The organism is Bacillus cereus group sp. BfR-BA-01524 (assembly GCF_022662595.1).
Classification (GTDB): Bacteria; Bacillota; Bacilli; order Bacillales; family Bacillaceae_G; genus Bacillus_A; species Bacillus_A thuringiensis_S.
This window is the reverse complement of sequence record NZ_JAKUDW010000014.1, coordinates 1-57671: the sequence shown is the minus strand read 5'-3', so window position 1 is coordinate 57671 and position 57671 is coordinate 1. Positions and strand designations below refer to the sequence as shown.

Sequence of the window (57671 nt, the reverse complement as noted above, 5' to 3'; positions counted from 1 at the left end):
AAACATAACGATAATACCCAATGCTGCAATAAGAGCGAACGGAATCAGCGGATTACGTTTCATATCTCTTCTCCCCCCTCTATACCCCTAAATAGTTAGATGATTCAGTCATTTCCATTGTACTTGAAAACGCTCTATCAGAAAAGAGTAAACTACTACTTGTTAGAAATATTCCATAAATTCAGTTTATTGTTTTTTATTGTCATATAGCTTATTATTTCGATAATTATTAACGTTTCTCATCATATTTTTCGCTTTTCTACATATATTTTTGTATAGAATAAACAAAATTAATCGAAAAATCGAAAAATGAGCATTTGCAAATCAAAAGACAATTCTGTAAAATAAATTACAAGAAATTGTAATCGTTGCCGATAGCTAAATTTTAACAAAAATTAACAAAATAAAAAAGTTTACTTCACAAAGGTGAAGTAAACTTAAAAAATAACCTATTCTAAGAAATCCTTAAGACGCTTACTACGACTTGGATGTCTTAATTTGCGAAGTGCTTTTGCTTCAATTTGACGGATACGCTCTCTCGTTACGCCGAATACTTTCCCAACTTCTTCAAGCGTACGAGTTCGTCCATCATCTAAACCGAAACGAAGACGCAGAACATTTTCTTCACGATCTGTTAGTGTATCTAACACATCTTCTAATTGTTCTTTTAGCAATTCATAGGCTGCATGGTCCGCAGGCGATGTTGCTTCTTGGTCTTCAATAAAGTCACCTAAATGGGAGTCATCTTCTTCACCAATTGGTGTTTCAAGAGAAACTGGCTCCTGTGCAATTTTTAAGATTTCACGTACTTTTTCTGGAGCAAGATCCATTTCTTCACCAATCTCTTCAGGAGACGGTTCGCGACCTAAATCTTGTAATAATTGACGTTGTACACGAATTAACTTATTAATCGTTTCAACCATATGAACTGGAATACGAATTGTTCGCGCTTGGTCTGCAATCGCACGTGTAATAGCTTGGCGAATCCACCAAGTTGCATACGTACTAAATTTGAAACCTTTACGATAATCGAACTTTTCAACAGCTTTAATTAGACCCATATTACCTTCTTGAATTAAGTCTAAGAAAAGCATACCACGGCCTACGTAGCGCTTTGCAATACTTACTACAAGACGTAAGTTTGCTTCTGCAAGACGACGTTTCGCTTCTTCATCGCCTTCTTCAATACGCGTTGCAAGTCGAATTTCTTCTTCTGCAGATAGTAAGTCTACACGACCAATTTCTTTTAAATACATACGAACAGGATCGTTGATTTTAACCCCAGGTGGTACACTTAAATCATTGAGGTCAAACTCTTCTTCTGTTTTTGTAATTTGGCGATTATTAGGGCCTTCTTCGTTGTCATTATCACCAACTAAGTCAATGCCTTGTTCACCTAAATATTCATAGTATTCATCCATTTGATCGGATTCAATTTCAAATCCATTCATGCGTTCTGCAATCTCTTCATATGTAAGAACGCCACGTTTTTTTCCGAGCTCAGTGAGTTGTTCTTTCACTTGCTCAAGGGTCATTTCAGTTTCAATTTGTTTAGAACGAGCTGGTTTGTCAGCCATCTGTTCCCCTCCTTACGCGAGATACAAACATTCATTATACTAAAACTTTATCAAAAAAGCTATTTTCTCGCTTTTTGATTTTGTAAATATGCTACATAATATTTAGCAGCCTCTACAGGATCTGTTTTTTCCATTTGTTTCACTTTAAAGATGATCTCCATCTTTTCAAGTTTTTCCTGATGCCGTCTAAGCGTCTCCAGATGGCCTTGCAACACTTCTTCTGTGTATTCTGGATTAATAAATTCATCCGTCGAAATATCAGTGATAATATTTTTCAACTTTTCATCAGAGAGCCAACTTAGAAATGTTCCGACTGAAGGTTCATTTCCCTTTTCATAATATGCGTATAGTTCATATAAAATCCCTTTATGTTCTTCTGTATGAAAATCTTCTATATGGGATTCCATACGAACAGCTACTTCTGCACTTTGCAACATATGGTAAATAATTTCTCTTTCCGCTCTTTCAAAACCTGTTAACTTCGGTTTTGTTTGAACGACTTGAGACGGTTTAGCAACCTGCTTTATTTGTTTTTGCTGTACCTTTTGTTCTTTGCGATATTGGTGCAATTGATTCAAAAGCGTTTCCATTGAATACGAAAACTCTTGCGACAATGACTTCAAATATGACTCTGCCTGCATCGCATCTTGTAACAACGATAACTCTTTTAAAACACTTTTCACATATTCTTCTTTGCCAGACTCATCTTGCAAATTTTTCCCTAAACGCAAATAATTTATTTTAAAACCAACAAAACTCATACTTGATTTCACAAGATTTTCAAAAGCGGTAGTCCCATATTGTTGCACATATTCATCAGGATCAAGCTTATCTGGCAAGGATGTGACTTTCACTTGGCAACCAACTTTTAGCAATAATTGCCCTGCTTTCATCGTCGCTTCTCGCCCTGCTTTATCACCATCATAGCAAAGAACAACAGTTTCAACGTTACGTCGCAGAAGTTTTGCTTGTTCTTCAGTTAAAGCTGTTCCCATTGTCGCAACAGCTTCTTCCACACCACTTTTTACCGCAGCTAGTACATCGGCATATCCTTCAAAAAGAATCACTTGCCCACGTTTTCTAATAAACGGTCTTGCTTGGTGGAAGTTATACAACAATTTACTTTTGTGAAAAATCGGCGTTTCGGGGCTATTTAAATATTTCGGAGTGTCATCTCCTAACGCCCTTCCACTAAACGCTATCACCTTACCTTGTAACGTATAGATCGGGAACATAACTCTTCCACGGAAGCGATCGTAATGACTACCATCCTTCTCACTTCTTATTAGAAGGCCAGCTTGTTCCATACTAGACAGCGATAAACCTCTTTTTTGTAAAATTTTCGTCGCTGCATCCCAAGCAGGTGATGCATAACCAATTTCAAACTTCTCAATCATCTCTTTCGTAATACCACGGTTTAATAAATATGAAAGTGCTTCATTTCCTTCTTCCGTATTTACTAATAAATGATGATAATACTTTTTCAATAATTCATGAGCTTGTTGCATGATGACAGTGTCATCAGATATCTCTTCTTGTTGTCCTTGCCCTGATGTATACTCTGCAACCGCAATTCCATTTCTTTCGCCTAGCTTTTGAACAGCCTCGGTAAAAGCCAGTCCTTCCATTTTCATTAGAAAGGAAAATACATTTCCACCTTCTCCACATCCGAAGCAATGAAAAATTTGCTTATCAGATGAAACAGAGAATGAAGGAGAATTCTCACCATGAAATGGACAAAGGCCGAAATAGTTACGCCCCTGTTTTCTAAGTTGAACGTATTCACCAATGACTTCTACAATATCGGATGATGTCCGAATCTGTTCAACAACTTCTTCGGGAATTCTGTTCCCCATAACTCCATCTCCGTGTCGTATTTTGTATTCGATATAAATTAAAAAATTCCTTTATAATTCGACAATATTTTTCTAAACTTGTTAGAAAGTGTTGCCGATTACATTGTATAAACGATTTTGAACCTTTCCTATAGGTCCTTTATCTGCATAAATCGCATATACATACTTGCTATATAAAATTGTATACATTTGCTCATCTGTTACAAATGTATCTCTTAGAAACAATACATATACACCTTTTTACAAGAAGAGTAGCAAGCCACATATACTGTTTGATCTTGAGATCTGTAACTTTTTCATGTTGATCCATATAACAATCAACTCCATTTTGTTCAGTATCTACAATGATCCAATTGCCTTGCTATTTCCTTAAAGGATGAGCATATGATGCGACAAACAAAATTCCGACATGAAATTCCGCTCCAACTTGCACAATTTCAACCTTCACGGGATATACATCTACACCAACTAATATGTTGTTGATGTTTTGCATATTTCTGTATTCTACATCCCTTCTGTGAATCCTTCCATAATGTGCGTTTTCTTGTATAGATTTTGTCGATTTAACGTAATTACATGTCTTTTTCGTAAATCCTATCCCTAGTTTATTCTGAAAAATTAAAGTCTAAACGTAAAATATAGGTTTTTATCACAATTTTTTATTATAATATATTTTCTTCAACTACGCTACATATCCCTTTATTTTTTCATCTTACATTTCAGGATGACAAACTCACATCTTGAATATACTAAAAGACAAAGGAGTATAAGTATAACCATTACACTACAATCTATTACAAAATCCATAGGTATCATATTTCACACGAGCGAAAAAAGCACATTCACCTTTGGTAAATGTGCTAAAACATTTTTTGGTTTTGCACTGCATTCACAATAATATTTGCTGTTTCTTCAATCGCTTTATTCGATACATCGATTACTTGGCAATTTATTTTACTAATTACTTCCTCAAAGTGATCAATTTCTTCTTGAATACGATTAATATTTGCATATGTTGCTCCATCACTTAATCCAAGTGATTTTAATCGTTCTTTTCGAATATGATTTAACTTATCTGGCGTAATTTTCAAACCGAAACATTTTTCTTTTGCCACTTGATATAGTTCTTCAGGTGGGTCAACTTCTGGTACGAGTGGTACATTCGCAACTTTCAAGCGTTTGTTATGAGCTAAATATTGGGAAAGTGGTGTTTTTGATGTACGCGAAACACCAATCAACACGATATCTGCTTTTAAAATACCTCGTGCATCTCTGCCGTCATCATACTTCACAGCAAACTCAATCGCTTCAATCTTTTTAAAGTATTCTTCATCTAACCTACGGACAACACCTGGCTCATATCTCGGCACTTGCCCCGTAATTTCTTCAATTTGATCAATAAGAGGGCCGATAATATCGTATGCCTCTACCCCTTCTTTTGCAGCCTCTGTTACTAAATACTGGCGCATATCAGGCTTAACTAACGTAAAACATATAAGTGCTTGATTACTCTTAGCAATCGAAATCACTTCTTTTAATGTCCCTGTATCTTCTACATACGGTACACGTCTAATATCAGGAGCAAACGGGAATTGCCCCATTGCTGCTCGAACAACCAAATCAGCCGTTTCCCCTACAGAGTCAGATACGACATATACGATTTTATTATCCATTACATTACCTCACTTTAAACAAATCACACTTATTCGTTATTTACTAAATTTACAAACGCGCGTGTAATATTTGTTTTTGTAATTCGCCCAATCACTTCTAAACCTTGTTTCGTATCTTTTACAACTGGCATTGCATCAATCTGTCTTTCTATTAATTCCATCGCAATATCATATAAAGAATCCTCTCTACGACACATCGCAATGTTTGGCATCCTTGTCATGATAATATTAACCGGAAGAGAGGTTAAATCCTGCTTTCCTAAGCTCGCTCTTAATAAATCTTTACGAGACACAACACCAACTAATAGAGTCATCTGATCTACAACGAACAATGTACCAACGTCCTCTAAAAACATCGTACAAATTGCATCGTATACGGAAACATTTTTATCAATTACAACCGGTCTAGATTGATAATCTTGTACTTTAATTTTCTTAACAGCTTCAGATAATAGCTGCCCCCCAGTTTTACCTGTATAAAAATAACCTACGCGTGGACGTGCTTCTAAATAACCAGCCATCGTTAAAATTGCTAAGTCTGGTCTTAGTGTCGCACGTGTTAGACCCAATTGCGCTGCAATTGATTCCCCTGTAATAGGACCGTGATCTTTTACAATCTGAATGATATGTTCTTGCCGTTTATTCAGCTCTATGATAATCACCACCTTTAATGCACAACGAAAAAAGTTATACTATCTCTTAAATATTATATACTAAATATGCTATTCGAAAAAGAAAGTATGTAAAAAGGACCGTATACGGCCCAAAATTATATTTGAAACTTATCAAGTTGTTCTAAAAAACGTCTTGATTTCAAATAAATTCCGCAATATTCATCATAATATGTATTCAATACTAAACGCATTTGTTTTTTTGTGCTATCCTTTACCGATACATTTCCGAGCCTATGTAAATCGAAATGGAAGAAAAGACGTAATAATTTATGAACAGCTTCTCCTACCGGTATACGATATGGGTCTTGCTCTGCATGACGTGAGCACAGAAAACCGCCTTCCCTGACGGAGAAGGCGACAAAGTCTGTTTCTTGATGACAAATCGCACATGTATCAAAGTACGGGCGCATCCCTAATACCGGAAGCATTTTCGTTTGATAAATTAATGATAATACTTCTGAATCAACACCCTCACACATATAATGCAACGTTTGATATAACATTTCAAATAAATACGGATTATGTTTTTTATCTTCTGTTGCTTTATCAGTTAACTCAACAATAAATGATGCATAAGCAGTTAAAAATATATCCTCGCGAATTTCTTTCATAGTTGAAATAATCTCGCCTTGTTGCAATGTTCCAAGCCCAGATCCCATTTGAATAAGAAAATGGCCATGTGTCATTAGTTGCGACACAGATGCTAACCGGCTTTTCGGCTTTTTTGCCCCTCTTGCCATTGCACTTATCTTACCAAGTTCTCTTGAGAATATTGTAACAATCTTGTTCGTTTCTCCGTAATCTGTCGTACGGATAACGATGCCCTCAACTTTTTGAAACATGTTCGTCACCATCCAAGGTTTGAACAAAACGGGTCAAGAAATTGGAGAGTCTAGATGCGCTAGCTCCTCTTCATGTTGATCCATCTCATCGTTTACGTCTTTTTCCATTTCTTTCAAAAGCAAGTACGTTTCAATGCTTCCTGTTTTGGAGAAAAACTTCCAGGTAAAATCTAGCATAAGAATCCACCTTTCTCAATAAGCGTAGCCTATAAACCAATTTCCTTTGTTGTTATTAAATTGACCCATTTTGTCCATTTTCATGTGAGAAAAATTTTTCCTAATTTATCAAAGTTCATAAAAACCAATAATCAGTGGATGAACCAACCATCCACTGATTACAACTTTACTCTATTTTAGTACTCATCCTCGCGGAAACCTAGGTCACGAAGCTGAGACATTTTATTACGCCAATCTTTTTGCACTTTTACCCATACTTCTAAAAATACTTTAGAACCAAGTAGCGCTTCAATATCAAAACGAGCTCGCTTACCAACTTCTTTTAACATTTTTCCTTGTTTTCCGATGATGATTCCTTTTTGTGATGCACGTTCAACAACAATCGTTGCATTTATATAAACTGCCCCGCCCTCACGCTTTTGAATCGCATCGATAACAACAGCCACAGAATGCGGCACTTCTTCACGTGTTAAATGTAGTACTTTCTCACGAATAAGCTCTGCAATAATAAATCTCTCCGGATGATCCGTTACTTGATTCTCTGGATAGTATTGTGGTCCTTCTGGTAAATACTTTTTAATTGTTCCAATTAAAGCGTCCACATTATTACCGTCTAACGCAGAAATTGGTACGATCTCTGCAAACTCATGTAGTTTACGATATTGATCAATTAACTCTAGTAATTGCTCTGGATGAAGTTGGTCAATTTTATTAATGACTAAAAATACTGGTTGTTTCGTTTCTTTTAATTTCTCAATGATGAATTCCTCACCACGACCAAATCCTTCAACTGCATTAACCATAAACAGAACAATATCCACTTCTTTTAATGTCGTTTGCGCCATCTTTACCATGAAGTCGCCTAATTTATGTTTAGGTTTATGTATTCCTGGTGTATCAATGAAAATAACTTGTGCATCATTTTCTGTATATACACCTTGAATTTTATTACGAGTCGTTTGTGGCTTATCACTCATAATAGCAATTTTCTGGCCGATAATACGGTTTAAAAATGTAGATTTTCCAACATTCGGTCTGCCAATAATAGAGACAAAACCTGATTTATAACCTTTTCTATTCATGTAAATCCTCCGCTAAAAATGCTCCTGGTAACAATTCTCCGACTGTCGTCTCTTGAACGTCACCATGTAAGTTTGATAAGTATACTTTCGTATCCTGTTTACATAATTCTACCATAACTTGTCGACATGCTCCACAAGGAGGTACTGGGCGCTTTGTATCTGCTACAACCGCAATGGCTACAAATTCTTTATCTCCTTCAGAAACCGCCTTAAATAAAGCTGTTCTTTCAGCACAATTACATAAGCCATATGATGCATTCTCAACATTACATCCACGATATACTTTTCCACCGCGCGTTAATAATGCTGCACCCACTTGAAATTTAGAATATGGTACGTACGCTTGTTTACGCGCTTCGATTGCTTCTAGAATTAATTGTTTACTATTCATATTCCCGCATCCTTCCTGTTCACAGCTATGAAGAGATACACTCTCTCATTAAAGGCCCTTACAGCACTTCCAAAGCTTAATAAAAGCTTCGGAATGCAACTATACCATATACGGTAAAAAGATAATAGCACCAATTATAACAGCTATAATTGCAAACAATAAAACTGCTCCTGCCGCAACATCCTTTGCAATTTTTGCAAACGGATGAATATCGGCAGTCGCTAAATCTACCGTTTTTTCCACAGCCGTATTTACCATCTCTAAACTCATTACACTCCCTATTACAATAAGTAATATCATCCACTCTATTTTCGTAATATGGAAATAAAAGCCGCAGCATATAACAATGACTGCGGCTAAATAATGGATTTTCATATTTCGTTCATGACGAAAACAAAAGAATATACCAGCTATAGCATATCCAAAACTATCTATAAGTTTTCCTTTTTTCATCGTCCTAATCCAAAAGCTTCTAAAATTTCTTTTTGTCTTCCGAACATTTCTTTTTCATCATCTTCAGTCATGTGATCATAACCAAGTAAATGTAAAAAGCCATGCAACGCCAAAAATCCAAGTTCACGATCGAAAGAATGTCCGTACTCTTCAGCTTGCTCTTTCGCCCTCGGAATAGAGATAATAAGATCACCTAACATGCGCGGCATCTCTGCACCAACAATCTCCATTTCTCCTTCTCCCATCTCTTCCATGGCAAAGGATATTACATCTGTAGGTTGATCTTTATCTCGGTAATCACGATTAATTTCTCTAATGCGCTCATTATCTACAAATGTCACCGATACCTCCGCACCATCCTCGATATTTTCCATTTGAGCTGCTTTTTCTAACACTTCACGAATTAAACTCATATACTCTTCTTTTACTTCTTCTGTTTCATCAATAAAATCAATTAACAAACTCATTCTTTCTCCTTTTCTTCCGGAGGTTCCGGATATGTAATACGCGAATGGAAAATACCATTTAACGTTTCACACAACGTTTTTCCAACGATTTGTAGTTCCTTAAACGTCAAATCACATTCACTAAATTGACCGTCTTGCAGTCGATCTTTAATAATACTTTGCACCAAATTATTAATTTGTTCTGGCGTTGGGTGATTCATAGAACGTACCGCAGCTTCTACACTATCAGCAATACCAACAATTGCCGATTCTTTCGAAGTTGCTTTTGAACCTGGATAACGGAACATCTCTTCTGTATATTTTTCTTTATCTTCTTTAATAGCTTTATAATAAAAATATTTCAGTAACGTTGTACCGTGATGTTGCCCAGCGATATCAATAATTTCTTGTGGAATATGATATTCTTCGAGCATTCTTACTCCATCCGTTACGTGAGCAATTATAATATCTTTACTCGTTACAGGATCTAATTTATCATGCGGGTTTTCAATTCCCATTTGGTTTTCAATAAAGAATTGCGGTTGTACTGTTTTTCCTACATCATGATAATATGCCCCTACACGCGCTAATACACCATTTGCCCCCACTGCTTCACAAGCAGCCTCAGAAAGATTCGCTACCATTACACTATGATGATATGTCCCTGGCGCTTCTAACAAAATTCTGCGTAAAAGCGGATGATTTGGACTTGATAGTTCCATAAGCTTCATACTTGATACGATTCCAAGTCCACTTTCTAAATATGGTAAAATCCCCATAGCCAAAACGGATGATATAATCCCTGAAAGTGAAGCCATTAATAATTGCGTACCAATTTCAAGAGGCGAAAAATTCCCATTACGTAATAATAAGAGCGCCGCTAATACGACTACATTTAATACAGAAACGAGTATACCAGCTTGTAAAATCATTGTACGACGATTTTTTTCTCGCAAGAAAATACTAACCGATAATGAACTTAACAATACGTAAATCCCTACACTATAATTTAATGTACTCGTTACTCCTTCATTAAACATAATACTTCCGCATACAGAAAAAATCATACTCGTTAAAAAGACAAATCGATCACCAATCATTAGTTTTACAAGTATTGTTCCCATCGCAACTGGGACAACATATGCAATCCCTGCATATTCAAGTTTTTGAAATAAACTAATGATTTTCATTAAGACGATTGTAATAGACAAAATTGTAATATACGCTAAAACATACGGTCTATCTTCTCTTTTTCTCTTTAAAAATAATTCAAATTGTTTATGCATAAAGTATAGTAACACACCAATGAGTACCGCTAATCCAACATAAGGTTGAAAGCCGTTCCCTTTTTCTAACAAACCAACTAATTTCAACTGATTATACACATCACTTGAAATTGTTTCACCTTCTCTAACAAGAACTTGCCCTTGAAGAATATAAACAGGTGGAACTAAATCTTCCTCTGCTTTTCTCTTCTCTTTCGTTAAGGTCGGGTCATAAAAATAGTTCGCTGAAATCGCATATCTTCCTAGCGCCTTAATTGACTCTTTTAAACCATTATCAACATTAACACTATTCATCTCACTTACATATCGTTCTTTCGCATCTTTCAATTCGTCCATTTTAATATGCTCAGTCATGATACTATTAATCGCTGTGACCGCAGCATCTTTCGCTAATACTAATTGGCTCGAATCTGCATTAATCAAATTTAGTAAGTTTGAATCAGATAATTCTTTCGTTAAGTCAGTGGGTAGTTTCTTTTTTAACTTGTCCACTTTCTCAGCATCAGTCATCTTTTTTTGATCATCCGGTCCAACAGCTTTAATCTCTTGCACCACTTCATCTACTTTAGCAAAGACGTCATTCACAATATCAACTTTATTTTGTTTATACTCACTTTTATATGTATATTGATCTTCAACTTTTGTAGCGGCTTCTTTTTTCTTTTTATCCGTTGTAACTTTATCTTCAATTTTTATAGGAGAATGGATTGTCTTTTTCGCAATAGAATACATGTTAACATCTAATTGCTCTGGTTTTACATTATTCATAAGCGCAAAAAACAGCACTGCTCCTAATACAACGTAAGAAATCCAACTTAGTTTTTTCGAATGTTGTAAATTACGAAACCACTTAGAAATTTCTTGAGATCTTGACATGATTTCAATACCTTCTCCTCTCCAGAAATAAAGTGAAACTATTTATAGCTTTCATTTCTTCTACCCAACGATACTTTGAGGCAACATTTTATACCAGTACCTATAGTTTATTTTCCTTATCTTTCATGATAGTAAAAAATACGACGTTCGCCAACCTTATCATACAAAAAGAAATGATCCTGACAAATAGGATCATTCCATTTTATCATATGCCTCAATAATACGTTGCACCAATGGATGTCTCACAACGTCCGTTTGTTCTAATGTAATAAATGACAGACCTGATACACCAGATAAAATATTAGCAGCTATAGATAGCCCTGATTTTACCCCTTTCGGCAAGTCTACTTGTGAAGGATCTCCTGTAATAACCATTTTAGAACTAAAACCTAACCTTGTTAAAAACATTTTTATTTGAGCACCCGTTGTATTTTGAGCCTCATCTAAAATAACAAATGAATCATCAAGCGTACGTCCCCTCATATAAGCAAGCGGCGCGATTTCAATTACTCCTCGCTCCATCATACGCTGCGTATATTCTTGTCCAAGAATATCATGTAAGGCATCATATAATGGACGTAAGTATGGATCCACCTTCTCTTTCAAATCCCCTGGTAAAAAACCTAAATTTTCTCCAGCTTCTACAGCAGGTCTTGTTAAAATAATTTTCTTTACATATCCTTGTTTTAAAGCCCTCACAGCCATTACTACAGCTAAGTATGTTTTTCCAGTTCCTGCAGGCCCTATCCCAAAGACAATATCATTCTTCTTCATCGCATGAATATATCGTCTTTGCCCCATTGTTTTTACACGAATGGATTTACCTTTTGCAGTCTTGAAAATTTCTTCTTCATATAACTCTTCAAATTGAGCAATTTTCCCTTGTTGTGCGAGCTGAATTGCATACGCAACATCTCTCTCTGAAATTGATATACTTTTACGAATTACAACAAGTAATTGCTGTAAGATTTTTTCTACGAGTGTCACCGTTTCAACTGCCCCAGATACATGAACAGTTTCTCCTCTAGTTACGATCGATACATTCAGTTCTCGTTCAATTACTTTTAAATGCGCATCATTGACTCCAAAAAGAGCGATTGCTTCGTTAGTATTTTCCAATTGTTGGTTCATTTCTACTAATTGTTCTGCCATTACTCAGTCTCCTTGAATATCGGATTCGGATATTGGTTGTGGCTCTGCAATATTTTCAACCACAGTATAATGCAATGTGACTTTTAGTTGATCCGCCTCAACCTTTTTACTCAAAATCTTATCACTTACAATCATAGCATGTTCATCCAATTTTTTCTTTAGTTCTTTTTCAGCCATCTCTTTCGCTACTTTCAGCGCTTGCTTTTCTGTATATTCTCGATTCGCTTCTTCCTCTTCTCTTACAACATCTTTTTCATATGCAATCGGCAGTGTAAAACCAAATAATTTCACATCATGCTTTACACTTTCAGTACGAGAGCGTTTATACTTATCATGTTGAAATCCCCATATTTTTATTTTCATATCCCCAAATTTAAGAAAATGTTCATTATATACATTACCAGTATACACTTGGAATTGCGTCTTTAGTGGGACATCTACCTTAGACGTATACCACGTTTCGCCATACACAATACCTTTCGCTGAAACAATCGTCGGACTTTCCTCATTACCATATATTCCCGATACGAGAATCTGCCCTTTTTCTACATGATCATTTTTCAGTACAACCGGCTTTCCAACTTCTACAAACGTTTTTGTAATAATCGCTTCTTTTTTTGCTACTAAATTTTGCGGCCTTTGTTCCTTTTCTTTTTTCGGTTCGTTTTTTTCAACGATTTTAAAATGATACGTTGTTCCTCTTACTTCTAGTCCCGCCCAAGTAATGGCATTAATATTATCTGTCAAATGGCGTTGTACATCTTCTACATTCGGCATTTGAAACTGTAGTTTCCCTTTTTGAATACCCATTTTATCCAATTCTTTCATCAATATATATTCTGTTTCAGGTTTTGCTCCTGAAATTTCAATTTTCCAAACCATATTTGACATTGTAATCACGCCAAAAAAGAAAATTAAAAACCCAATTAAAAATCCACTGTTTTTAATTAAACGCTTATTCCAAAAAGGAAAACCATAACGTCCAATAAAATATAATTTACATTCATTTTTTCTATAAATTGGTTTTATTTTTTTCACATCGCGTAACAACATACAAAAAACTAACGTTTCATCAGCTATCTTCCTAACATCCCAAACTAATAAATTCCTCCGTACACATTCATTAACAAACCGTTCCGCTCCTCTACCTTCAATTCGCACTTTTACATATCCAAGCCACTTTATAAACCATTTATTTTTCATTTACCACCTTCACTACCTTTCTAAAAGTAGATATACCACTTTTCATTTGAAGCATTAAAATAGCTCGTACTAAAATGAAACAGAGTAAAAATGTAATCGATCTCTATCAACGGAACTTTTACAAGATAAAGAAGAAAAACTTCACAAATGGAAGTTTCACTTCAATCACCTTTTTTCTCATTTTCTAAAAATGTTACTTGCTCAATTATCCCTTCGAGCAAAAGCTCCTCTGGAAGAATCGTTTTAATAACAAAGGATTGTCCTTTAATTAGTAATTGACCGTGTTTTAAAAGCAATCGCACTTCTTTATCTGAAAACACTAATAGCCCCCGATGATTTTCTATATAAATATGTATTTGCCCAACAAGAGTAATCCGAGGCAGATCCATTAATACATCCACTGGTAGGTCTACTTGTTTTGTTAACCAATTTTTCATTTGTTCTAATTTCTTCATCTCGAAAGACCCCCTCCTCATCCCATATATATATGTATTTCTTCACAAGTGCCTATCGTGTTATAACGACTTCACTAACATAACTATATTCTGTAAGTGTTCATCTCATGTTAATTAAAACAGTCGCTATATGAAATCATATTTATCGGGACAATGATGGATCAGAGGATGTTACCCATAATAATAGAAGTATTAATACAAGAATATGCGCCCCTAGGGGATATCAGTACAAGTTACATTAAGAAATTGAGCCTAGCGAGCAGTTAGAAACTTGAAAAACCCTGTTACAATTTGTTCTGGGTGTGACATACTGACCATAGAATAAGTAGTTGTCATTCATTAGACAAATAAGATAAAATTCGAAAAAGGAAATTGCTCCACTCTGAATTTTGCGGTGTAAGTAAGAATATCTTATAGGTGGTTGTTATATGAATTTCAAAAAAATATTAGGAGTCATTAAAAAACAAAAAATGAATTAATAAGCGAGGAAATACGAAAGGAAATTGGATTTAGTCAAGAAATTTTAAATGTTATAAAACAAGTTACTAACAGCAGCATCCAGCCCTTTTATGCAACTGATTCAAAATCTAAAATAGCCGGAGTCTCTTTCGTTACCTTTGAGAATTATGCTGAACAGCAAGTTATAAAACTTCAATCTGAGGTTCAGAAGCTTGGATACTTAGCTTTTATTTGCGAAAGAAGTTTTAGTCAAGGAAGTAAGAGTAAGTGTAGAATTGCAATTACACAAGGAAATGGCCAATTTGATATCCTTACAATCCAACAAACAAATGGCGTTAATTACGAAGTTAGCAATATAGATGTTATTTTTAAACTAAGAAAATGGAATGATCGCTATCCTTTTATCATAATCGGTGCAGATCATGACTGGGTTGATGCCATTTTTAGCGTGTTACCTACAGACGAAGAAATGCAATCTTTCGCGCAAGAAATGTATGAATTTTGTCCAGATATAGTGGAACAAGGAATAGAAAGCATTGAGGAGTTAGTCGAAGAAATTAAGAAAACGAAAAAGCTTTTTTTATGGTGGGATTAATCACAACTAAGGCCGTTACCTTTTTTACATACCAGAGGCGTTTCTATCACTTACAGAAACGCTTTTTAAGCAATATAGTGTTTTTCCTTAATAAGAACAATAAAAAAACGTCTCATACGAAATGAGACGTTTTTTTATGCTAATAGCTGGATAACCAACTTATTCACAAGTGATCCGTCTGTTTTACCTTTTACTTTCGGCATAACAGCAGTCATCACCTTACCCATATCTGCTTTAGAAGTCGCACCAACTTCAGAAATAACTTGCTTGATTACATCAACTAGTTCTTCTTCAGTTAATTGCTCTGGCAAATATGCGCTTAAAATCTGAATTTCACTTTGCAGTTTATTAACAAGGTCTTCACGACCAGCTTTTTTAAATTCAAGGAGGGAGTCCTTATACTGTTTTACTTCACGAGCTAAAACTGTTACTTCCTCTTCTTCAGTAAGAGTATGTTGCAGTTTAATACCTTCATTTTGTAAAGCAGCCTTAACCATACGAATAACGGTTAATTTTTCTTTTTGTTTATTCTTCATCGCTTGTTTCATATCATCGTTTAAACGACCGAGAAGACTCATAACTTACACCCTCTCTTAGAATTTACGCTTTCTTGCCGCTTCAGATTTCTTCTTACGTTTTACACTTGGTTTTTCATAAAACTCGCGCTTTCTTGCTTCAGCAAGTGTACCAGTTTTAGAAACCGATCTTTTAAAACGGCGAAGTGCATCCTCCAAAGACTCGTTTTTACGAACGACTGTTTTTGACATTCTCTTTCCCTCCCTCCGAAACATCACACTTACATACTAACTTCAGCATGCAAAAAGAAACACTTCTTCAGCATGTCTTTTACGATTATAATACATTTTATCACTTCAGGTCAACTATTTGGCAGAATAAAAGAAGAATAGAAGCATTTCCTTTTCAAAAGTTATGCAAATAGCTAGTATCCTTCTTTCATGAAGATAACTATATTTTTATCATTTCATCTTTTTTCATACAGGGATGCACGAAACGCCTCCCCACCTTCTAGTACTTAACCTCTTCAAAAATAAAGAAAGCATGCAAACCGTTTCCGGTTGCACGCTCTTTTTATGCGCTTGCTGATTCTTTTTTCACATCATCTTCAAGAACACGAACAAATTGCGCTTCGTTATATGGATAACCAGCTTTCGTAATTTTCACTTTCACTAGCTTACCAATTAATTCTTCTGATCCTTCAAATACAATTTTCAAGTAGTTATCTGTATAACCTACATATAACCCTTCACGGTCGCCCTCTTTAAATTGCTCTTCCGGAATAATTTCAAGCACTTCACCTTCAAACGCTGATGCATATTCTTTCGCTAATTGATTAGATAACTCAATTAAACGATGAACACGATCGTTCTTCACATCTTCAGGAACTTGATCTTCCATGCGCGCTGCAGGTGTTCCTGTACGTTTTGAATAAGGGAACACGTGTAACTCAGAGAAGCGGTTCTCTTTAATAAAATTGTATGTTTCCATGAATTCTTCTTCTGCTTCACCTGGGAAACCAACGATTACGTCAGATGTAATTGCAAGGCCTGGTAACGCTTCTTTCAAACGATCTAAACGCTCTTGGAAGAATTCCATCGTATATTTACGACGCATACGTTTTAATACAGTATTAGAGCCAGATTGCAACGGGATATGCAAGTGACGTACAACTACTTCAGATTTATCTAACACTTCAATTACTTCATCTGAAATTTGACTCGCTTCAATAGAAGAAATACGAAGGCGTTTTAATCCGCCTACTTCCGCTTCCATATCACGAAGTAATCCAGCTAAGTTATAATCTTTTATATCTTCGCCGTATCCACCTGTATGAATACCCGTTAATACGATTTCTTTATAGCCTGCATCCACTAATTGTTGTGCTTGTTTAATAACTTCCTTTCCATCACGAGAACGCATTAAACCACGCGCCCAAGGAATGATACAGAATGTACAGAAGTTATTGCAACCCTCTTGTATTTTTAAAGACGCACGTGTACGATCCGTGAAATAAGGTACATCAAGTTCTTCGTACACACGTGTTTTCATAATATTGCGGACAGCATTAATTGGTTGACGCTCTTTACGGAATTCTTCGATGTAATCTAACATCTTTTCACGATCCTGTGTACCAACTACGATATCTACACCTGGAATCGCCATAATTTCAGCTGGAGATGTTTGTGCATAACATCCCGTTACACAAATAACTGCATCTGGATTTTGACGCACAGCACGTCTGATTACTTGACGGCTTTTTTTGTCCCCAGTATTCGTTACTGTACATGTGTTAATAACATATACATCAGCTTTCTTTTCATATTCTGTTCTTTCATAACCACCTTGTTTAAACAATTGCCAAATGGCTTCTGTTTCATAGTGGTTTACTTTACAACCTAACGTATGGAACGCAACAGTTGACATTGATCATCACCCCATCAATTCAAAATGATACGAAGCAGCACTTAACGCGTATAACGGCGCCGTTTCTGTTCTTAAAATTCTTGGTCCTAAACTACATGGTACAAATTTATGTTCACGAAGCGCTGTAATCTCTTCCTCAGCTAAACCGCCTTCTGGGCCAAATACAATCAATAGTTTTTGACCTGGTTTCATTATCGTTAAAGCTTTCGCAAAATTAGATTTCTCGCCTTGTTTTGCTTCCTCTTCGTAAGCAACAAGACAAACATCATACTCACCACTCATTGAAAGCAATTGCTTAAATGATGCCGGAGCATGTACTTCTGGAATTTCACTTCTATGTGATTGTTCCGCAGCTTCTTTCACAATTTTTCTTAAACGCTCAACTTTTTTATCAGCTTTTTTCGCATCCCATTTTACGATAGAGCGAGATGCTTGAAATGGTAAGAATGCAGCTGCCCCAAGCTCAGTTCCTTTTTGAAAAATTAACTCTAGCTTGTCTCCTTTTGGCAGTCCACTTGCAATCGTCACGAAAACAGGAAGTTCACTTGACGCCTCTACCCATTCTACAATAGCCGTATTAATAAATTCACTGGTAATTTCATCAATTGAACATACTGCTGTTTTTCCGTTTACACAGCAATAAATTTGATCGCCAGCTGTCATACGCATTACTCTCGCAATGTGATGTACATCATCACCTACAATGCGAATTTTTGCTTCACTTACATGTTTTTCTTCTACAAAATAACGTTGCATATAATCACCTTAGTAGAGTTTCGTTCCTTTCGTAAGTCAACACTTACGAAAAGAACGAAACATTATCATTTTTCATATAACAAACGGCAAGTCCCTCACCTTATAGTGAGAGACTCCCCTTTTCATTATAGACTAAAATCTATATTACGCATTTCGTGCAATAATTGCTACCCAATCTTCCACTCGTAACACTTCTTCAATTGTAAATCCAGCTTGTTCTAACGCCTCAGAAATTACTTTTTCCTTCGCAGCAATAATGCCCGATGTAATAAATAATCCACCTGACTTCACAACTCTCGCTGCATCTTCAGGGAATAAAAGAATAATTTCTGCTAATAAGTTAGCTACGATTAAATCAACAGGACCTTCAATACCTTCTAAAAGACTATTTTGCCCAACAGACACGATATCATCTGTTTTATTTAAACGCACATTCATTTCTGCACTTTCAACTGCAACCGGATCTAAATCATATGCTTGAACAGAAGACGCACCTAATTTTGCCGCTGCAATACTAAGCACACCAGAACCTGTTCCTACATCAATGATAGCGTCACCTGGCTGTACTGTTTTTTCTAAAGCACGAATACACATCGTTGTTGTTGGATGAGTTCCTGTACCAAACGCCATACCTGGGTCTAATTCAATGATTTTTTCATCAGGAGAAGATGGTGTATATTCTTCCCACGTCGGTACGATTGTGAATGTATCAGAAATTTGTACTGGATGGTAATATTTTTTCCAAGCAGTAGCCCAATCTTCTTCATTGACTTCGTTAACGGTAATATTTCCAGTACCAATTTCAATGTCGTAAGAAGGAAGCACATCAATAGATGATTTTACACCTGCAATCGTTTCATGTAAAGAATCCGTTTGCGGAAAATATGCTTTTATTAATACACCTTCCGCCGGATATTCATCTGGATTCAATGCATAAATTTCACCATATTGTTGCTCGCGCTCTTTCGTTAACTCCGCTGGGTCCTCAATAGCAACTCCACTAGCACCAGCCTCGTGTAAAATATGAGAGACAGCTTCTACTGCTTCTTCTGTTGTATGAATACTAACTTCTGACCATTTCACAATTTACCAACTCCATTTTTTATTTCCATTATTCCCCTTTGAAAGCACGTTTAAGCTTTCCAAACAAACTATCATCCTGCTCTTCTTGCCCTGCAAATTCACGTAATAAATCTTTTTGATGTGAAGTCAATTTCGTCGGTACAACAACGCGAACGACTACATATTGATCTCCTTGACCGTATCCACGTACGTTCGGAGCACCTTTTCCTTTTAAGCGGAATTCTGTTCCAGTTTGTGTTCCTGCTGGGATTTTCAGCTTCACTTTACCATGAACAGTAGGAACTTCCACTTCAGCACCAAGTGCCATTTGTGCAAATGTTAATGGCATTTCGCAAATAATGTGATCTCCTTCACGCTCAAAGAATTCATGACTTCTTACATGAACGACTACATATAAATCTCCTGCTGGTCCACCATTTACGCCAGCTTCACCTTTTCCAGATACACGAATTTGTTGACCATTATCGATACCTGCTGGAATTTTAACATTGATTTTTTTGCGTTTACGAACTTTACCAGAACCGTGACATGTCGTACATTTTTCTTTAATCATTTGCCCAGTACCTGAACAATGACCACAAGCTTGACGGTTCACAATACGACCAAACGGTGTATTTTGTTCTACACTCACTTGACCTGATCCTGAACAATGTTTACATGTTTCTTTTGAAGTTCCTGGTTTTGCACCGCTACCTTTACAAGTATCACATGGATCTTCTACTGGAATTTCCACGTTTAATTCTTTACCAAAAATAGCTTCTTCAAAATCTAAAGTGACTTGATATTGTAAGTCAGCACCTTGGCGCGGAGCATTCGGATCACGACGTCTGCCACCACCACCGCCAAAGAAAGAACTAAATATATCTTCAAAACCGAAGCCACCGCCGAAGTCTCCTCCGCCGCCAAATCCACCGAAGCCTTGATTTGCACCAGCATGACCAAATTGATCGTACTGCGCACGCTTTTGATCATCACTTAACACTTCGTATGCTTCTTGTACTTCTTTAAACTTTTCAAGCGCATTTTCTTCTTTGCTTACGTCTGGATGGTATTTTTTAGCCAAACGACGATACGCTTTTTTAATTTCATCTGTTGAAGCGCCCTTGCTAAGTCCAAGGACCTCATAATAGTCTCGTTTACTCATAAATTTGCAACCCCCGAATCTTTCACATAAACGTAATTTTAACACCGAAAGAAAGTGCTTTGCAACAAAGTTTCCTCACTTACAGTATGCAAAGCAAAAAACTTAAGAACCTCACACATTTCTCCTCATTCGTGAAAAAAGCCAAAGTCAAGGCACGCTTGACTTTGACTTTTTGTCATCTTACTTATTATCTTTGCAGTTGAATTACTTGTCTTCTTTTACTTCTTCAAACTCAGCGTCAACTACATTATCTTTCTTCACGCCAGCGTCTTGTGCACCTTGCGCACCTTCTGCTTGACCAGCAGCTGCTTGAGCTTGCTCGTATAATTTAACACTTAATTGTTGTACGATTTCTTGTAAAGCGTCTTTTTTCGCACGAATTTCCTCAAGCTCGTTTTTCTCAATTGCAGCTTGTAATGCTTCTTTCGCTTCTGTTGCTTTTGCAACTTCAGCTGCATCTACTTTACCTTCTAAATCTTTTACAACTTTGTCTGTTTGGAATACAAGTTGGTCAGCTTCGTTACGAAGTTCAACTTCTTCCTTACGTTTTTGGTCAGCGTCAGCATTTGCTTCTGCTTCTTGTACCATACGATCTACTTCTTCATCAGAAAGACCTGAAGAAGATTGGATTGTAATAGCTTGCTCTTTGCTTGTTCCTAAGTCTTTCGCACGTACGTTAACAATACCGTTCGCATCAATATCGAATGTTACTTCGATTTGTGGAATACCACGTGGTGCTGGTGGAAGGTCTGTTAATTGGAAACGACCTAACGTTTTGTTGTCAGCTGACATTGGACGCTCACCTTGTAATACGTGAATGTCTACTGCTGGTTGGTTATCAGCAGCTGTTGAGAATACTTGTGACTTACTTGTTGGAATTGTAGTGTTACGCTCGATTAATTTCGTGAACACACCACCCATAGTTTCAATACCTAAAGAAAGTGGAGTTACATCTAATAATAGTACGCCTTCTACATCACCAGTAAGTACGCCACCTTGAACTGCAGCACCTAATGCTACAACTTCATCAGGGTTTACACCTTTATATGGCTCTTTACCAGTTTCACGTTTAATAGCTTCTTGTACAGCTGGGATACGAGTAGATCCACCAACAAGAATAACTTTATCTAATTCGCTTGGAGCAAAACCAGCGTCTTTTAATGCACGACGAGTTGGCTCTAATGTTCTTTCAACAAGACCTGCTGAAAGTTCTTCGAATTTCGCTCTTGTTAACGTTAATTCTAAGTGTAATGGACCAGCAGCTCCAGCACTAATGAATGGTAATGAAATTTGTGTTTGTGTTACACCAGAAAGATCTTTTTTCGCTTTTTCAGCTGCATCTTTCAAGCGTTGAAGCGCCATTTTATCTTGGCTTAAATCAATGTTATTTTCTTTTTTGAACTCAGCTACTAAGTGATCGATGATAACTTGGTCAAAGTCATCTCCACCAAGACGGTTGTCACCAGCAGTTGAAATAACTTCGAATGTGCCGTCTGCTAACTCAAGGATAGATACGTCAAATGTACCGCCACCTAAGTCATATACTAAGATTTTTTGTTCTTCATCTTGTTTTTCTAAACCGTAAGCAAGTGCTGCTGCTGTTGGCTCATTAATGATACGCTCAACTTCTAAACCAGCGATACGACCAGCATCTTTCGTTGCTTGACGCTCTGCATCGTTGAAGTATGCAGGTACTGTAATAACAGCTTTCGTTACTGTTTCACCTAAGTATGCTTCAGCAGAAGCTTTTAAGTTTTGTAAAATGATTGCAGAAATTTCTTGAGGTGTGTAATCTTTACCTTCAACTTCTACTTTGTAGTCTGTACCCATATGACGTTTAACAGACATGATTGTATTTGGGTTTGTAATTGCTTGACGCTTTGCAACTTCCCCAACTTGACGTTCTTCATTTTTGAAAGCTACAACAGAAGGTGTTGTACGGTTGCCTTCTGGATTTGGGATAACCTTTGGTTCTCCACCTTCCATAACAGCTACACAAGAGTTTGTTGTACCTAAGTCAATACCGATAATTTTACTCATGGCTAATCCTCCTACTTTTATGTAAATTATTGATTTACTTTTACCATTGATGGGCGAATTACACGATCTTTTAGTTTATAACCTTTTTGGAATTCTTCCACAACCGCGTTTGATTCAAATTCACTGTCTTCCACTTGCATAATAGCTTGGTGTTCATTAGGATCAAACTGTTTACCAACAGCTCCAATCACTTCCACACCTTCTTTAGTCAACGCTTCTAGCAATTGACGATGCACCATTTCCATACCTTGTAATAAGGATTTCGTTTGCTCATCAGTTGCTTCCACTTGCATCGCTCTTTCAAAATTATCAAGAGCTGGCAAAATGTCTGAAACTAGACTTTGTGCTCTATATTTTTCAGCAGCCTGTTTATCCATTTGGACACGGCGCTTATAATTTTCAAAATCAGCTTGTAGACGTAATGTGCGACCTTCCGTTTCCGTTAGTTTCGCTTGTAACTCATCTACTTTTTCTTGTAAAAGAGCAGCCTCACTTTTTTCTTCTACAGTTTCTTCACTGTTTTCTGGCGTGACAGCTTCTTCAACTTGCACTTCTTTTACTTCTTCTACCACTTGTTCGTTACGCTCTTCCACAATATTCACCTCCTTAAAAGGTATTAGGTATCATGTATAGCATGATTACCTAAACATTATATATTACACACAGCAATGAAAATTTCATCACTTGAGCGAATGTATTACTCTCATTTACTTTTTAAGTCCATCAGTAAATTGTCTCGTAAATAACTGTAACAAACTAATTACACGAGAATATTGCATTCTCGTAGGACCTAAAATAGCAATTGTTCCAAGTTGCTCTTCGCCGATCGAATATGTTGCAGAAATTAAACTGCAATCCTCCATAGCCGTCGAAGTGTTTTCCCTACCAATTTTCACTTGAATCCCGACTTGTTTATGACGCAAAATGTCATAAAATTCGGCTTCATTATCAATCATGGTAAGCAAAGATCTAACCTTTTGAATGTCATGGAACTCTGGCTGCGAAAGCATATTTGCTTTGCCTCCAAAGTATATCTTTTCCGATAACGGAACTTGAAATGTACCATCTAACATTTTTATTGCACTATCGTAATTATGAACATACCCACGTAAAACTGTAACAATTTCCTTAAAGATTTTATTATGAAGTTCTTCCATCGGTACGCCAGATAGCTTTTCATTTAAAATATTAACCATTTTTTCTAAATCTGATAAATCAACAGATTCCGGAACGGTAATCGTTTTACTTTGTACATGCCCTGTATCAGTTACAATAATAGCGACTGCAGTTTGACGATCAAGCGGCACAATTTGTACATTTTTAAGTTTATTTGTACTTAACTTCGGTCCAAGAACAATGGCCGTATAATTCGTAAGTTCTGATAAAATTTGAGCAGATTGCTGTGCAATTTTTTCCGCTTCAAAAATTCTTTCAGCAAATAAATCTTTAATTTGTACAATTTCAGCGTTCGGTAAGTTTTGCGGCGCTAAAAGATGGTCTACATAAAATCGGTAGCCTTTCTCAGAAGGAACACGTCCAGAAGAACTGTGTGTTTTTTCAATAAAACCTAATTCTTCTAAGTCCGCCATTTCATTTCGAATAGTAGCTGAACTAAATGTAATTTGATCTTTTTTAGCCAACGTTCTAGACCCAACAGGCTGCGCTGATCCAATAAAGTCATCAATAATTGTTTGTAAAATTAAGAGCTGACGTTCCGTAAGCATCTCATCATCACCTCTGTTAGCACTCTTTGTCTTCGAGTGCTAAATCTATTAATAACTTACCAAAATTGACATTCAATTGTCAACGGAAACGTCACGAAATAATGAAACTTTTTCACGCCCATGAAACATTTAATTAGTCAATCAAAAATGATTGGAATACTTCATTCCCTAATAATTTTCCTTTTCGCGTTAAACGCACATGTCCATTTTCCTCTTCAAGTAATCCCTGTTCTTGATTGCTTTGTAACTGCTTCGCGAAAACTTGATCCATCTCCACATTAAATTTATTGCGGAATGCCGTTTTAGAAACACCTTTCGTTTTTCGAAGTCCTAAGAACAGTTCTTCTTCCATTCTTTCTTTCTCCGTCACCTTATGAACATCTAAATACGGAAATCCTGTTTCATCAATTTTATTAAAATATTGCTTCAGCGGACCTACATTTTGAATACGTTCCCCATTCACATAACTATGAGCTCCAGCTCCAAAGCCATAATACTCTTCATTATTCCAGTATGTGAGATTATGTTTACTTTTATTGTCACCTTTTGAGAAATTACTAATTTCATACTGGTTATAACCGTTTTTCTCCATTTCATCCATTACCATTTCATACATTTTCGCTTCATGGTCTTCACCCGGAAGACGCAATTTCCCTTTATTCATTAAGTTATAAAACACTGTTTTTGGTTCCACAATTAATGAATATGCCGAGAAATGTTGTACACCAAGCGTAAAAGCAATGTCTAATGTTTCCATCACATCTTCTATCGTTTGTCCTGGCAAAGCATAAATAATATCTACATTAATATTTTTAAAGCCTACTTCCCGAGCTTCTCGAATCGCTAGGAATGCATCTTCCCTCGTATGCTTGCGCCCGATTTTCTCAAGCAGTTCATCACGGAACGTTTGCACACCAAAACTAATTCGATTCACTCCACCTTCTAGTAGTACATTCAACTTCTCTTTCGGTAGATCTCCTGGATTCGCTTCAAATGTCAATTCACAATTCGGAGCAAACGGACGCAAATGACGATTAATAATCTCGAGTAATTTTTTTGTCTGTTCCATATTTAACGCTGTCGGAGTTCCACCGCCCACAAAAATCGTTTTCATACTATCAAACGGAACTTTTTGAACCGTATTTATTATTTCCTTCTCTAAATAATCTAAATATTGATCAACCGGTTGGCGTTCAATAAACACTTTATTAAAATCACAATAGTGACAAATGTGCTGACAAAACGGAATATGAATATATGCAGCTTGTACCAAATATAACTCCTACCTTTCTAAAAAGAAAACCTCCGCACTCCGGAGGATTCTCTACTTCTCTAACGTATTACGAATTTGTTCCATTCGCATTTTTCCCCAATCATACATCATTTCAACGATCGGTAAAAGCGACATGCCTAGTTCCGTCATATAATACTCAACACGAGGAGGAATTTCGGGATATACTGTTCGATCAACAATCCCATCTTCCATTAACTCTTTTAATTGGTTCGACAAAACTTTATGAGAAATGCTTGGGAATAACCGTTGTAATTCACTAAAACGATGAGGCCCTTCCACACCAAGATGCCACAGTATCACAACTTTCCACTTTCCACTAATAATAGAAAGCGTCAATTCCTTTTCACAATTAAAATTGCCATTTTGTATTTTATCTTGAATATCTTTTCGAATATTTTCGGACATTAACAATCTCCTAACTCTATATGAACTAAAAAGCTCTCTCATTATTGTAAATGAGAGCTGCTCAGATGTCTAAAAAGTAATTATACAGAAAAAAGAAGCCGCACAAACGACTTCTTTTTTATTTCAAATATTAGTTGTCATCCATTTTCAGTACAGCCATGAATGCCTCTTGCGGCACTTCTACAGAACCAACAGACTTCATACGTTTTTTACCTTCTTTTTGCTTATCAAGAAGTTTACGCTTACGAGAAATGTCACCGCCGTAACATTTTGCAAGTACGTTTTTACGCATCGCCTTAATTGTAGAACGGGCTACAACTTTATTTCCGATAGTCGCCTGAATTGGCACTTCGAACTGTTGTCTCGGAATTAATTCTTTTAATTTCTCTACAATTACTTTACCACGGTCATACGCTGAATCACGGTGTACGATAAATGATAAAGCATCTACTTGTTCATTATTTAAAAGAATATCCATTTTCACAAGTTTAGATGGTTTATAACCAATTAACTCGTAGTCAAATGATGCATACCCTTTCGTATTTGATTTCAATTGATCGAAGAAGTCATATACGATTTCTGATAACGGGATTTCATATGTTAATGTAACACGCGTTTCATCTAAATATTGCATATCAATAAACGTTCCACGTTTACCTTGGCAAATTTCCATTACAGCTCCAACATAGTCATTCGGAACCATAATTGAAGCCTTCACAAACGGCTCTTCTACACGATCGATAGACTGTGGATCTGGCATATTAGATGGATTATCAACAATAACATCTTCACCGTTTGTTAAATAAACTTTATAAATAACGCTTGGCGCTGTTGTAATTAAGTCAATCTTAAATTCACGTTCAATACGTTCTTGAATGATTTCCATGTGAAGAAGTCCTAAGAATCCACAACGGAAACCAAATCCTAACGCTTGAGATGTTTCTGGTTCAAACTCAAGAGCAGAATCGTTTAACTCTAATTTTTCTAACGCATCACGTAAATCGTTATAACGAGCAGAATCAATTGGATACAGCCCACAGAATACCATCGGGTTTAATTTACGGTAACCTGGTAACGCCTCTGCAGCTGGACGTTTCGCATGTGTAATCGTATCACCAACACGTGTATCACCTACGTTTTTAATAGATGCTGCTAAGAAACCTACATCACCTACTGTTAACTCATCACGTTGCGTAGTTTTCGGTGTAAATACACCTACTTCTGTTACTTCAAATTCTTTACCCGTTGCCATCATACGTACTTTATCGCCAACTTTTACCGTTCCATTTACAACACGGATATAAGCAATTACACCACGGTACGGATCATATAAAGAGTCGAAAATCATACATTGTAACGGCTCTTCTGAATCACCTGCTGGAGCTGGTACTTTTTCAACAATTTGTTCTAAAATTTCTTCAATACCAATTCCAGCTTTCGCAGAAGCAAGTACCGCTTCTGATGCATCTAAACCAATTACATCTTCTACCTCTTGACGTACACGTTCTGGATCCGCACTTGGTAAGTCGATTTTATTGATAACTGGTAAAATTTCTAAGTTGTTATCAAGCGCTAAGTATACGTTCGCTAACGTTTGCGCTTCAATACCTTGCGCTGCATCTACTACAAGAATCGCGCCTTCACAAGCCGCTAAACTACGAGATACTTCGTACGTAAAGTCGACGTGTCCTGGTGTATCAATTAAATGAAGAATATACTCTTCACCATCTTTTGCTTTATAGTTTAATTGTACTGCGTTTAATTTAATTGTAATACCACGCTCACGCTCTAAATCCATAGAGTCAAGCAACTGAGCTTTCATTTCGCGTTGTGTTAACGCATTTGTTTTCTCTAAAATACGGTCTGCTAACGTTGATTTTCCGTGGTCAATATGAGCAATAATAGAGAAATTACGAATTTTGGACTGTCTTTTTGCTCTTTCTTCTTTGTTCATCTATGTTCTCAACTCCTAATAGTCTCGCCAATATACACTAGCACTGATTATATCAATAGAGCAACAAAGATTCAATGAAAACTCGTGCTGCTTACGATACAAATCATTCTATCTATATCTTATGCGAATAAACCATAAGAGACAAACCCTTTTCAAATTTTAAAACGGTTGTCTTACAAATCAGTAAAACAACCGCCTCCCATGTTACTCTTAGCTAAAAATCCCCTTTATTTTCCCAACAACTATATCCGTTCCGAACTTCGTCATTTCATAAGCTACACTTGCTACCGCCATCCCAATTCCTTCTACAACATTAAAACTTCTTAAACGTTCTAATTGTTGTTGTTTTTCTGAAGCTGAAAACGAACTACCCAAAATTTCTGATTCAACACCTGTACTCTCTGTCCCTGTCATATGAGCTATTTGTTCATACGACAATTGCCGATAACCTTTCATACTTTTCAAACCATGATTAGCAAGTGACACTCCTGCTATCATCATAAGTAAACATAAAGCTACACTACATATACACAAAAGCGCAAAACGACTCAAACTATTATCATCTTTCTCCCTCAATGTGTATACGCTCCTGTATTATCTTGATCAATTTGATGATGCAGCGCTGCATTTAAACCACTCGCTATTACATTCGCCATATCCTCAATAAAAGTATCTACTTCTTTTGGGGTCACCATTAAATTATGACCAAGAGGCGATAGTACTTCATAAATCAGCCTTCTTTTTTCTTCTTCTTCCAACGTACCAACAGCACCTAAAAACATATTTCGGCTCTTTTCATCTGGCATATCTTCTTCTGTTAATTTTTTCTTTTCTCCAAATGAAAATCCCGCTGGTAACAAAGATCGTGAAGGTTTGTTTCCTTCTTTCATCTCTCGACCAAAATGTTTCAAAATAAAATCAATCGTATCACTCGTAATCGAAACGGCATCGACCACAGTCGGAACACCAATTGCAATAACAGGGATACCTAATGTCTCTTTACTTAGTTCCTTACGTTTATTCCCAACCCCCGATCCTGGATGGATTCCAGTATCAGAAATTTGTATCGTGCTATTTACTCGTTCAATAGAACGGGCAGCTAATGCGTCAATCGCAATTACAAAGTCTGGATTTGTCTTCTCAATAATCCCATAAATAACATCGCTCGTTTCGATCCCGGTAATTCCCATTACCCCCGGTCGAATTGCACTAACAGGCCTAAATCCTTCTTCTACACTTTCAGGCTGCAATTGAAACAAATGTCTCGTTACTAATACATTTTCTACAACTATTGGCCCAAGAGCATCCGGTGTTACATTCCAATTCCCAAGGCCTACAATTAAACAGCTCGCTTCTTTTGTAACACCAACCTCTTCTAAGAAATAAGAAAATTCTTTTGCAAAAATACGCTCCACCTTTTGTTGAAGTTCTGTATCTTGCTGACGTATACCTTGTACTTCAAGCGTTAAATAATTTCCAGGTTTTTTACCCATCGCTTCAGAGGCAGCTTCATCAATTGTTACTTTTGTAATTATAGTACCTTCTTCTTCCCTCTCTTTTACAATTACTCCCTGTATCCCTTTTTGTTCTCCTTGGCTTTCTTGCAACATTCGATGAGCTTCTACAGCAAGGTCAGTTCTAACGCTATATTTACTTAAATCCAATGGTTCTTTCATCGTATCTCCTCCGTAATTCATAGTAAATATCGTTAGATTTCCCAAAGTTATATAAGGTCATTCTTTCCTTTACGTGAAATTTCATGGATATACTATTGCAATTCTCTTCACCGTTTGATAGAATATCACTTGTTCTATGTAAGAATCGAGTCATTCGATTGCACCAGGGAGGTGAAAAGTATGGCAAACATCAAATCTGCTATCAAACGCGCTAAACTTAGCGAAGAGCGTCGTGCACATAACGCTTCTATCAAGTCTGACATGCGTTCTGCTGTTAAAACTGTAGAAGCTTTAGTTACTAATAACGATCTTGAAAATGCTAAAGAAGCTTTCAAAACTGCTTCTAAAAAACTTGACAAAGCAGCTCGTAAAGGTCTTATCCACCAAAACGCTGCATCTCGTCAAAAATCTCGCTTAGCGAAACAAGTAAACGCGTAAGGCGTTTAAAAAACGATCCATTTGGATCGTTTTTTTATATACAAAAAAAGTTCATGCACTAGGTACATGAACTTTTTTTTGTGTCATCACATATGATTTAATCGCATTAAGAAAAACTCGAGCACAAGTTTCTTATCCATCTTTCCCGTCTTCATACTATAATCAGCTTCCGCTAATTCTATAATCACTTTTTTTAATTCTTCAAAAGAGAAAAATTTCGTTTGATTCATCGCCAACTTTACACGATACGGATGTACACCAATATGAGATGCAATTTGATTTTGCCCATAACCACGTTGCTGTAACTCTTTCACTTGATACAACAAACGGAATTGACTCACTAATAACGCAAGCAATTTAATCGGTTCTTCCTGCTGCGTAAATAATCCATCCAAAATTTGCATTGCACCTGCAATATCTTTTTTTACCACTTTTTCTGTCAAAGCAAATACATTTTGCTCAACTGATTTTGGCACAAGCTCTGCAACAAGTTTCGTCGTAATCTCTCCGCCCATACCAACGTATAACGTTAACTTGTCCATTTCCTTCGCCAACATCGTTACATTACTTCCCACAAGCTCTAGCAACAAACTAACAGCCGCGTTATCAATGTGCACATGCACTTCATCTGCACGAGCAATAATCCACTTCTGAACATCCTGCACTTGCATCGCATTCGCTTCTACTACATCAGCTGTTTTCTTTAATAGTTTTGTAATTTTTTTTCGCTCATCAAGTTTTTCGTAAGGCGCAACAAAAACAAGAATAGAAAATGGAGAAGGTTCACCAATATATTCTTCTAAAATTTTTATATTTTGCTCTAACTTTTCTTTTTGCGAAGTCAGAAATAGCGGTGATTTTATTAACAGTACTTTTCGTTCTCCAAAGAAAGGAAGCGTACGCGCATCCTCAACCACATCTTCTAAATACGCTTCTTCCAAATCGTATGTCACAACATTAAACTCTCTATCTTCCTCTTCAAGTGCTTCTGTCGTAATAAGCTTTATCGTTTCATTTATAAAAAAAACTTCCGTTCCATATAGTAAATATAACGGAGCGAACTGTTTCTTTTTAATTTTTTTATGTATATCACTCATACTTTTTCCTACTCCCTAACTTGACAATATATATTTATACTAATGCCCTCGCTTTTGTTTTACAAGTACAAAGGAACAGGCTTTATAACCCGTCCCTTTATTTATATTAAACGCCACGCAATAAGCCCCGGGTTTCTTATTGGTGTGCGGTAATCACCTTCCCTTTATTATTCACAATAAAAATTCGAGTATAAGTGCCAACTGTTAACATGCTTGGAAACAAAAAACTTACGTTACTTCATGATCTAAAAGTAGCAAAAAAGCTTGTTTTCTCTTCACATGGAAATTGTAGATTTTTTTCTGACAATATTTTATACTAAAGTGGAATGTTGGGGAGGGATTCTAAATGAATGATTTTGAACAAAACGTTCAAAGTAAACGCAATGACGCTATTGATTCAGGGGTAGGATTTATCGTCTCATTTGGTTTTTTCGCAACACTTTTCATCATTGCAACTGTTATTAAATTTATCGGTTCTTAAAGGCTGCCACTTCATGGCAGTCTTCTCTTTTTCAACTATTATATGTCTTATCATATGTGATTTTACTTTGAAAGGTTCCATTTTCCCCTTTAAAAACATAGGAAATAGCACCTTGCTGGTCCGTGCGCCATATCGCACTCCCCATCTTCTCAAAACGCTCTATCACTTCTTTATGCGGGTGTCCATATCTATTCTGCTTACCAACAGATATAATCGCTACACGGGGCTGTATAACGTTCAAAAAAGACTCTATAGATGACGTATTACTCCCATGATGAGCAACTTTTAAAACATCCACTCGCAAATCTGGATGCGCATATACTAAAAACTTCTCTCCTTCTTCTTCTAAATCACCTGTAAATAGCCACGTCAGTCCTCCAAATTTTGCCCATATTACAATTGAAGCGTTATTTTCGCTTTTTTCTTTTCCTTTTGGAGCTAAAACGAAAAATTCTGCTTCATTTATACTCCAACTCTCCCCTTCCCCCACTTCAGTTATTTTCATTTCCTTTTCTAATGCCTTTTTCTTTACTACTTTTTCTAATACTGCATCTTTTCCCTTTCGGCCAAATACAACTTCTTTTACAGGTATATATGATAATAATTCTTGCGCAGCACCTATATGATCTGCATCTCCATGCGTTACGATTAATTTATCGATTGTTTTAATACCTTCCTTTTGTAAATAGGGTATTAAAACATCAGTTCCAACAGAAAATTCATGCTTTTTTTGTTGCCATTCTTCCTTATTCACACGAAGTGTTCCACCTGTATCAATAAGATAAATCCCTTTATCATACGGAAGGCGAATCAATATTGCATCACCTTGTCCAACATCAATAAATGTTACACTTCCGCTTTCTCTAAAATATGGATATACATAATGACACGTGCTAATAAAAAGAAATACACTTACAACTATACACACCATTTTTTTCGGCGCTCTCCTTTCCCAAACCATCAATATACTGACAATACTCGCGCAATATACAGCTACAAGATTAAAGGGCGTTTTCCCAAAAACAAGCTGGGTAAATGGTAAACTTTCACAATAACTTAGAAAATCATTAGACATACTCAAGCCTATTGATAATACATTCGCAAATCCTTTTGCGAGAAACGGGACAATTGGCATACACAGTAAAATAATAATGCTACATGGTAATACAATGATAGATAAAAACGGGACGTATAAGAGATTGAGGAAAATGCTATATGGAGAAAAATAACCAAAGTGATATAACAAAATCGGAGTACTAACGAGCTGTGAAATGATAGAAATATAAATAGCATTTCGGATTACTCCGTTGCTACTCCCTAATAATAGCGGAGCAGACAAAAGTAAAGCGAAGCTACCTACAAAAGAAAACTGAAATCCAATATTAAAAACAAGATAAGGGTCATATATAAGCATACATATAGCTGTTACACTTAAAGCATCTAAACTAGATAAACGAATCGAGCACATAAAAGCAATCAACATCAAAACTCCTGTTATAGAAGCTCTTATAACAGATGGTGACGCCCCTGCTAAAACCATATACAAAGGAATACAGACGATAAGGCAAATTGTTGCTACCTCCCTCGTCGCACCACTTCTCAGCAAAACAAAATATACTATCGCCATTAACAATACAATGTGCGAACCTGAAATTGCTAACAAGTGTACAAGACCAAACTGTTGATATTGCTCTTCTACTTCAAACGTCATTTGTTGTCTACCACCAAATAGTAACGCATTCATAAAAGCACCTGATTGCTCCGGAAACATTTCTGTAACTTTGGAAATTGCTTGTTGCCTCAAAAGAAGAATCCATTGCATGAGCGACAGTGATGTTTTATAGCATTCAGAAATATATGTAGCCTCAAATGTGAAATGAATATGTTGCTTATATAAATAATCACGGTAATTAAAACCATGAAAATTCCGAGCTGTTTGCGGTTCTTTCCTCTCACCCTCGAATATACATGATATCCCTGCGTATAATTGTTGCATTTTTTCCTTTTCCAAGGCTGATTTTATTCTATAACTTAACTGCACTATATTTTTATTCTGGTCTTCAAATTGAAAAGATAGGCGATCCCCATTAACAAGCGGCATATTTTGTATAACCCCTCTTGTAACCCCATAGGACTCTCCTAGAGGCTTATTCCACCCTTGAACACAGGAAGTGTATATAGCGCTACTAAAGCACGCTACAATGCAAAAAATGAAGGTTTTACGCGAAGTGCGATATAAACAGAAGCAAACATTTAAAAAGAGGCAAAAAACTATCAATAAAAGTGACGAGGAAAAGGCAATTGCAATCCCTATTATAAACGAGATTGCAACATACCCCCATTGTTCCTGCAACTTATACTCACTCCTTATAGCATCATTTTTGCTTTCGTGAATACATGCTGTAATTCTTCCATTGATAAATTATCTTTTTCTAAAGACGCAAATAATTCTTTTAACTCCGTATAACTTTTTTGCTCCTCTAATGCAGCAATATCATATTCTAACGGAACGTGCTTCACTGTTACATTCGCTTGTTCAAATAATTCTATGGCGTATGGATGATTTTTATAATCCTGCGCATAATAAACCGCTGTAATACCACTTTGAATAATTGCCTTACAACATTGTAAACAAGGGAAATGCGTAACGTAAATTTCTGCTTCCTCTGTTTTCGCACCAAACTTGGCACATTGTAATAAAGCATTCATTTCGGCATGAATTGTCCGAACACAATGATTATCGATTACGTAACAACCATCATCTATACAATGTACGCCACCTTTAATCGAACCATTATATCCACCAGCAATAATTCTTTTATCGCGAACGATTGTCGCTCCTACCGCAAGCCTTGTACATGTACTACGTAACGATAGTAGATGGCTTTGCGTCATAAAATATTGATCCCATGAAATTCGTTCCATATTTTTCACCTACTTTTTTTGTCTACTTGTAGTGTAGCGAAAGAAGAAAAACTTCGTCAATCTTTTACGGAATAATAATTTGACCTTTTATCTTTTCAAGAGACTTCGCACCAATCCCATCAATCTCTAATAAATCTTCTATTTTCTGAAACGGACCATGTTCTTCTCGATATTTCAAAATACTTTCTGCCTTTCGAGAACCAATCCCCGTAATTTTTTCCAATTGCTCTTTCGCCGCTGTATTTATTCGAATCTTGCCATCTTCCTTAGAAGAAGTAAACATCCCTTGTTCTGACTCATTTTTACTCGGTATATAAAGAAGCATTTGATCTTGTACAATTTGTGCTAAATTCACTTTTTTCATATCTACTTCTGATAAAAAACCACCAGCCTTTTGAACCGCATCCTTTACGCGATCTCCTTCCTTCATTTCATATACACCTTCTTTACTAACCGCTCCTTTCACATCAATTATAATTGTTCTTTTCTGTTCCTTTGTATCCGATATTTTCGGTTTATCCTTTTTTTCTATCTCCTTCTCTTGCACATTCATTGTAATAGGCGTTCGTTCTACACTCTGGTTCGTTTTCCAAAAAACAAGAAAAAGTAAAGTTCCAATAATAGCTACTAAACCTAACCACTTTTTCGGAAAATCCCACATCATTTTACACCTCTAATCATAAATTTATAACATCATTCATATTGTTTAGGAGAAAGCTGTTACGAAGGAGGGATGAAACTTTGAACATAGGAATTATAGGGACAGGAAACATGGGGAATATACTAATCGATGCATTTTTAGAAACCCGTGCTGTCAAACCTTCGTGCCTTACAATCATTAATCGGACGCCTGCCAAAGCATATCATATAAAAGAAAAATACCCTTCTGTTCATATAGCAAAAACAATCCCGGAAGTAATCGAACAATCACAACTTATTTTTATTTGCGTTAAGCCGATAGATATATACCCTATCCTAAAAAAATATGCTGAACATTTTTCTGATGAAACGTGCTTAGTTTCTATTACAAGTCCAATATCTCCATCACAATTAGAGACTCTCGTACCGTGCCACGTCGCACGTATTATTCCAAGTATCACAAATCGCGCCCTCTCTGGCGCCTCACTATTTACATTTGGAGATAATTGCTCTGAAGAATGGCAACAAAAACTACTTCGTCTATTCAAAAATATTTCTACACCTCTTGTAATAGAAGAAGATATAACACGCGTTTCATCTGATATAGCAAGTTGCGGTCCTGCTTTCTTTAGTTATTTACTACAATGCTTCATTAACGCTGCTGTAGATAAAACAAATATTACACACGAAGAGGCTACTACTTTAGTAAGTGAAATGGTCGTGGGGATGGGGAAATTACTTGAAAAAGAAATCTTCACATTACCTACCTTACAAGAAAAGGTTTGCGTGAAAGGCGGCGTTACCGGGGAAGGCATTCGGGTTTTAGAAGAACACGTTGGAGATATGTTCCATAAGTTAATCGAGCGAACACATGAAAAATTTGATGAAGATTTAGAATGCGTTGATCAGCAATTCAATAAACACACATAATAAATACGTCATTTTCATTCCAAATCCTTTTTATAAATACTTACTTTTTTACAATACATTTTCACTTCAACTACTATTCCCACACTTTACGCATACGATCTTCAGATTATGCTAGAACTAAAAATACATCTTCTTTATAAAACAAAAGCAACCTTCTCGGTTGCTTTTGTTTTATTTGTTTTATCCGTTTTTCTTCGCCATGAAGAAAATACGCTCTGTTTGTTCTGTAACTTCAAGTCGCTCAAAATCACCTGTTACACGAAGAACTGTAAAACCCGCTTCTTCAAGCCATTTCGTTAACTCTTCCACTTGATATGCACGTTGCACGTGACATTCGTCAAACCGATGGTACACATCTTCTTCCGGATCTTGAACAAAGAATGTTAAATCATGCTCTACACTATTTGATTCTTCACCAGGGAAGCAATTCCAAATAAGAGATATTTCTTCTCCATTCACTGTATACGTTTCATTTTGAAATACATGATGTATTTTATATAAAGAATGTACATCAAATAAAAACAAACCATCTTGGCGTAAATGGTGAAACACTCTTCTAAATGTTTCTTGCACTCCATCTTCTTGCAATACATAATTTAATGAATCACAAAAGATAGTGACACAGTCAAACTCACCTGGAACATCAAGCTCTCGCATGTCTTGTTGGTAAAAAGGAATAAAGTATCCCTCTCCTCCTAGTTTTTGCTGAGCGACTGTTAACATTTCTTCTGAAAGATCGACACCTATTAAATCGTAACCCTTTTGCACAAGCGGAAGGGTTACATTACCCGTACCGCATGCTACATCAAGAATTTTTGCCTCTTTCATATCTGCCTGCTGCAAGCTTTCCTCTGTGAATTCCACCCATTTATCATAAGGGACATCATTCATCAGTTCGTCGTACAACAATGCAAATTGTTCGTATTTCATTGGCCTAGCTCTTCTGTTATATCTTCACGTGGCACATCGCCCCATAGACGCTCTAAATTATAGTGATTACGCTCATCTTTATGGAATACATGGGCAACTACATCTCCAAGATCAACTAATACCCAACGTGCTTCGTCAAAACCTTCCATACGTTGTACGTCGATTTGGAACTCATGTGCTTTTGATTTAATTTCACGTGCAATTGCTTGCACTTGTTTATCTGAATTACCGTGACAAATAATGAAATAATCTGCAATTGGTGAAATACCTTGCATATTTAGGACAACCATATCTTCTGCTCTTTTATCATCAGCTGCTTTTGCTGCTAATACTAATAAATCTTTATCGTTCATTTACTCATTTCCTCCTTGATAACTGCATTGTATGTTTGGAATGTTAATGGATAAATCGTCTGATTTTTTTCCATTAAAAATTGAATTGTTCTTTTTAAGGCAAATAATAAAGCTTGATTTATATCCGTATATGCGAGTTTACGAGCCTCTTCCACACCCGGAAACTTTCGCCCTGGCTCAATGTAATCAGCTACATAAATCACCTTATCTAACATCGTCATGTTCTCATGACCACTTGTATGATATGTAATAGCTTGCAATATTTCAGAATCCGTAATGCCTACCTCTTTTTCTACTAAGTATGCCCCAACAGGCGCATGCCACAACTCTTTATTATAGCAAAGTAAATCTTTCGGCAAATCTTCACGTTTAATAATCTCTTCCATCTCTGAAATTGCTCTACATTTCGCATAATCATGGAATATAGCTGCCATCTCTGCTTTTTTCTCGTCCACACCGTATAACTTAGCAAGCTCAAGCGCTGTCTCCATTACACCAATTGTGTGTATATAACGTTTTTCATGCATTTGTTGTTTGACAATATGCAGTGCATTCTCACGATTCATACAACCCATTCCTCTCGATATATACCTGTACTTTTTCAGGAAGTAAATATTTACACGTTTTCTTCTCCTTATATCTCTCACGTAATAAGGATGAAGAAACTGCAAATTCCGGAATTTCCACTGTAGTAATCTTATATGGTGTATGCAATGTATACCCAGGTCTTGCAACTCCAACAAACGTTACAAGATTAAGTAAAGCTTCAATGTTATACCACTTCGGTAAATACTCAACCATATCCCCACCAATAATAAAGTGAAACTGCACATCCGGATACTTCTTCGTCAATTGTAACATAGTGTCATACGTATAAGATGGGCCCTTCCTACTTAGCTCTTCTAAACAAATAGAAAAGTGTTCTTCTGCCTCAGTCGCGAGCTCTAACATATGTAAACGACTTTCTACACTTGTAATATTCCGCCCTTGTTTATGTGGCGGAATCTGATTTGGCAAGAACCATACTTCTTCCAAGTTCAAAGCGTGATATACTTCATTTGCAATTAGCAAATGTCCATAGTGAGGCGGATCAAATGTACCGCCAATGATGCCAATTTTCCTCAAAAGAAACGCCCCTTCCTTTTACATACAGCAACTCTCCTCGGTTAAGAATGAAGAGAATTGCTATTAATAAAAGTTCAATTGGTTTCGCTCTCTACATCATTACGCATCAGCGATAAAAATAGCGCATGCTAATCTTTTTATCGAGGAAGCTTAATCTGCTTATTTTCTCTTGATTCTTTGTATAAAACGATTGTACTTCCAATTACTTGAACGATTTCAGCACGTGCACCTTGTGCAAGTTCTTCTGCAACTTCACGACGATCAAATTCACAGTTTTGTAATACGCTCACTTTAAATAGTTCACGAACTTCTAACGCTTCTCCAATTTGTTTCACCATATTTTCATTTACTCCGCCTTTTCCTACTTGAAAAATTGGTGTTAAATGATGTGCTTGTGCACGTAAAAATCTTTTTTGTTTTCCTGTTAACATATATGTTAGCCTCCAAGCTTTTCTATAACTAATTGTTTCATTCGATCAATATTTGGTACACGTCCTGTCCACATTTCAAATGCAAGTGCTCCTTGATAAACAAACATATCAATACCATTTTGAATGATTGCACCTTGCTCTTTTGCCTCACATAAAATTTTCGTTTCAAATGGATTATAAATTATATCTGATACAATCGTTCCTTTTTTTAACGAACAAATTTGTAATGGCGTATGTTCGACGTGTGGATGCATACCTATTGTTGTCGTCTGAATGATAATATCATAATTTCCTTGTTCTTCTGTCGCTTTTTCTAACGACAAAGCATCAGAATTAACATCGGCCGTACGTGCAGCAATAAGTTCTTTTGCCTTATCTACTGTACGATTGGCTACATCAATCTCTTTTACACCTACATCAGCAAGAGAAAAATAAATAGCTCGGCTAGCACCACCTGCACCAAGTAACAAAATACGTTTCCCTTGAAGTGGTTCATTACTAATTGACTGCAGCGCTCGAACAAAACCAATTCCATCTGTGTTGTAGCCAATCAACCTTCCATTCTTATGAACCACTGTATTTACTGCACCGATTTTCCTTGCCAATGGATCAATCTCATCCAAATACTCCATAATAGCAACCTTGTGCGGAGTTGTTACATTAAATCCTGAAATACCTAATGCTTTTAAACCTCTTACTGCTTCCCCTAGCGCTTCCTCTTCAACAAGGAATGCATGATAATGGGCATCCATATTCAAGTGTTCAAATGCATCGTTATGCATAACGGGTGATAATGAATGTCCAATTGGATTTCCGATTACACCATATAATTGTTTCATAAATCCCTCTCCATATTAAATTAAAGATTTACGTAGTGAAACACTTACTCCTTTTGGTACGTGTGCAACAATTTTTGCTCCTGGTTCGTTCACAGTAACCCATCCTAATCCAGAGAATACAACATCCGTCTTTGGTTCACGAATATTAAATTCGTATTTCACTAACTCAGGCATATTTGCTAATTCTTCTGGCGTTGGTGGGCTTAGTAAATCCCCAGCATGATTTTTATATAATTCATCTGCTTTCTCAAGCTTTGTACGATGGATTGTTAAGCGATTCGAGAAGTGACAAGTAAACGCACGACGACCACCACTTACATAATCAAAGCGTGCCAATCCACTAAAGAATAACGTTTGTTCTTCATTTAATTGGAATACCATCGGCTTTATTTCTTTTGTTGGTGTAATAAGCTTTAAGCTCTGCTTTCCAACATAATGAGCCATTTGGTGGTGGTTAATAATACCTGGCGTATCATATAAAGAAGATTCTTCGTCTAATGGAATATCAATTAAATCCAGTGTTGTTCCTGGGAAATGAGATGTTGTAATTACATTTTCAGTCTCATCACTAAATTCTTTAATCATACGATTAATAAATGTCGATTTCCCTACATTCGTACATCCAACAACGTAAACATCTTTGCCGCCGCGATAATACTCAATAGCATCTGCTAGTTCAGCAATTCCTTGTCCCTTCGCTGCACTAATTAAAAAGACATCTTCTGGTTTTAATCCTAGCTGCTTTGCACTATAGCGCATCCAATGCTTTACTTTATCATGTTTTACTGACTTTGGAATTAAATCAGCTTTATTTCCAACAAGTAATACTTTATTATTTCCTACGAAACGATGTAAGCCAGGTAACCAGCTACCATTAAAATCAAAAATATCTACAATTTTGACTACTAATGCATCTGATTTTCCAATTCCATTTAAAATGCGTAGGAAGTCATCATCTGTTAACGATACATCTTGAATTTCATTGTAATGCTTCAAGCGAAAACAACGTTGACAAATGACTTGTTCTTTCTCTAAAGATGAGGTAGGAGCATACCCCACTTCGTTTTTATTTTCTGTTTGAATTTCTACACCGCAACCAATACATTTAATTGTTTCAGTCAAACTTTATTCCTCCCAGTTAATTAAACCTTTTTTCTTCATATTTTTCATGATTCTTCGTTCAATTTTCCGATTAAAGCGCGTCACTAATCCGTCCGTTTGTGCTACCGGTACAACTAAAATTGTATGAAGTCCTACTCGATTTCCACCAAGCACGTCAGTCAGTAACTGATCTCCAATTACTACAACTTCCTCTGCCTGCAGATGCATCTCTTGTATCGCACGCTTAAACGCTCGGACAAATGGTTTACGTGCACTATGAATAAATGGAATACCTAATGGATCAGCAAAATCTTTTACACGTTGCTCATTATTATTTGAAACGACCGTTACTTGGATGCCTTGCTCTTTCATTTTTAAGAACCATTCTTCAAGTTGCGGCGTTGCATTTGGACGATCCCATTCAATTAAAGTGTTATCTAAATCAGTAATAACGCCTTTAATTCCACGTTTTTTCAAATCTTCTGGTTGAACATGATATACATTTTTCACATATTCATTCGGTAAAAATAGCTTCAATTTCTTTCACCTCTTTGAGGATTTTTCATAAAATTTTTCGACAACATTTTTCGATATATAACCTGTGGATAAAATTGTACACATTTTCCACATTAATTTTTCAGTTAATTTGGAATTTACTAACATTCTATACACACCTTATCCACCTAGGTATGTGGATAACCACTCGTTTGTGACTGTCATATTTTTTTGGTACATTAAATGCATCAACGAATCAACCCTTATATTATTAGGAGGTGACTCACCTTGAAAACAAAACATATGGAACAGTTATCTACTGAGTTACTCACTGAGTCTTATTATAAAGCAAAAGAACTAAAATTAAATCCCGACTTCATTTTACTTATAAAACAAGAAATTATTAGACGCTCATTAGAGGACAAGCTTGTCAAATCTTCTTGATTACATATAAAGCGAAACTTTAATCATCCCGTACCAATCAAACAGTTACGGGATAAATGATTGGATGACCTGTAAAAAGAGCCATCCTACGATGGCTCTCGAATAAACAAGTACTCCCATCTAGGGGATTTCATCATTAAGTATCTTTGCCCATAACTCTTACTTACGGTTATAAAAACTTTTCTTTATTTGTGAGTTAATCGAGTAGCAATTTTTTCACCCAGACGAAGCTCTTGTCCACTCTTCAATTCCTGCACTACTTCTATCATATCTTTTTCAAACAATAACACAACTGTTGAACCAAATGTAAAGTATGCCATTTCTTCACCTTTTTGAACAGTATCTCTTTCATGCAAAAGCTCAATACTATTAACAAACATAGCACCTACTTTTACAAGAGCCATATGCTCGCCATCACTGCTTACTTCTGTAACAGAACGATAATTTTTTGACAACGGTTCTTTCCCGTATTCCATACCAGCTGCATTTACCGGATATGATTTTCTACCGAGTACAAATCTTTCAGTCACAGAACCAGAAAGCGGACTATGAATGCGATGATAATGACTTGGACTCAAATAAATTACCATATATGTACCGCCTGCATATCGCGTTGCACGTTCTTCATTACCTAGCATATCCACAATTGAATAACGCTTACCTTTAATATCAAATGTCTTTGTGTCCTCAATAGGACCATGATCTGCAAAAACACCATCAACAGGACTAACGATACTCGATGCATCTGTATCAATACTACGCATTCCTTCTTTTAGCTTACGCGTAAATAAATCATGCAATGTTCTATATTCCTTCAAGCCCTTTTCCATCTCATCTTGATTAATTTGAAAAACTTTCGCATACGATGGAATAATGATAGAGCTCAAACGAGATTGTGCAAATTTACGTAATATATAAGAAGTAAAGCGACCATTTGTAAGTTCTATCATAAGTCGATATAATGTACGTCGCAAATTGCGAAACCTCCTAATCAGTCTATAACTTTAGTTTTCCCTTCTTTTCTTTCTATATCATATGTAAAATTGGTTCTTATTCCCACATATCATATAAAGCAGCCTTATTATACATGCAGAAAACTAAGTATGGTATTATTCTTAAATTATTTAGCACCTTCTAATATTACAGATAGAATCCGCCATTTTCAACAGTGAACATGTATTTCTTCTTAGCATAACGCGTTTTCTTTTCTTATTTACAAAAAAAAGCAGCCTATTTTAAAATACGGCTGCTTCTAATACACTTTATTCTTTCGCTTTTTTCTCTTTCTCTGCCCTTACAAATTCGTGGAACATTTTCATTAAGGCACGCTTTTCAATTCGTGATACGTAGCTTCTAGAAATGCCAAGCGCCTTAGCGATTTCCCGCTGTGTTTTCTCTTTATCAAGCCCAAGTCCAAAACGTTTCACAATCACTTCTTTTTCTCTTTCGTCTAAAATATCGATATACTCTTTAATTTTTTCTAACTCCATACTAAGCTGAATCATATCAATTACATCTTCAGACTCTGATTTTAATATATCAATAAGCGATATTTCATTCCCCTCTTTATCTTGCCCAATCGGATCATGAAGTGAAACATCTTTTTTCGTTTTCTTTAGTACACGTAAATGCATCAAAATTTCATTTTCAATACAGCGTGCTGCATACGTCGCAAGCTTTGTTCCCTTTCCTGCGGAATAGCTCTCGATCGCTTTAATAAGCCCGATCGTACCAATTGAAATTAAATCTTCTGCATCTTCTCCTGTGTTCTCAAATTTTTTAACGATATGAGCTACAAGCCGTAAATTATGTTCAATTAAAAGATTTCTCGCTTGAGCATCACCTTGCTCCATTAACTCTAAGTACTTTCTCTCATCATCTGATGATAACGGCTGCGGGAACGCATTGTTCTTCACATAAGAAACAAAGACAAACACTTCTCGAACCATATATCCAATTGCGGCGAATAGACTCAAACCTTTCACCTCCGCCAAAATAGTGGTCTTTATTATGTGTATGTGGGCGTGAGGTTGTTTGTGTCTGTACAGTTTATTTATAAAACCCAACACTTCCAACATTTAAAATATTTTATTGTTATATTATAATTATATAAAATTGTTATTTATATATGAATATGCTATTAAAGGGGACACTATTCATGCTTACATTAGATCGATTATTAAATGTAACAATTTATTTAGGGGTATTTTTACTTTTCATTTCGTTCATTACTTTTGTTATTAAGAGAGGGCCTGATTTATTATTTTTTCAATTTGGAATTTCTTTGTTTTTTGGAGCTCAAATTATAATTGGAATGAAATTTTTTCATAATTATGGTTTCTCCTTTCATTCAAAACTAGAACTACTTATCTTTATTTTCTATGTAATTGGATTTATTACATGTATACTACTGTTCTTTCACTTTCAAAATCCCTATCGAATTTTTTTATTAATTTGTAGTTTTTTATTTTTAACTGGATCCAATTATTACTTTAAAGAAACATTAAATTTTAGTAAAAAAACTCCAAAGCAACATAAAACTTTTTTAAGTACACAAGAAGACTCTTTTCCAAAAGAAGTCCACAAATTTTCAAAGGATTACAATAACATAATAAGGAATGATTTTTATGAAATACCGATGATTCCTACTGAATTACAGATTACAAGCAAAAAAGATTCTTCCCATAGTACATCTTTCTTAGTCGAACTTTATAATAGCGAGAATGAAATTACTGATGACTCTGTACAATTAACTCCATCAGACCGTTTTTATATACTGTTAAATACACAAAAAACAAAAATATCAAAAATAGTATATGAAGGGCAAAATTTTTTCACATTAACAGTCACACTAAAGGCTCTTAATTTACAGCAAGAACCAGAAATTCATAATATGTTTTTAGAAATAGATAAACGTAGAGCGATGAATCTTCTTAATTTTGAAATTAAATCCCATACTAAAGAATGGAAAGTAATATTTAAAAGTGATAGTTCTTCTTCCAATCTTCCTATCACATTTACTTTTGAAAAACGAACAGGCAAATTATAATAATAAAAAGAGTTATTTTTATATTCTTTGAAAAATAACTCTTTTTATTTTACTTACTCCAAATCTTTCTCCCAGTTTGGGCATCAATATAACGAATTTCCCGACTACAATCAAAAGGTTCTTTATGTTTTTCATCTGTCGTTTGTTTGTACAGTAGTTTGTATTTCGTTTCCTCTGCATCATGATCTAAAAACCATTCTAATTTAACTCGGATAGCCTCTCTGTATATTTCTAACGCTTTTTCTTTTATTACTTTTGGTGTTGTTTCATATGTAAGTACTTCTTTTATAAAGTCGCTAGATTCCCCCGAGTAGTGCATAACAGCACCATTTTCTGCATTGATGTTGATCATAATATATTTCCGCTCTACATGAATGTCATTTACATACATTGAAAAGGAAAACCGCTCTATCCCCTCTTCCTCCTCATAATTATCCCAAAGTTGAACATACTTTGTCGCATCTGGGATAGTATGCTCTAAAAATTGAAGTGCTTTGCTTAAACATTGCTCTCTTGATAAGATTGTTTTCCTTTTTTTCTCATCCTTCCACATAAAAAAAGAAAGCAATTGATTTGTTTCTTTATCTAGAGTAATTACAACGAATTCATCATGCTTCAACATTGGAAAATGTTTTTTATAAAACTCATCCATTGAATATGAATCCTTCTCTTCTATTTCTTTTTGTAATTCTTCTTTTAATACAAATTTTATCCGGACTTCATCCTCATCTACTTTTTCATCTATTTTGACAAACTTCCCCTTGTCCCAATCAAATAAATCAAACACATCTTTTTTTTGACTACTCTTTAGCGGTTTATCAACAAGTACTGTAGAAGGTAATTTATAGTGTTCTGGCCCATATAAATCTTTACCTGTACTGGCATCAATAAACGCATGACTAGGCTCTGGTTCATATACAAGATGGTACCCTGTTACTTCTCCCCCGTTTTCATACTCACATGAAGAGTATGTTAAATCTACAAATACAAGTCTCATATTTTGTCTAGCTTTCAAATTTTCTAAAACGATATTCTCCCCAACAATTTCACTTGGCCATAACGGTTTTTTCTCTATGGCTTTTTGTCCATTGTAATGAAAATGCACAACATTACCTGAAGGGTGCACTCGCACAACACACCCTGTATTCGGCAAAGGATAGCTATTCACCGCTTGCATATAATTTACTTCTTTCCAACCGCGCCTGTCGTCCTTAACCGTTACATATGTATAGAATTCATATCCTTCTTTTGTATATTTTTTTAAGAATGTATTTGCAACCTCTCTTGCTTTATTCTCCTCTATCGCTCCCTTATCACTCGAAAAAGAATTTCCATCATCTATCCTAAATTCAATTAAATTACCAGTATGTCTATTTAATGTAATTTGTATCTGTTTCTCCTCATCATCTTTATGTCCCCACCATAATAGATGATACGGGTCATCAACCCCTTCTTGATCATCTACAACAAGCCTATATTCATCTAGAATTTCAATAATATGAGCTACGTGCTCTTTTCTTTCTTTATCTTTTTGATTCACCATGCTCTCTCCTTTGTTACAATTTAAGGTAATTATAACAAAGAAAACCAAAACTTATTAACAAAAAAAAGACTAGAGATATCTCTAGTCTTCTACTTCGTCTCACGATGTAACGTTACTCGCTTTAATCGTGGACAATATTTTTTTAGTTCGATGCGTTCTGGATTGTTTCGTTTATTTTTTTTAGAAATATAATTACGATCACCGCACTCCGTACAAGCTAATGTAATATTTACACGCATAGGTAATTCTCCTTTCTTTCAAAGATCGCAAACTAAAACGTAATGATTACGATTTATATATTATAAAACTTCATTCTATTTGTCAATTGCAAAACAAGAAGATTCCATTTAGAATCCCCTTGTTTTTATAGTTAAATAAATTTTATTAAAACGATTCGTATGTAACAAACTCACTAATCGGCTTTCGATACCCTCGTGGGCGAGTTTGAGTCTTATCACTTTTTCCTATCGTAATCATTAAAACAGGTACTATATGCTCGGGCATATTTAATTCACTTTGTACTGCTTTTTCATCGAAACCAATCATTGGACATGTATCATAGCCATAATATTTAGCTGCGTACATAAAAGTCATCGCGCTTAACGAAGCATTTCTAATCGCTTCATCCTCCATGAAACGCTCTCCTTTTCCTTCATATAACCCTTTCGTTTGCCTAATTGTATCTTCATATTCGCATTCATCAATCATCTTTAAAACTTTCATACCGAAGTAAATATTTTCAACATTTTGGTATGCTTTTTTATCACCACAAACGAGCACTACCGCTGATGCACTCGATACTTTATATTGACCAAAAGCTAATTCTTTTAATCTTTCTTTTCGCTCTTGATCACGAATTACAACATAATGTGTGTGCTGCAAATTATAGCAAGATGGAGAAAGCTTAGTTAACTCAAATATTTTTTTAAAATCCTCATTAGTGATTTCTATACCTTGTATAAATTTCATTGCAGAACGTCTAGCAATTGCTAATTCTTCAAAGTTCACCATATATCCTCCTTAATAACTATAAATTTAAATATACATTAATTTATACGAATAGATAAATCAAATGAAAACACTTTAAATCCGAATAATAATTATGATTAACAGCAAAAAAGACAAAAAGCTGAAACAATTAGTTCATACGAAATTCACACGAATCTATTACTATAGAAACTGTACATAGTGAACTTATTAACAATCAAGTTTATTTATATAGAATCTTACTCGAAAGGAGTTGAAAGTATGAAAACTAAATATCGCTTTATGATCTCATCATTTGCTGCTTGTGCTTATATGATTTGGTATTTAGTATAATAACAACCTCACTTGTAAATAGGAAAAGGTGTGTATATAAATGGAATATAATCAATCAACAGTTAACTACTGGAAAGCTTTTGTATTACCATATACATTTGCTTTAGAAGAGTTAAAAACTAAATTTGAAATTATGAACCGGGAAGCTCAATTTCTAGAGGATTACAACCCGTTTGAACATATAAAAACAAGACTAAAACAACCTGAAAGTATTATTAAAAAACTAGAGCGCAAAAGCTTGTTACCAACAGTTGAAAACGCTCAAACACATTTACAAGATATTATTGGTATCCGTATTACATGTTGCTTCGTAGAAGATATCTATCATTTGAAAGAAGTCATTCAAAAACGCGAAGATATGGAAGTCATAGAAGTAAAAGATTATATCGCTAACCCAAAGGGAAACGGCTATAAAAGTTTACACATGATTATTAAATACCCTTTATCACTAAATTCTGGTACAAAAGATGTATTTGCAGAAATTCAGTTACGTACACTGGCGATGGACTTTTGGGCAAGTTTAGAGCACAAACTTTATTATAAATATGAAGGGAAAATACCGGAGTATTTAAAAGATGAACTACATGATGCAGCAATGAAAGCTGAAGATCTTGATAACAAAATGGCCACAATTCGTCAAGATATTGATGATATTGAGGCATGCTCAAATCAAATTATGCTACCACTATAAAAAAAGGTTCTCGCCAATGAGAACCTTTTTTTATACCATTTTTGGGAAGTACGACTCCCACACTTATTAAAGTTTCACGTTATTTTTTCTCTATCGTGCGAACCTCTTCAATCTTCCATTTCTCATCTTCTTTTCCAAGAGCATACTGTACTTTCTTTTGAAGAGTGACACTATCGTCTACTTCCTTTTCTTTCGTTTCAACAATAACATACCCTACTTTACTAGCTTTCATATCTATATGTTCCAATTCAATCTTCTTATTTCCCTTTTGAAATGCGGCTTCTTTTTGTGTTTTTAAGTCTTCAGCACTAGGCATCTTCTTTGAAAATAACTCCATATGTTCTGCAAGATTTTTTTCATTCGTCGTTCGCACAAATGTATTAATAACATCTTGAATAGATTGCTCTTCTGCTTTTGTTATTTGTACCTTTTCCTCAGTTTTTTTAGTAGTAGATTTTTGTTCTACATTATTCTCTTCTTGTTGACATCCAACTAGTAATACTACAAATACTAGAAGGAATCTTAATTTCCTAAATAATTTTTTCATATTTCCAACTCCTAAAAAGAAAAGTGAGGCATTTGCCTCACTTTCACTCTTAATTAACGTCTTCCTTTATTCGGATCGCCGCCGCCAACAATATCAAAGACACGTTTCGCTATATTTGTATTCTCTTGAACGCCTGAGAATAAGTATTTACCTGGACCAAATGCATACACATTCACATCTTCCCCTGTATGTCCACCAGTTGTCCAGCCTGTAACCGAGCGCTTATTGAAAATATCTTCAATTGCATTATCAATCTTTGTTACATCTTTTGACGGAGCTATATCATTTACAGCTTGAATTTCTTCTGGAGTTAATTGTAAATCAATATACTTTTTCAATGTTTCTTCTACATTTGCACCTTTTGCAATCTCATTTGCCATAAAGTCTGGTGTGCGTTTTGCAGCTTTAATTGGATCTACTTTAAAGTTATACTCACCATTTGCACCTAAAGATAATCCACCTGTAGCGTGGTCTGCCGTTGCAACAACTAACGTATTTTTATCTTTTTTCGCAAACTCAATCGCTGCTTTGAAAGCTTTTTCGAAGTCTTCCATTTCACTCATTGCACCAACAATATCATTATCATGTCCAGCCCAGTCGATTTGACTTCCTTCCACCATTAAGAAGAAACCATTTTTATTTTTGTTCAAACGCTCAATTGCTGCATTAGTCATTTCTTCTAATGAAGGTGTTTTCTCATTACGGTCAATCATTTTATCTAATCCACCTGGTGCAAATAAACCAAGAATTTGATCATTTTTATCATTTAACAATTGATCTCGATCCGTTACATAGCTATAACCAGATTTCTTAAACTCTTCTGTAAGATTACGATCTTTTCTAACAAAGTTCTTTACGCCGCCGCCAAGCATAACATCTACTTTATGCTTCCCTTTAATTTTCTCATCAAAATAATCATTGGCAATTGCGTCCATATTTTTACGGCTAATGTCATGCGCACCGAAAGCAGCTGGTGTTGCATGTGTAATTTCAGAAGTTGCAACGAGTCCCGTTGATTTCCCTTTTTCTTTCGCTTGCTCAAGAACTGTTTTCACTTCCGCTTTATCATTATCAACTGCAATTGCAGCATTATATGTTTTAATCCCTGCTGACATAGCTGTTGCTGCCGATGCAGAGTCTGTAATATTTTCATGTTCATCTTCTGGATATGTTTTTTGTGTTCCTACAAGATGCTTATCAAATTCTGTAGATTCCATTTCAAAGGTTTTTGGATTATCTTTCATATAACGGTGAGCCGTCATATATGAAGGGCCCATACCATCCCCAATTAATACGATAACATTTTTAATCTTTGCATTGCTTCCGTTCTCATCTGCATTAACCTCACTAGAACGAGTAAAATTCCATGTTGCTACCGAAGTAACTGCTAATGATGCCACAACTGCAAATGGCCATGCTTTTTTCACAAACTTTTTCACTGTCTTGTCCCCCTAATTAGGTTATTCATTTCCCACTATCAAATTTAATGGAAGACTATTAAGAGAAAATTAGCTGTATGTAAATTTTTTGTTAACTTATGTAAATATCAGTTATAATTTGTATAACTTTGTCTTTTCGTATCAACCATCCCGCCCTTTACAATTTAAATATAAACAAGTTGGATTTCATTTAACGTAAATCTCTTTTTTTACATTTTGACTCTATTTTTATGAAATTAAATAGAAATGCGGTGAGCCTTTATGAAAATAGTAAAGCTAAATGAGTCTTTTATTTTTGAATTACTTAATCTTTGCAAATCTGTTGGATGGTTACACGATGAAATTTTTATGAAAAAACAATTCGAAATGTATCTTTCTATCGGCACACTTATAGGTTATATTCATGAAAACAAACTCATTGCGACTGGAGGAGTATTTCCCTTTACAAGTAACTTCGCTTCCATTGGTATGTTAATCGTTCACCCTAATTTTCAAGGACGAGGAATAGGGCGCATGTTGCTAAATCATTGCTTGGAACAAATTCATCCAAAACAACCAATTGCACTTATTGCGACAAAAGCTGGCGAACCTCTATACATATCATGTGGATTTCAAACAGCAACAACGATTCATCGTTTTGAAAAGCAAACTATTAAGACGTACCCTTCTCACTTGCAACAAGTACGAGAAGAAGACCTTATATCTCTTACTTCTCTCGATCAAATTGCAACTGGTGTGAATCGTTCTCTACTTTACTCTTTGCTATTACCAAGGGCCATACACTCTTTTAAAATTGAAAGAAATAACCGTATAGAAGCTTTTTCATTATGCATACAAAAGGGCAATATATTATGTATCAATCCACTTATCGCCAAGCAAGAAGAAGATGCTATTCAATTATTAAAAAAGATATGTGAATGTTGGAATGGTATAGTACGAATTGATGTCCCACACTCACAATTTACATTTCGTAAATTTCTTCAAACAGAAAATTTCCAAGAAACGCTCCTTTCACCTCTTATGATAAAAAATGGTAGCCAACTTCCTGGAAATCGTAATATGCTATTTGCTATGATAGATACAGCGTTATGTTAGAAAGGAGACACCTAATTGAAGCGATTTAGCTATGTTATGGTAGGTTGTCTTACTCTTACACTATTAGTAGGATGTAGTGCAGCAGAAAAGCCAATAGAACAAGTAAAGCAAGTTAAAAATACAATTACAGCGAAACTAGCTACCGAGGAAAAAATGGTAGAAATAGATGGTCAAACCATTTACTTTAAAAAGATTGGTAATGAAAAACCACCTTTACTTATGATTCATGGCTTTGGAGGGTCATCAGATGGTTTTCAAAAGATTTACTCCGATTTAGCAAAAGATCATACAATTATTTCTGTAGATGCTTTAGGATTCGGGCGCTCATCTAAGCCAATGGATTTTTATTATTCTTTTCCAACTCATGCAAATTTGTATTATAAATTAATGAAAAAACTAGGGTATGATTCATTCGCAATACTGGGGCATTCCATGGGGGGAGAAATTTCTCTAAATTTAACATATTTATATCCTGAAGCAGTTACTCACCTTATTTTAACTGATGCTACAGGTGGCCCTCATACATTTGTTAATAAACAAGGCTCACCAAAACCACAATTGCCGACTGATTTAAATGCCGTTTCTTCTATTACTGATTATGATGAGAGCAAAGTGAAATTCAAACGTAACGATGAAGAGCATTATAACAAAATGAAACTATGGCCTAGACGTCTTAAAATTAATGCGAATGAAATGAAACAGCCAACTTTAATTATATGGGGCAGAAATGATAGTAGCGTTTCTTGGAAAGAAGGAGAAACGTATCATCAATTCTTAAAAAATAGCACTTTACATATTATTGAAAAAGGATATCATGCACCATTTCGCCAAGAACCACGAGAATTTGTCGGGTATGTACAAGACTTCTTTAAGAACAATCCGATCAAAGTTGAAAAATAACATAAACGGGTATCTCATTTTGAGATACCCGTTTTCATATATTAAGCAGCTTGCTTTTGGCGTTTTGGCGTTTTTGATCCTAATACTTTCGGGATAACGAAGCCATCCATTCCAAATTTCCCAGCGTTCATACCGGCAACAAGAACAAACATAGATAAGATAACCATCTCAGGGTTCACACCAATTGACCCACTAAACATATAGGAAAAGTTCATTACAAGACCAAAAAAGACCGCTGTTTTTGTTAAACAGCCTACAATTAAACCAATTCCGACTAAAATTTCTCCCCATGTTACAAGTGTATTAAACAAATCTACATTTGGAATTGCAAATTCTTGTAAGAATGATGCCCACCAAGATTGAACAGCCGGTTGTGCGCCTTTAGATTTTTCAATTGCGCCTTGCAAATAACCTGTTGCATCGAATCCTTTTCCTTGTAGTTTACCGATTCCAGCCATTAACCATGTGTAACCAAGATATACTCGAATTACTGCTAATACAAAAGAAACTGCTTTGTTTTCTCTTAAAAATTGAATAACCATATCTTCCTCCTAAAGTTGTAATTAAGTTAGTTACAGTTAATATAATAACATTAGTTACTTATTTTTCAAACGTTAATTATGAATAATTCATGACATGTGTATGAAACATTAAAAACTAACGTTTATATAGTAACTTTTATTACCTGTAAAAACTTGAACATATCATACCACAGGTGATAATCATTTTCATTGAAAAAAATGTAAAAAAATTGTGAGTTAAATGTGAAACACGTTTATTCGAATATAGAATAAACGTGTTTCACACTAATTATAGAATCGAAATGTATGTGTCTCCTCATCAATTAAACTCGCTTCTTGAAACGCTTCTTCTAACGTTTTCCCATGGTTAATAACCCCATAAAATAAGCGTATAGTAAACATAAGTGCTGCATTTCCATCTACATAATCAATCGATCCAATATATGATTTCGCACCACTATGTAAAAAAGATTTTGCAAGATTTTGCTCCCCTAATGTGCACCCGCTATTTACAATATGTGTATTATGCAATTTTGCATATTTATAAATTTCTGCTGTACCAAAATACCCTCTCGGTTCATCTTGTTCATATACTTCTTCGCTTAACTCTTCCATGACAAACTTCCCTTCTTCACCATGAAAGCAAAAAATAATATAATTAATATCGTTGAATAAGTTCTTTCCAGAAAGAACTTCCACAAAATCTTTCGGTCTACCAATCCAATATGTCACAACTCTTGCACCAAAATACTCAAGAGATGCTCGTATTGATTGCGCCTCTAAATCCGAATTAAAACCAACTACTAATGCAATATTCAACAAACAACCTCCATCCTATAATCAGCCCTTATCAATCAGACTTTTATGGGATAAATCCATTTCATATATACCTGTTTCTTTCAAAAAATCTGATCTAGTTAAAACGACTTTCTGTAAATATTGCCTATATGCTGTAATTGTTCCATCGTGAGATACAATGCAAATTCTTTCCGCACCCAGTTCATAACACCAAAGAAGAAATTCATCTACTATTTGCTGAAAACTATTCTCTGAAATAGTGTTTATACCTTCCTTCCATAACTGATTATTTGAGCTTTTCTCTATCGAAAAATGCGGAAATAACTTTGTTATCATTCCCTGCTCTACTATATAATCGCACGGTAATGTTCTCGCTTCTTCTCGATAAGGAAAAATACGCGGAGATACATATGGATGGACGATTTTTTGACAAGCTACTTTCGCACTCCATATTGTCGCCGTTTGTAAAGTTCTAAGTGTAGGACTAACAATTAATATGTCCGTTTCCTGCAATGGTACATCGCATTGAATTAAATTAGCCTGATTCCTTCCTTCATCCGTCAATGGCGGATGCAGCACTTGTAAACTTGATGGCAAATCCCTTGTATGTTCCCCTTCCCCGTGCCGAACAAAGACAATTTTCATCCCCTTCCTCCTCTCATTATGAAATCCTCTTACATATTTCTTCCCTATCTCATACTTTATTCCTGCTATATGAAAAACCTATATGTAAAAAATATTTGACATACACAATTGGAAAACATTACAATCATTTATGTAAAATACTTTTTACAAGGGAGAGGGGAATCACAAATATGAAATGGATAATCATCTTAATTGGAATGATTATATGGGGATATATAAACGGCTTCTTTAGTAGTGATAAAACTACTAATCCCTGGATTACAGATGATGAACGTGAAACAAAAATTAAACAGAAGGCCATTATTGCAAGCTGGTCTGGTGTTTTCATGTTTTGTATCATTAACCTCTTAAACAAATGGTTAGGTGTAGGAACGAGCAATACATCACCTTACTTACCAGACCCTGTCGCAACTATTTTAAAAGAAAATGTAGAGGTACAAGTTTTACTTATGTTATTCATTACGTATGGACTATTTTACGTATACTACCGACGAAAGCTAAGCGCTTAATTTTCATCTCATGATTATCCTCCTAAATGGTTATAGTAACTAGGACACAATGAAAAAAGGAGAGATATAAAAATGAGTAACTCAAATGACTTTTTAGATACTTTACATGAAAAACAAGCAAAAGATGAACAAAATAGAAAGCGCCAAGGGAACGGAAACCCAGCGAAAAAAAAGCCAAATAAAACACATAAATAACAGTAAAAAACTGCCTAAAACGATATTTTAGGCAGTTTTTTATTCTTCTTTCACCGAGATAACATTTTCCCAATTCCATTTCTCATAATACCACTCTGGTACATCTACATTTTCAATCCACTTCTTTTCATGTTTTCCATCACTATGAGCTAGCCATATATCAGCTTTCTTACGATCTGAACGTATCCATATTAATTGATTGCTCTTCTTCATGAAAATTGGATGATAATCGCCTTGCTTATTAGATGACTTTGTAATTTGATATTGTTTATCGCTTGTGCTATTTATCTCATATAAAGATGGGAATGGCCTTTTTTCTGGCAGAGTTTCAAACCCTCCCTCTTTTGCTCGTGAAACGATAATTACATTATCGTTCTTCCATGTAAAATCCCAATCCACATATCCTTTCGGCGTAAATGTTTGCTGCTGGAGTGCTGGCAGTTCTTTTATTTTTAAATGTTTATTCTCTAATGCAACTCTCCCGCTTCCTTCAATATAAGCCAATATATTTTTGGATGGCGCCCATTTGAACCATTCTGTATTTAATAGCATTTGATCTACTTTTTCAAACCGACTGCCGTCTGCTCGAACTAAGCAAAGCGTATTACTATCAGCTGACCATGAAGCTGTCGGTACTGCTAAAAATGAAATCCATTTTTGATCTGGTGACCACTTAAACCCACTTGCAACTAGCGCTAGAAAATCATCATGTTCATTTGGCAATGCATACAAATGCTTCATTTTGTGAGGATTCATATGTGCATCTTTTTGCACTTCATATAGCTGAGCCCCTGTCCAACCTGTTGGAAGTAAGTGCGCTTCAGAGGATACAAGAAAGTTCTTTCCATCGGGGTACCATGCATAATCCCCTACACCAGCCGATACATTTTCAAAATCTGCATTCTTTTTTTCAACGTCAAATGTATTTAGTGTACCTACAAATATAAATGTAATTATATTTTCTGTTGGTGACCATTGATAATTCGATATTTCTGAGTGAGACGGTATAACTTTCTTTCCATCTTTTAGCCGATATAACTCAAGCATACTTTGTTTCTTTCCTTTTACATATGCCAGCCATTCTCCATCATATGACCACTTCGGCCCTGTTATGTACTCTCCTTTTGTAATTTGTATTTCTTTTCCATCAACTTTTATCCAAAGATTATGATGACGAATAAAAGCAACTTTCACATTATTATTTTCTGCGCTCGTGATAGTGATAGAACATAAAAACATAAACAACACTACACTACCACTTACTATTAGCCTCTTCATACCATCACTCCATTTCCCTCATAGCATTCCTCACTTTCTCTCTACAATATGTGAAAAATATCGATTCGACATAATCAGAAAAAATTTCCCAAGAAATTCCCAATCCATAGAGGATTGGTATGAATTATGTCGAAAGTATAGTTTAGCCAACATTCACATTTATAATTTCCAACTAAAATGCAAGATTTCATTTCTGAATATTAGCACTTTTTATTAAGGGGAGTATCAATGAAAAAAACTATAGCTACACTATTAAGCATGGCGCTTGTCTTTTCTAGTTTTGGAGCTTTAAGCGCTCATGCTGAATCACTACAAAAGGAGAAGCAATTTAGTCCACAATTAAAAACAACGATTGAACAGTGGGGAGAACATAAAATTGCTCAAAATGTTGAAACGAAAACAACAAAAGAAATATCAGTAATTGTAGAATTGCAACATGCACCTCTCGCTGCTCAAAGTAATATTCAGCATACTCCAGATTTACAAAATAGTAATGCGCAGTCTTATCATGCTGAGCTAAAAAAAGCACAAGAAGATACGACTAAGAAAATAAAAGAAAAAGCACCTGGTATTCCAGTGAGAATGCAATATGAAATTAACGGAAATGGTGTATAGGTCCAGGCATTCCTGAACCCTTGGGAGAAAAGCTATGACATTTATTTCGATCGTACTCAATTACAAGAAGGAAAAAATACTATTCACATTGTAGCAACTGATGCAGCTGGCAATACCTCTAATTTAAATGTTAATTTAGAAGTGAAATAAAGTGAAACTTTAATTAGTGGAGATTTTGTTCATCCCCACTGATTATTAGCCTTCACCAATCGGGGGTTACGGGCAGTTAGTCTCCATCTCACTTCTTTACTCCCACCGAATTTTGAGGTAGGAATTTTACTGCTCATTAACACGGGATAAAAAATTTTTGTTGACAATTTTTTTAATATAGTTTTATAATACAAAACATAGTTTAGTTGAACGAATTATATATCGGCTTTGAAGGAATACTAGTAGCGACTTATATCACTGTCTCAGAGAACTGATGGTTGGTGCGAATCAGTACATATACAAGCGTGAATTACAATTCTGGAGCTTCTTTCCCGTAATGCTTTTTATGCATGAAGAGAAAGACGGATCTTTCCGTTATCGTAAAGTGAGTGGTAAACAATTACTTGTTTACAAATAGGGTGGTACCGCGATT

The 57671-nt window shown here is 35.5% G+C and carries 64 protein-coding genes, 1 pseudogene and 1 other annotated feature (1 of these 66 running past the window's edge); of the genes and pseudogenes, 12 read left to right on the top strand and 53 right to left on the bottom strand.

Features of this window, described 5'->3' with window-relative positions:
• From cccA to yqfC, 16 genes are all read right to left on the bottom strand, one after another.
• On the bottom strand, nucleotides 1-63 hold the beginning of the coding sequence (cccA, locus tag MR170_RS07085; RefSeq protein ID WP_000828142.1) for a cytochrome c550. It extends 294 nt beyond the left edge of the window; the window shows 63 of its 357 coding nt (coding positions 1-63); the start codon lies at nucleotides 61-63; its stop codon lies off the left edge, out of view.
• Between the two features lie 386 nt (nucleotides 64-449).
• The gene (rpoD, locus tag MR170_RS07080) at nucleotides 450-1577 is read right to left on the bottom strand and encodes an RNA polymerase sigma factor RpoD (RefSeq protein ID WP_000764066.1); all 1128 of its coding nucleotides are present in this window, start codon (nucleotides 1575-1577) and stop codon (nucleotides 450-452) included.
• Between the two features lie 59 nt (nucleotides 1578-1636).
• Nucleotides 1637-3433, bottom strand: a complete 1797-nt coding sequence (dnaG, locus tag MR170_RS07075) for a DNA primase (RefSeq protein WP_242307833.1) — start codon at nucleotides 3431-3433, stop codon at nucleotides 1637-1639.
• An 81-nt stretch (nucleotides 3434-3514) separates the two neighbouring features.
• On the bottom strand, nucleotides 3515-3658 hold the full coding sequence (locus MR170_RS07070; RefSeq protein WP_000479733.1) for a hypothetical protein: 144 nt from the start codon (nucleotides 3656-3658) through the stop codon (nucleotides 3515-3517).
• 635 nt (nucleotides 3659-4293) lie between these two features.
• On the bottom strand, nucleotides 4294-5106 hold the full coding sequence (locus MR170_RS07065; RefSeq protein ID WP_000368944.1) for a pyruvate, water dikinase regulatory protein: 813 nt from the start codon (nucleotides 5104-5106) through the stop codon (nucleotides 4294-4296).
• A 29-nt stretch (nucleotides 5107-5135) separates the two neighbouring features.
• The gene (gene ccpN, locus MR170_RS07060) at nucleotides 5136-5768 is read right to left on the bottom strand and encodes a transcriptional regulator CcpN (protein WP_000583756.1); all 633 of its coding nucleotides are present in this window, start codon (nucleotides 5766-5768) and stop codon (nucleotides 5136-5138) included.
• Nucleotides 5769-5875: 107 nt separating this feature from the next.
• The gene (gene recO / locus MR170_RS07055; RefSeq protein ID WP_000487007.1) at nucleotides 5876-6622 is read right to left on the bottom strand and encodes a DNA repair protein RecO; all 747 of its coding nucleotides are present in this window, start codon (nucleotides 6620-6622) and stop codon (nucleotides 5876-5878) included.
• 33 nt (nucleotides 6623-6655) lie between these two features.
• The gene (locus tag MR170_RS07050; protein WP_000883924.1) at nucleotides 6656-6799 is read right to left on the bottom strand and encodes a YqzL family protein; all 144 of its coding nucleotides are present in this window, start codon (nucleotides 6797-6799) and stop codon (nucleotides 6656-6658) included.
• Nucleotides 6800-6975: 176 nt separating this feature from the next.
• Nucleotides 6976-7881 (bottom strand): GTPase Era, encoded by a 906-nt coding sequence (gene era, locus MR170_RS07045; protein WP_001080230.1) that lies wholly within the window; start codon nucleotides 7879-7881, stop codon nucleotides 6976-6978.
• The gene (locus tag MR170_RS07040; protein ID WP_001086285.1) at nucleotides 7874-8272 is read right to left on the bottom strand and encodes a cytidine deaminase; all 399 of its coding nucleotides are present in this window, start codon (nucleotides 8270-8272) and stop codon (nucleotides 7874-7876) included. Before MR170_RS07040 ends, era begins: the two co-directional genes overlap by 8 nt.
• A 99-nt stretch (nucleotides 8273-8371) precedes the next feature.
• The gene (locus MR170_RS07035; protein WP_000715464.1) at nucleotides 8372-8725 is read right to left on the bottom strand and encodes a diacylglycerol kinase family protein; all 354 of its coding nucleotides are present in this window, start codon (nucleotides 8723-8725) and stop codon (nucleotides 8372-8374) included.
• Nucleotides 8722-9192: an rRNA maturation RNase YbeY gene (gene ybeY / locus MR170_RS07030; RefSeq protein ID WP_016080260.1), complete on the bottom strand. Its 471-nt coding sequence runs from the start codon at nucleotides 9190-9192 to the stop codon at nucleotides 8722-8724. Before ybeY ends, MR170_RS07035 begins: the two co-directional genes overlap by 4 nt.
• Nucleotides 9189-11333, bottom strand: coding sequence for an HD family phosphohydrolase (locus tag MR170_RS07025; RefSeq protein WP_029443317.1), 2145 nt, complete (start codon nucleotides 11331-11333; stop codon nucleotides 9189-9191). Before MR170_RS07025 ends, ybeY begins: the two co-directional genes overlap by 4 nt.
• 192 nt (nucleotides 11334-11525) lie before the next feature.
• Nucleotides 11526-12485: a PhoH family protein gene (locus MR170_RS07020; RefSeq protein ID WP_000840520.1), complete on the bottom strand. Its 960-nt coding sequence runs from the start codon at nucleotides 12483-12485 to the stop codon at nucleotides 11526-11528.
• 3 nt (nucleotides 12486-12488) lie between these two features.
• On the bottom strand, nucleotides 12489-13688 hold the full coding sequence (gene yqfD / locus MR170_RS07015; protein ID WP_098138146.1) for a sporulation protein YqfD: 1200 nt from the start codon (nucleotides 13686-13688) through the stop codon (nucleotides 12489-12491).
• Between the two features lie 161 nt (nucleotides 13689-13849).
• Nucleotides 13850-14143 carry a sporulation protein YqfC gene (gene yqfC, locus MR170_RS07010; protein ID WP_000732269.1) on the bottom strand — a complete coding sequence of 98 codons (294 nt, stop codon included), beginning with the start codon at nucleotides 14141-14143 and terminating at the stop codon, nucleotides 13850-13852.
• A 478-nt stretch (nucleotides 14144-14621) separates the two neighbouring features.
• On the opposite strand from yqfC, the gene MR170_RS32450 reads away from it, so the two are divergent.
• The gene (locus MR170_RS32450; RefSeq protein ID WP_346749464.1) at nucleotides 14622-15197 is read left to right on the top strand and encodes a DUF4253 domain-containing protein; all 576 of its coding nucleotides are present in this window, start codon (nucleotides 14622-14624) and stop codon (nucleotides 15195-15197) included.
• A 134-nt stretch (nucleotides 15198-15331) separates the two neighbouring features.
• On the opposite strand, the gene MR170_RS07000 is transcribed toward MR170_RS32450, so the two are convergent.
• The 14 genes from MR170_RS07000 to gpr all read right to left on the bottom strand — a co-directional run bounded on the left by MR170_RS07000 (nucleotide 15332) and on the right by gpr (nucleotide 29715).
• On the bottom strand, nucleotides 15332-15775 hold the full coding sequence (locus MR170_RS07000) for a GatB/YqeY domain-containing protein (protein WP_000054582.1): 444 nt from the start codon (nucleotides 15773-15775) through the stop codon (nucleotides 15332-15334).
• 15 nt (nucleotides 15776-15790) lie between these two features.
• Nucleotides 15791-15964, bottom strand: coding sequence for a 30S ribosomal protein S21 (rpsU, locus tag MR170_RS06995; protein WP_000048061.1), 174 nt, complete (start codon nucleotides 15962-15964; stop codon nucleotides 15791-15793).
• 322 nt (nucleotides 15965-16286) lie between these two features.
• Complete coding sequence (gene mtaB, locus MR170_RS06990; RefSeq protein WP_242307830.1) at nucleotides 16287-17639, bottom strand: tRNA (N(6)-L-threonylcarbamoyladenosine(37)-C(2))-methylthiotransferase MtaB; 1353 nt, start codon at nucleotides 17637-17639, stop codon at nucleotides 16287-16289.
• A gap of 6 nt (nucleotides 17640-17645) precedes the next feature.
• On the bottom strand, nucleotides 17646-18395 hold the full coding sequence (locus MR170_RS06985; RefSeq protein WP_242307826.1) for a 16S rRNA (uracil(1498)-N(3))-methyltransferase: 750 nt from the start codon (nucleotides 18393-18395) through the stop codon (nucleotides 17646-17648).
• Nucleotides 18396-18539: 144 nt separating this feature from the next.
• Nucleotides 18540-19478, bottom strand: coding sequence for a 50S ribosomal protein L11 methyltransferase (gene prmA, locus MR170_RS06980; RefSeq protein WP_242307823.1), 939 nt, complete (start codon nucleotides 19476-19478; stop codon nucleotides 18540-18542).
• A 28-nt stretch (nucleotides 19479-19506) separates the two neighbouring features.
• On the bottom strand, nucleotides 19507-20622 hold the full coding sequence (gene dnaJ / locus MR170_RS06975; RefSeq protein WP_016080255.1) for a chaperone protein DnaJ: 1116 nt from the start codon (nucleotides 20620-20622) through the stop codon (nucleotides 19507-19509).
• A 204-nt stretch (nucleotides 20623-20826) separates the two neighbouring features.
• Nucleotides 20827-22662 carry a chaperone protein DnaK gene (gene dnaK / locus MR170_RS06970; RefSeq protein ID WP_016080254.1) on the bottom strand — a complete coding sequence of 612 codons (1836 nt, stop codon included), beginning with the start codon at nucleotides 22660-22662 and terminating at the stop codon, nucleotides 20827-20829.
• A gap of 26 nt (nucleotides 22663-22688) precedes the next feature.
• Entirely contained in the window at nucleotides 22689-23255 is a 567-nt protein-coding gene (gene grpE / locus MR170_RS06965; protein WP_242307820.1) for a nucleotide exchange factor GrpE, read from the bottom strand.
• A 114-nt stretch (nucleotides 23256-23369) separates the two neighbouring features.
• Entirely contained in the window at nucleotides 23370-24386 is a 1017-nt protein-coding gene (gene hrcA, locus MR170_RS06960; RefSeq protein WP_016080253.1) for a heat-inducible transcriptional repressor HrcA, read from the bottom strand.
• Nucleotides 24387-24519: 133 nt separating this feature from the next.
• Nucleotides 24520-25659, bottom strand: a complete 1140-nt coding sequence (hemW, locus tag MR170_RS06955; RefSeq protein ID WP_242307818.1) for a radical SAM family heme chaperone HemW — start codon at nucleotides 25657-25659, stop codon at nucleotides 24520-24522.
• A 51-nt stretch (nucleotides 25660-25710) separates the two neighbouring features.
• The gene (locus MR170_RS06950; protein ID WP_001293539.1) at nucleotides 25711-26085 is read right to left on the bottom strand and encodes a winged helix-turn-helix transcriptional regulator; all 375 of its coding nucleotides are present in this window, start codon (nucleotides 26083-26085) and stop codon (nucleotides 25711-25713) included.
• Between the two features lie 130 nt (nucleotides 26086-26215).
• Nucleotides 26216-28039 (bottom strand): elongation factor 4, encoded by a 1824-nt coding sequence (lepA, locus tag MR170_RS06945; RefSeq protein ID WP_001030948.1) that lies wholly within the window; start codon nucleotides 28037-28039, stop codon nucleotides 26216-26218.
• 210 nt (nucleotides 28040-28249) lie between these two features.
• Nucleotides 28250-28615 carry a YqxA family protein gene (locus tag MR170_RS06940; protein ID WP_001207095.1) on the bottom strand — a complete coding sequence of 122 codons (366 nt, stop codon included), beginning with the start codon at nucleotides 28613-28615 and terminating at the stop codon, nucleotides 28250-28252.
• Nucleotides 28612-29715, bottom strand: coding sequence for a GPR endopeptidase (gene gpr, locus MR170_RS06935; protein WP_226604949.1), 1104 nt, complete (start codon nucleotides 29713-29715; stop codon nucleotides 28612-28614). The genes MR170_RS06940 and gpr overlap by 4 nt, the downstream gene beginning before the upstream one ends.
• A gap of 180 nt (nucleotides 29716-29895) precedes the next feature.
• Between gpr and rpsT the strand changes: the two genes are divergently transcribed.
• A complete protein-coding gene (gene rpsT / locus MR170_RS06930; protein ID WP_001274012.1) occupies nucleotides 29896-30153 on the top strand; it encodes a 30S ribosomal protein S20 in 258 nt (85 codons plus the stop codon).
• Nucleotides 30154-30239: 86 nt separating this feature from the next.
• Here rpsT and holA read toward each other — a convergent pair whose 3' ends face one another.
• Nucleotides 30240-31250, bottom strand: a complete 1011-nt coding sequence (holA, locus tag MR170_RS06925; protein WP_242307816.1) for a DNA polymerase III subunit delta — start codon at nucleotides 31248-31250, stop codon at nucleotides 30240-30242.
• Nucleotides 31251-31596: 346 nt separating this feature from the next.
• Here holA and MR170_RS06920 point away from each other — a divergent pair, with 346 nt between their 5' ends.
• Nucleotides 31597-31731 carry a YqzM family protein gene (locus MR170_RS06920; RefSeq protein ID WP_000997609.1) on the top strand — a complete coding sequence of 45 codons (135 nt, stop codon included), beginning with the start codon at nucleotides 31597-31599 and terminating at the stop codon, nucleotides 31729-31731.
• A 31-nt stretch (nucleotides 31732-31762) separates the two neighbouring features.
• Here MR170_RS06920 and MR170_RS06915 read toward each other — a convergent pair whose 3' ends face one another.
• From MR170_RS06915 to MR170_RS06905, 3 genes are all read right to left on the bottom strand, one after another.
• The gene (locus MR170_RS06915) at nucleotides 31763-34084 is read right to left on the bottom strand and encodes a DNA internalization-related competence protein ComEC/Rec2 (RefSeq protein WP_242307813.1); all 2322 of its coding nucleotides are present in this window, start codon (nucleotides 34082-34084) and stop codon (nucleotides 31763-31765) included.
• A gap of 14 nt (nucleotides 34085-34098) precedes the next feature.
• On the bottom strand, nucleotides 34099-34656 hold the full coding sequence (locus MR170_RS06910) for a ComE operon protein 2 (RefSeq protein WP_029443324.1): 558 nt from the start codon (nucleotides 34654-34656) through the stop codon (nucleotides 34099-34101).
• Nucleotides 34657-34720: 64 nt separating this feature from the next.
• Entirely contained in the window at nucleotides 34721-35320 is a 600-nt protein-coding gene (locus tag MR170_RS06905; RefSeq protein WP_029443325.1) for a helix-hairpin-helix domain-containing protein, read from the bottom strand.
• Between the two features lie 77 nt (nucleotides 35321-35397).
• Here MR170_RS06905 and comER point away from each other — a divergent pair, with 77 nt between their 5' ends.
• Entirely contained in the window at nucleotides 35398-36225 is an 828-nt protein-coding gene (gene comER / locus MR170_RS06900; RefSeq protein WP_001020554.1) for a late competence protein ComER, read from the top strand.
• Between the two features lie 180 nt (nucleotides 36226-36405).
• Here the strand turns inward: comER and MR170_RS06895 are convergent, their stop codons facing one another.
• The 8 genes from MR170_RS06895 to MR170_RS06860 form a co-directional block, all read right to left on the bottom strand.
• A complete protein-coding gene (locus MR170_RS06895; protein ID WP_000873069.1) occupies nucleotides 36406-37155 on the bottom strand; it encodes a class I SAM-dependent methyltransferase in 750 nt (249 codons plus the stop codon).
• Nucleotides 37152-37508 (bottom strand): ribosome silencing factor, encoded by a 357-nt coding sequence (gene rsfS / locus MR170_RS06890; protein ID WP_000998173.1) that lies wholly within the window; start codon nucleotides 37506-37508, stop codon nucleotides 37152-37154. Before rsfS ends, MR170_RS06895 begins: the two co-directional genes overlap by 4 nt.
• Nucleotides 37505-38074, bottom strand: a complete 570-nt coding sequence (gene yqeK, locus MR170_RS06885) for a bis(5'-nucleosyl)-tetraphosphatase (symmetrical) YqeK (RefSeq protein WP_029443326.1) — start codon at nucleotides 38072-38074, stop codon at nucleotides 37505-37507. Before yqeK ends, rsfS begins: the two co-directional genes overlap by 4 nt.
• Complete coding sequence (gene nadD, locus MR170_RS06880) at nucleotides 38064-38633, bottom strand: nicotinate-nucleotide adenylyltransferase (RefSeq protein WP_001226048.1); 570 nt, start codon at nucleotides 38631-38633, stop codon at nucleotides 38064-38066. The genes yqeK and nadD overlap by 11 nt, the downstream gene beginning before the upstream one ends.
• Before the next feature lie 137 nt (nucleotides 38634-38770).
• Nucleotides 38771-39064 carry a ribosome assembly RNA-binding protein YhbY gene (yhbY, locus tag MR170_RS06875; protein WP_000955228.1) on the bottom strand — a complete coding sequence of 98 codons (294 nt, stop codon included), beginning with the start codon at nucleotides 39062-39064 and terminating at the stop codon, nucleotides 38771-38773.
• 5 nt (nucleotides 39065-39069) lie between these two features.
• On the bottom strand, nucleotides 39070-39903 hold the full coding sequence (gene aroE, locus MR170_RS06870) for a shikimate dehydrogenase (protein WP_098629354.1): 834 nt from the start codon (nucleotides 39901-39903) through the stop codon (nucleotides 39070-39072).
• Between the two features lie 15 nt (nucleotides 39904-39918).
• Nucleotides 39919-41025: a ribosome biogenesis GTPase YqeH gene (yqeH, locus tag MR170_RS06865; RefSeq protein ID WP_000140807.1), complete on the bottom strand. Its 1107-nt coding sequence runs from the start codon at nucleotides 41023-41025 to the stop codon at nucleotides 39919-39921.
• A 3-nt stretch (nucleotides 41026-41028) separates the two neighbouring features.
• On the bottom strand, nucleotides 41029-41541 hold the full coding sequence (locus MR170_RS06860) for a YqeG family HAD IIIA-type phosphatase (protein WP_000765307.1): 513 nt from the start codon (nucleotides 41539-41541) through the stop codon (nucleotides 41029-41031).
• Between the two features lie 246 nt (nucleotides 41542-41787).
• Between MR170_RS06860 and sda the strand changes: the two genes are divergently transcribed.
• A complete protein-coding gene (gene sda, locus MR170_RS06855; RefSeq protein ID WP_000850094.1) occupies nucleotides 41788-41943 on the top strand; it encodes a sporulation histidine kinase inhibitor Sda in 156 nt (51 codons plus the stop codon).
• Between the two features lie 185 nt (nucleotides 41944-42128).
• Here sda and MR170_RS06850 read toward each other — a convergent pair whose 3' ends face one another.
• Nucleotides 42129-42917 carry a phosphatidylserine decarboxylase gene (locus MR170_RS06850; protein ID WP_016080245.1) on the bottom strand — a complete coding sequence of 263 codons (789 nt, stop codon included), beginning with the start codon at nucleotides 42915-42917 and terminating at the stop codon, nucleotides 42129-42131.
• A 288-nt stretch (nucleotides 42918-43205) separates the two neighbouring features.
• On the bottom strand, nucleotides 43206-43919 hold the full coding sequence (sigK, locus tag MR170_RS06845) for an RNA polymerase sporulation sigma factor SigK (protein WP_000051382.1): 714 nt from the start codon (nucleotides 43917-43919) through the stop codon (nucleotides 43206-43208).
• A gap of 152 nt (nucleotides 43920-44071) precedes the next feature.
• On the opposite strand from sigK, the gene MR170_RS06840 reads away from it, so the two are divergent.
• Complete coding sequence (locus MR170_RS06840) at nucleotides 44072-44992, top strand: hypothetical protein (RefSeq protein WP_080117104.1); 921 nt, start codon at nucleotides 44072-44074, stop codon at nucleotides 44990-44992.
• Nucleotides 44993-45041: 49 nt separating this feature from the next.
• Here MR170_RS06840 and MR170_RS06835 read toward each other — a convergent pair whose 3' ends face one another.
• The 3 genes from MR170_RS06835 to MR170_RS06825 form a co-directional block, all read right to left on the bottom strand.
• Nucleotides 45042-46535 carry a YcdB/YcdC domain-containing protein gene (locus MR170_RS06835; protein WP_242307811.1) on the bottom strand — a complete coding sequence of 498 codons (1494 nt, stop codon included), beginning with the start codon at nucleotides 46533-46535 and terminating at the stop codon, nucleotides 45042-45044.
• Nucleotides 46536-46624: 89 nt separating this feature from the next.
• Nucleotides 46625-46774, bottom strand: a complete 150-nt coding sequence (rpmG, locus tag MR170_RS06830; RefSeq protein WP_001265617.1) for a 50S ribosomal protein L33 — start codon at nucleotides 46772-46774, stop codon at nucleotides 46625-46627.
• A 145-nt stretch (nucleotides 46775-46919) separates the two neighbouring features.
• Nucleotides 46920-47546: a nitroreductase family protein gene (locus tag MR170_RS06825; RefSeq protein WP_242307809.1), complete on the bottom strand. Its 627-nt coding sequence runs from the start codon at nucleotides 47544-47546 to the stop codon at nucleotides 46920-46922.
• 349 nt (nucleotides 47547-47895) lie between these two features.
• Here MR170_RS06825 and MR170_RS06820 point away from each other — a divergent pair, with 349 nt between their 5' ends.
• The gene (locus MR170_RS06820; protein WP_016080240.1) at nucleotides 47896-48546 is read left to right on the top strand and encodes a GTP pyrophosphokinase; all 651 of its coding nucleotides are present in this window, start codon (nucleotides 47896-47898) and stop codon (nucleotides 48544-48546) included.
• A gap of 79 nt (nucleotides 48547-48625) precedes the next feature.
• Here the strand turns inward: MR170_RS06820 and MR170_RS06815 are convergent, their stop codons facing one another.
• Nucleotides 48626-49093 carry a hypothetical protein gene (locus MR170_RS06815; RefSeq protein ID WP_016080239.1) on the bottom strand — a complete coding sequence of 156 codons (468 nt, stop codon included), beginning with the start codon at nucleotides 49091-49093 and terminating at the stop codon, nucleotides 48626-48628.
• Between the two features lie 53 nt (nucleotides 49094-49146).
• Nucleotides 49147-50532, bottom strand: a complete 1386-nt coding sequence (locus MR170_RS06810) for an alkaline phosphatase (RefSeq protein WP_000714912.1) — start codon at nucleotides 50530-50532, stop codon at nucleotides 49147-49149.
• A gap of 261 nt (nucleotides 50533-50793) precedes the next feature.
• On the opposite strand from MR170_RS06810, the gene MR170_RS06805 reads away from it, so the two are divergent.
• Together MR170_RS06805 and MR170_RS06800 are read left to right on the top strand one after the other, a co-directional pair.
• On the top strand, nucleotides 50794-51627 hold the full coding sequence (locus tag MR170_RS06805; RefSeq protein WP_242307807.1) for a GNAT family N-acetyltransferase: 834 nt from the start codon (nucleotides 50794-50796) through the stop codon (nucleotides 51625-51627).
• Between the two features lie 15 nt (nucleotides 51628-51642).
• Nucleotides 51643-52527 carry an alpha/beta fold hydrolase gene (locus MR170_RS06800; protein WP_242307806.1) on the top strand — a complete coding sequence of 295 codons (885 nt, stop codon included), beginning with the start codon at nucleotides 51643-51645 and terminating at the stop codon, nucleotides 52525-52527.
• A gap of 41 nt (nucleotides 52528-52568) precedes the next feature.
• On the opposite strand, the gene MR170_RS06795 is transcribed toward MR170_RS06800, so the two are convergent.
• The 3 genes from MR170_RS06795 to MR170_RS06785 form a co-directional block, all read right to left on the bottom strand.
• Nucleotides 52569-53069, bottom strand: coding sequence for a DoxX family protein (locus MR170_RS06795; protein ID WP_016080236.1), 501 nt, complete (start codon nucleotides 53067-53069; stop codon nucleotides 52569-52571).
• 264 nt (nucleotides 53070-53333) lie between these two features.
• Nucleotides 53334-53870, bottom strand: coding sequence for a delta-aminolevulinic acid dehydratase (locus tag MR170_RS06790; RefSeq protein WP_098211708.1), 537 nt, complete (start codon nucleotides 53868-53870; stop codon nucleotides 53334-53336).
• 18 nt (nucleotides 53871-53888) lie between these two features.
• Nucleotides 53889-54491, bottom strand: coding sequence for a histidine phosphatase family protein (locus MR170_RS06785; protein WP_016080234.1), 603 nt, complete (start codon nucleotides 54489-54491; stop codon nucleotides 53889-53891).
• A gap of 170 nt (nucleotides 54492-54661) precedes the next feature.
• Here MR170_RS06785 and MR170_RS06780 point away from each other — a divergent pair, with 170 nt between their 5' ends.
• Together MR170_RS06780 and MR170_RS06775 are read left to right on the top strand one after the other, a co-directional pair.
• Nucleotides 54662-55000, top strand: coding sequence for a hypothetical protein (locus tag MR170_RS06780; protein ID WP_029443335.1), 339 nt, complete (start codon nucleotides 54662-54664; stop codon nucleotides 54998-55000).
• 72 nt (nucleotides 55001-55072) lie between these two features.
• Nucleotides 55073-55195 carry a DUF4023 domain-containing protein gene (locus MR170_RS06775; protein WP_000071861.1) on the top strand — a complete coding sequence of 41 codons (123 nt, stop codon included), beginning with the start codon at nucleotides 55073-55075 and terminating at the stop codon, nucleotides 55193-55195.
• Nucleotides 55196-55234: 39 nt separating this feature from the next.
• Here MR170_RS06775 and MR170_RS06770 read toward each other — a convergent pair whose 3' ends face one another.
• A complete protein-coding gene (locus tag MR170_RS06770; protein WP_242307805.1) occupies nucleotides 55235-56473 on the bottom strand; it encodes a TolB family protein in 1239 nt (412 codons plus the stop codon).
• A 228-nt stretch (nucleotides 56474-56701) separates the two neighbouring features.
• Here MR170_RS06770 and MR170_RS06765 point away from each other — a divergent pair.
• Nucleotides 56702-57064: pseudogene (locus tag MR170_RS06765) on the top strand (peptidase S8); the annotation flags it as partial.
• A gap of 393 nt (nucleotides 57065-57457) precedes the next feature.
• Nucleotides 57458-57671 (top strand) — a binding site (T-box leader). This feature is flagged as partial in the annotation.

Bases quoted from the DNA above. Each gene is read 5' to 3' on its own strand.
- yqeK (WP_029443326.1), bottom strand. From the start codon at position 38,074: ATGAATCGTGAGAATGCACTGCATATTGTCAAACAACAAATGCATGAA.
- MR170_RS06805 (WP_242307807.1), top strand. From the start codon at position 50,794: ATGAAAATAGTAAAGCTAAATGAGTCTTTTATTTTTGAATTACTTAAT.
- MR170_RS06835 (WP_242307811.1), bottom strand. From the start codon at position 46,535: ATGGTGAATCAAAAAGATAAAGAAAGAAAAGAGCACGTAGCTCATATT.
- rpsU (WP_000048061.1), bottom strand. From the start codon at position 15,964: ATGTCAAAAACAGTCGTTCGTAAAAACGAGTCTTTGGAGGATGCACTT.
- rpmG (WP_001265617.1), bottom strand. From the start codon at position 46,774: ATGCGTGTAAATATTACATTAGCTTGTACGGAGTGCGGTGATCGTAAT.
- aroE (WP_098629354.1), bottom strand. From the start codon at position 39,903: ATGAAACAATTATATGGTGTAATCGGAAATCCAATTGGACATTCATTA.
- dnaG (WP_242307833.1), bottom strand. From the start codon at position 3,433: ATGGGGAACAGAATTCCCGAAGAAGTTGTTGAACAGATTCGGACATCA.
- MR170_RS07035 (WP_000715464.1), bottom strand. From the start codon at position 8,725: ATGAAAAAAGGAAAACTTATAGATAGTTTTGGATATGCTATAGCTGGT.
- MR170_RS07020 (WP_000840520.1), bottom strand. From the start codon at position 12,485: ATGGCAGAACAATTAGTAGAAATGAACCAACAATTGGAAAATACTAAC.
- MR170_RS07040 (WP_001086285.1), bottom strand. From the start codon at position 8,272: ATGAATAGTAAACAATTAATTCTAGAAGCAATCGAAGCGCGTAAACAA.
- MR170_RS06895 (WP_000873069.1), bottom strand. From the start codon at position 37,155: ATGAAATACGAACAATTTGCATTGTTGTACGACGAACTGATGAATGAT.
- yqfC (WP_000732269.1), bottom strand. From the start codon at position 14,143: ATGAAGAAATTAGAACAAATGAAAAATTGGTTAACAAAACAAGTAGAC.
- MR170_RS06770 (WP_242307805.1), bottom strand. From the start codon at position 56,473: ATGAAGAGGCTAATAGTAAGTGGTAGTGTAGTGTTGTTTATGTTTTTA.
- dnaK (WP_016080254.1), bottom strand. From the start codon at position 22,662: ATGAGTAAAATTATCGGTATTGACTTAGGTACAACAAACTCTTGTGTA.
- MR170_RS06825 (WP_242307809.1), bottom strand. From the start codon at position 47,546: ATGGTGAACTTTGAAGAATTAGCAATTGCTAGACGTTCTGCAATGAAA.
- holA (WP_242307816.1), bottom strand. From the start codon at position 31,250: ATGAGTGATATACATAAAAAAATTAAAAAGAAACAGTTCGCTCCGTTA.
- MR170_RS06815 (WP_016080239.1), bottom strand. From the start codon at position 49,093: ATGAAAAAATTATTTAGGAAATTAAGATTCCTTCTAGTATTTGTAGTA.
- rpsT (WP_001274012.1), top strand. From the start codon at position 29,896: ATGGCAAACATCAAATCTGCTATCAAACGCGCTAAACTTAGCGAAGAG.
- MR170_RS06920 (WP_000997609.1), top strand. From the start codon at position 31,597: ATGAATGATTTTGAACAAAACGTTCAAAGTAAACGCAATGACGCTATT.
- MR170_RS07065 (WP_000368944.1), bottom strand. From the start codon at position 5,106: ATGGATAATAAAATCGTATATGTCGTATCTGACTCTGTAGGGGAAACG.
- mtaB (WP_242307830.1), bottom strand. From the start codon at position 17,639: ATGTCAACTGTTGCGTTCCATACGTTAGGTTGTAAAGTAAACCACTAT.
- MR170_RS06785 (WP_016080234.1), bottom strand. From the start codon at position 54,491: ATGAAAATTGTCTTTGTTCGGCACGGGGAAGGGGAACATACAAGGGAT.
- MR170_RS06775 (WP_000071861.1), top strand. From the start codon at position 55,073: ATGAGTAACTCAAATGACTTTTTAGATACTTTACATGAAAAACAAGCA.
- MR170_RS06985 (WP_242307826.1), bottom strand. From the start codon at position 18,395: ATGCAACGTTATTTTGTAGAAGAAAAACATGTAAGTGAAGCAAAAATT.
- yqfD (WP_098138146.1), bottom strand. From the start codon at position 13,688: ATGAAAAATAAATGGTTTATAAAGTGGCTTGGATATGTAAAAGTGCGA.
- MR170_RS06780 (WP_029443335.1), top strand. From the start codon at position 54,662: ATGAAATGGATAATCATCTTAATTGGAATGATTATATGGGGATATATA.
- MR170_RS06840 (WP_080117104.1), top strand. From the start codon at position 44,072: ATGAATATGCTATTAAAGGGGACACTATTCATGCTTACATTAGATCGA.
- rpoD (WP_000764066.1), bottom strand. From the start codon at position 1,577: ATGGCTGACAAACCAGCTCGTTCTAAACAAATTGAAACTGAAATGACC.
- MR170_RS07025 (WP_029443317.1), bottom strand. From the start codon at position 11,333: ATGTCAAGATCTCAAGAAATTTCTAAGTGGTTTCGTAATTTACAACAT.
- gpr (WP_226604949.1), bottom strand. From the start codon at position 29,715: ATGAAAGAACCATTGGATTTAAGTAAATATAGCGTTAGAACTGACCTT.
- era (WP_001080230.1), bottom strand. From the start codon at position 7,881: ATGAATAGAAAAGGTTATAAATCAGGTTTTGTCTCTATTATTGGCAGA.
- MR170_RS07050 (WP_000883924.1), bottom strand. From the start codon at position 6,799: ATGCTAGATTTTACCTGGAAGTTTTTCTCCAAAACAGGAAGCATTGAA.
- lepA (WP_001030948.1), bottom strand. From the start codon at position 28,039: ATGAACAAAGAAGAAAGAGCAAAAAGACAGTCCAAAATTCGTAATTTC.
- MR170_RS06795 (WP_016080236.1), bottom strand. From the start codon at position 53,069: ATGGTTATTCAATTTTTAAGAGAAAACAAAGCAGTTTCTTTTGTATTA.
- yhbY (WP_000955228.1), bottom strand. From the start codon at position 39,064: ATGTTAACAGGAAAACAAAAAAGATTTTTACGTGCACAAGCACATCAT.
- MR170_RS06910 (WP_029443324.1), bottom strand. From the start codon at position 34,656: ATGGAACGAATTTCATGGGATCAATATTTTATGACGCAAAGCCATCTA.
- MR170_RS06950 (WP_001293539.1), bottom strand. From the start codon at position 26,085: ATGTCCGAAAATATTCGAAAAGATATTCAAGATAAAATACAAAATGGC.
- MR170_RS06820 (WP_016080240.1), top strand. From the start codon at position 47,896: ATGGAATATAATCAATCAACAGTTAACTACTGGAAAGCTTTTGTATTA.
- rsfS (WP_000998173.1), bottom strand. From the start codon at position 37,508: ATGAACGATAAAGATTTATTAGTATTAGCAGCAAAAGCAGCTGATGAT.
- MR170_RS06905 (WP_029443325.1), bottom strand. From the start codon at position 35,320: ATGATGTGGGATTTTCCGAAAAAGTGGTTAGGTTTAGTAGCTATTATT.
- MR170_RS07000 (WP_000054582.1), bottom strand. From the start codon at position 15,775: ATGAGTCTTCTCGGTCGTTTAAACGATGATATGAAACAAGCGATGAAG.
- recO (WP_000487007.1), bottom strand. From the start codon at position 6,622: ATGTTTCAAAAAGTTGAGGGCATCGTTATCCGTACGACAGATTACGGA.
- hrcA (WP_016080253.1), bottom strand. From the start codon at position 24,386: ATGCTTACGGAACGTCAGCTCTTAATTTTACAAACAATTATTGATGAC.
- dnaJ (WP_016080255.1), bottom strand. From the start codon at position 20,622: ATGAGTAAACGAGACTATTATGAGGTCCTTGGACTTAGCAAGGGCGCT.
- ybeY (WP_016080260.1), bottom strand. From the start codon at position 9,192: ATGAGTTTGTTAATTGATTTTATTGATGAAACAGAAGAAGTAAAAGAA.